The sequence below is a fragment of the Collinsella sp. CLA-ER-H3 genome (genome assembly GCF_040092425.1).
Classification (GTDB): Bacteria; Actinomycetota; Coriobacteriia; order Coriobacteriales; family Coriobacteriaceae; genus Collinsella.
This window is the reverse complement of sequence record NZ_JBBNLP010000011.1, coordinates 1-49480: the sequence shown is the minus strand read 5'-3', so window position 1 is coordinate 49480 and position 49480 is coordinate 1. Positions and strand designations below refer to the sequence as shown.

At 60.8% G+C, this 49480-nt stretch carries 42 protein-coding genes, 6 tRNA genes and 1 pseudogene; 43 read left to right on the top strand and 6 right to left on the bottom strand.

The window, feature by feature from the left end:
* The 3 genes and pseudogenes from AAAX32_RS09185 to AAAX32_RS09175 all read left to right on the top strand — a co-directional run.
* Positions 1-310 (top strand): annotated as a pseudogene (locus tag AAAX32_RS09185) (SIS domain-containing protein); the annotation flags it as partial.
* Between the two features lie 193 nt (positions 311-503).
* The gene (locus tag AAAX32_RS09180; RefSeq protein WP_349100641.1) at positions 504-1085 is read left to right on the top strand and encodes a PTS system mannose/fructose/sorbose family transporter subunit IID; all 582 of its coding nucleotides are present in this window, start codon (positions 504-506) and stop codon (positions 1083-1085) included.
* A gap of 429 nt (positions 1086-1514) precedes the next feature.
* Positions 1515-2981, top strand: coding sequence for an ATP-binding protein (locus AAAX32_RS09175; RefSeq protein ID WP_349100640.1), 1467 nt, complete (start codon positions 1515-1517; stop codon positions 2979-2981).
* Positions 2982-3081: 100 nt separating this feature from the next.
* Here the strand turns inward: AAAX32_RS09175 and AAAX32_RS09170 are convergent, their stop codons facing one another.
* Positions 3082-3573, bottom strand: coding sequence for a hypothetical protein (locus AAAX32_RS09170; protein ID WP_225094183.1), 492 nt, complete (start codon positions 3571-3573; stop codon positions 3082-3084).
* A gap of 11 nt (positions 3574-3584) precedes the next feature.
* Here AAAX32_RS09170 and AAAX32_RS09165 point away from each other — a divergent pair, with 11 nt between their 5' ends.
* A complete protein-coding gene (locus AAAX32_RS09165; RefSeq protein WP_349100639.1) occupies positions 3585-4160 on the top strand; it encodes a hypothetical protein in 576 nt (191 codons plus the stop codon).
* Positions 4161-4391: 231 nt separating this feature from the next.
* Here the strand turns inward: AAAX32_RS09165 and AAAX32_RS09160 are convergent, their stop codons facing one another.
* Positions 4392-5078, bottom strand: coding sequence for a DUF5710 domain-containing protein (locus AAAX32_RS09160; protein WP_349100638.1), 687 nt, complete (start codon positions 5076-5078; stop codon positions 4392-4394).
* Between the two features lie 335 nt (positions 5079-5413).
* Positions 5414-5488 (bottom strand) — tRNA-Val (locus AAAX32_RS09155).
* 289 nt (positions 5489-5777) lie between these two features.
* On the opposite strand from AAAX32_RS09155, the gene AAAX32_RS09150 reads away from it, so the two are divergent.
* From AAAX32_RS09150 to glmM, 3 genes are all read left to right on the top strand, one after another.
* The gene (locus AAAX32_RS09150; protein WP_206428103.1) at positions 5778-6800 is read left to right on the top strand and encodes an EamA family transporter; all 1023 of its coding nucleotides are present in this window, start codon (positions 5778-5780) and stop codon (positions 6798-6800) included.
* Between the two features lie 149 nt (positions 6801-6949).
* Entirely contained in the window at positions 6950-9262 is a 2313-nt protein-coding gene (locus AAAX32_RS09145; protein ID WP_349100637.1) for a DUF4012 domain-containing protein, read from the top strand.
* A gap of 83 nt (positions 9263-9345) precedes the next feature.
* Positions 9346-10677, top strand: coding sequence for a phosphoglucosamine mutase (gene glmM / locus AAAX32_RS09140; protein ID WP_349100636.1), 1332 nt, complete (start codon positions 9346-9348; stop codon positions 10675-10677).
* A 186-nt stretch (positions 10678-10863) separates the two neighbouring features.
* Here the strand turns inward: glmM and AAAX32_RS09135 are convergent, their stop codons facing one another.
* The gene (locus tag AAAX32_RS09135; protein WP_349100635.1) at positions 10864-12447 is read right to left on the bottom strand and encodes a carboxypeptidase M32; all 1584 of its coding nucleotides are present in this window, start codon (positions 12445-12447) and stop codon (positions 10864-10866) included.
* 505 nt (positions 12448-12952) lie between these two features.
* On the opposite strand from AAAX32_RS09135, the gene pheS reads away from it, so the two are divergent.
* The 6 genes from pheS (at position 12953) to AAAX32_RS09105 (ending at position 20612) form a co-directional block, all read left to right on the top strand.
* Entirely contained in the window at positions 12953-14029 is a 1077-nt protein-coding gene (gene pheS, locus AAAX32_RS09130) for a phenylalanine--tRNA ligase subunit alpha (protein WP_117816986.1), read from the top strand.
* Between the two features lie 162 nt (positions 14030-14191).
* Positions 14192-16645 carry a phenylalanine--tRNA ligase subunit beta gene (pheT, locus tag AAAX32_RS09125; RefSeq protein WP_349100634.1) on the top strand — a complete coding sequence of 818 codons (2454 nt, stop codon included), beginning with the start codon at positions 14192-14194 and terminating at the stop codon, positions 16643-16645.
* Between the two features lie 325 nt (positions 16646-16970).
* On the top strand, positions 16971-18053 hold the full coding sequence (gene cbiM, locus AAAX32_RS09120) for a cobalt transporter CbiM (protein ID WP_349100633.1): 1083 nt from the start codon (positions 16971-16973) through the stop codon (positions 18051-18053).
* The gene (locus tag AAAX32_RS09115; RefSeq protein WP_271743109.1) at positions 18031-18867 is read left to right on the top strand and encodes an energy-coupling factor transporter transmembrane component T; all 837 of its coding nucleotides are present in this window, start codon (positions 18031-18033) and stop codon (positions 18865-18867) included. The genes cbiM and AAAX32_RS09115 overlap by 23 nt, the downstream gene beginning before the upstream one ends.
* 46 nt (positions 18868-18913) lie before the next feature.
* Complete coding sequence (locus AAAX32_RS09110) at positions 18914-19684, top strand: ABC transporter ATP-binding protein (protein WP_349100632.1); 771 nt, start codon at positions 18914-18916, stop codon at positions 19682-19684.
* A gap of 79 nt (positions 19685-19763) precedes the next feature.
* Positions 19764-20612: a hypothetical protein gene (locus tag AAAX32_RS09105; protein ID WP_349100631.1), complete on the top strand. Its 849-nt coding sequence runs from the start codon at positions 19764-19766 to the stop codon at positions 20610-20612.
* Positions 20613-20824: 212 nt separating this feature from the next.
* Here the strand turns inward: AAAX32_RS09105 and pyk are convergent, their stop codons facing one another.
* A complete protein-coding gene (gene pyk / locus AAAX32_RS09100; protein WP_349100630.1) occupies positions 20825-22285 on the bottom strand; it encodes a pyruvate kinase in 1461 nt (486 codons plus the stop codon).
* Positions 22286-22727: 442 nt separating this feature from the next.
* Between pyk and AAAX32_RS09095 the strand changes: the two genes are divergently transcribed.
* The 25 genes from AAAX32_RS09095 (at position 22728) to proC (ending at position 46059) form a co-directional block, all read left to right on the top strand.
* Positions 22728-25409: a cation-translocating P-type ATPase gene (locus AAAX32_RS09095; protein WP_349100629.1), complete on the top strand. Its 2682-nt coding sequence runs from the start codon at positions 22728-22730 to the stop codon at positions 25407-25409.
* Positions 25410-25763: 354 nt separating this feature from the next.
* The gene (gene rsgA, locus AAAX32_RS09090) at positions 25764-26843 is read left to right on the top strand and encodes a ribosome small subunit-dependent GTPase A (protein ID WP_349100642.1); all 1080 of its coding nucleotides are present in this window, start codon (positions 25764-25766) and stop codon (positions 26841-26843) included.
* 251 nt (positions 26844-27094) lie between these two features.
* Complete coding sequence (cpaB, locus tag AAAX32_RS09085; protein WP_349100628.1) at positions 27095-27754, top strand: Flp pilus assembly protein CpaB; 660 nt, start codon at positions 27095-27097, stop codon at positions 27752-27754.
* Positions 27754-29403 carry a P-loop NTPase gene (locus tag AAAX32_RS09080; protein ID WP_349100627.1) on the top strand — a complete coding sequence of 550 codons (1650 nt, stop codon included), beginning with the start codon at positions 27754-27756 and terminating at the stop codon, positions 29401-29403. The genes cpaB and AAAX32_RS09080 overlap by 1 nt, the downstream gene beginning before the upstream one ends.
* Entirely contained in the window at positions 29400-30728 is a 1329-nt protein-coding gene (locus AAAX32_RS09075) for a CpaF family protein (RefSeq protein WP_195919295.1), read from the top strand. Before AAAX32_RS09080 ends, AAAX32_RS09075 begins: the two co-directional genes overlap by 4 nt.
* Positions 30701-31627 (top strand): type II secretion system F family protein, encoded by a 927-nt coding sequence (locus AAAX32_RS09070; protein ID WP_349100626.1) that lies wholly within the window; start codon positions 30701-30703, stop codon positions 31625-31627. The genes AAAX32_RS09075 and AAAX32_RS09070 overlap by 28 nt, the downstream gene beginning before the upstream one ends.
* Positions 31624-32265 (top strand): type II secretion system F family protein, encoded by a 642-nt coding sequence (locus AAAX32_RS09065; protein ID WP_055250542.1) that lies wholly within the window; start codon positions 31624-31626, stop codon positions 32263-32265. Before AAAX32_RS09070 ends, AAAX32_RS09065 begins: the two co-directional genes overlap by 4 nt.
* A gap of 10 nt (positions 32266-32275) precedes the next feature.
* The gene (locus AAAX32_RS09060; protein ID WP_349100624.1) at positions 32276-32509 is read left to right on the top strand and encodes a hypothetical protein; all 234 of its coding nucleotides are present in this window, start codon (positions 32276-32278) and stop codon (positions 32507-32509) included.
* Complete coding sequence (locus AAAX32_RS09055) at positions 32473-33036, top strand: hypothetical protein (protein WP_349100622.1); 564 nt, start codon at positions 32473-32475, stop codon at positions 33034-33036. Before AAAX32_RS09060 ends, AAAX32_RS09055 begins: the two co-directional genes overlap by 37 nt.
* 1 nt (position 33037) lies before the next feature.
* Positions 33038-33256: a hypothetical protein gene (locus AAAX32_RS09050; protein WP_117563704.1), complete on the top strand. Its 219-nt coding sequence runs from the start codon at positions 33038-33040 to the stop codon at positions 33254-33256.
* The gene (locus AAAX32_RS09045) at positions 33192-33728 is read left to right on the top strand and encodes a TadE family protein (RefSeq protein WP_117563703.1); all 537 of its coding nucleotides are present in this window, start codon (positions 33192-33194) and stop codon (positions 33726-33728) included. Before AAAX32_RS09050 ends, AAAX32_RS09045 begins: the two co-directional genes overlap by 65 nt.
* Positions 33729-33792: 64 nt before the next feature.
* A complete protein-coding gene (locus AAAX32_RS09040) occupies positions 33793-35853 on the top strand; it encodes a hypothetical protein (protein ID WP_349100621.1) in 2061 nt (686 codons plus the stop codon).
* Complete coding sequence (locus AAAX32_RS09035) at positions 35853-36329, top strand: hypothetical protein (protein ID WP_117655490.1); 477 nt, start codon at positions 35853-35855, stop codon at positions 36327-36329. Before AAAX32_RS09040 ends, AAAX32_RS09035 begins: the two co-directional genes overlap by 1 nt.
* Entirely contained in the window at positions 36305-36685 is a 381-nt protein-coding gene (locus AAAX32_RS09030; protein ID WP_349100620.1) for a DUF192 domain-containing protein, read from the top strand. Before AAAX32_RS09035 ends, AAAX32_RS09030 begins: the two co-directional genes overlap by 25 nt.
* 113 nt (positions 36686-36798) lie before the next feature.
* Positions 36799-37083, top strand: a complete 285-nt coding sequence (locus AAAX32_RS09025; protein ID WP_035137167.1) for a ribbon-helix-helix domain-containing protein — start codon at positions 36799-36801, stop codon at positions 37081-37083.
* A 123-nt stretch (positions 37084-37206) separates the two neighbouring features.
* Positions 37207-37279, top strand: a tRNA-Phe gene (locus AAAX32_RS09020).
* A 606-nt stretch (positions 37280-37885) separates the two neighbouring features.
* Entirely contained in the window at positions 37886-38947 is a 1062-nt protein-coding gene (locus tag AAAX32_RS09015) for a cellulase family glycosylhydrolase (RefSeq protein ID WP_349100619.1), read from the top strand.
* Between the two features lie 6 nt (positions 38948-38953).
* Positions 38954-39832 carry a 16S rRNA (cytidine(1402)-2'-O)-methyltransferase gene (rsmI, locus tag AAAX32_RS09010; RefSeq protein WP_349100618.1) on the top strand — a complete coding sequence of 293 codons (879 nt, stop codon included), beginning with the start codon at positions 38954-38956 and terminating at the stop codon, positions 39830-39832.
* A gap of 69 nt (positions 39833-39901) precedes the next feature.
* Entirely contained in the window at positions 39902-41503 is a 1602-nt protein-coding gene (gene metG, locus AAAX32_RS09005) for a methionine--tRNA ligase (RefSeq protein WP_349100616.1), read from the top strand.
* A 110-nt stretch (positions 41504-41613) separates the two neighbouring features.
* Positions 41614-42474 (top strand): 16S rRNA (adenine(1518)-N(6)/adenine(1519)-N(6))-dimethyltransferase RsmA, encoded by an 861-nt coding sequence (rsmA, locus tag AAAX32_RS09000; RefSeq protein ID WP_349100615.1) that lies wholly within the window; start codon positions 41614-41616, stop codon positions 42472-42474.
* The gene (locus AAAX32_RS08995) at positions 42464-43381 is read left to right on the top strand and encodes a TatD family hydrolase (RefSeq protein WP_349100614.1); all 918 of its coding nucleotides are present in this window, start codon (positions 42464-42466) and stop codon (positions 43379-43381) included. The genes rsmA and AAAX32_RS08995 overlap by 11 nt, the downstream gene beginning before the upstream one ends.
* Before the next feature lie 43 nt (positions 43382-43424).
* Positions 43425-43511 (top strand) — tRNA-Leu (locus tag AAAX32_RS08990).
* Positions 43512-43799: 288 nt separating this feature from the next.
* The gene (locus tag AAAX32_RS08985) at positions 43800-44738 is read left to right on the top strand and encodes an SPFH domain-containing protein (protein ID WP_349100613.1); all 939 of its coding nucleotides are present in this window, start codon (positions 43800-43802) and stop codon (positions 44736-44738) included.
* Positions 44739-44744: 6 nt separating this feature from the next.
* Positions 44745-45215: a 23S rRNA (pseudouridine(1915)-N(3))-methyltransferase RlmH gene (rlmH, locus tag AAAX32_RS08980; RefSeq protein ID WP_349100612.1), complete on the top strand. Its 471-nt coding sequence runs from the start codon at positions 44745-44747 to the stop codon at positions 45213-45215.
* 73 nt (positions 45216-45288) lie between these two features.
* Positions 45289-46059 carry a pyrroline-5-carboxylate reductase gene (gene proC / locus AAAX32_RS08975; protein WP_349100611.1) on the top strand — a complete coding sequence of 257 codons (771 nt, stop codon included), beginning with the start codon at positions 45289-45291 and terminating at the stop codon, positions 46057-46059.
* A gap of 157 nt (positions 46060-46216) precedes the next feature.
* On the opposite strand, the gene AAAX32_RS08970 is transcribed toward proC, so the two are convergent.
* Positions 46217-46390: a DUF6724 family protein gene (locus AAAX32_RS08970; protein ID WP_168170424.1), complete on the bottom strand. Its 174-nt coding sequence runs from the start codon at positions 46388-46390 to the stop codon at positions 46217-46219.
* Positions 46391-46501: 111 nt separating this feature from the next.
* On the opposite strand from AAAX32_RS08970, the gene serS reads away from it, so the two are divergent.
* The 5 genes from serS (at position 46502) to AAAX32_RS08945 (ending at position 49347) form a co-directional block, all read left to right on the top strand.
* Positions 46502-47785: a serine--tRNA ligase gene (serS, locus tag AAAX32_RS08965; protein ID WP_040359108.1), complete on the top strand. Its 1284-nt coding sequence runs from the start codon at positions 46502-46504 to the stop codon at positions 47783-47785.
* A gap of 173 nt (positions 47786-47958) precedes the next feature.
* Complete coding sequence (locus tag AAAX32_RS08960) at positions 47959-48336, top strand: hypothetical protein (RefSeq protein WP_349100610.1); 378 nt, start codon at positions 47959-47961, stop codon at positions 48334-48336.
* Between the two features lie 77 nt (positions 48337-48413).
* Positions 48414-48490, top strand: a tRNA-Arg gene (locus AAAX32_RS08955).
* Positions 48491-48845: 355 nt separating this feature from the next.
* Positions 48846-48922 (top strand) — tRNA-Arg (locus AAAX32_RS08950).
* A gap of 348 nt (positions 48923-49270) precedes the next feature.
* A tRNA-Arg gene (locus tag AAAX32_RS08945) sits at positions 49271-49347 on the top strand.
* Positions 49348-49480 lie beyond the last annotated feature (133 nt).

Genomic DNA, 49480 nt, shown 5'->3' with positions numbered 1-49480 from the left:
CCACGGCACCATCGAGCTGTGCGAGGAGGGCACGAGCCTCATCATGCTCTACGGCGAGGACGACACCCGTAAGCTCATGGACCGCGTGGACAACTTCACTCACATGCTCGCCGACGAGAAGGGCGTCAACGTCCGCGTGAACAAGTTTGACACCGCCGAGGTCGAGCTGCCGTTCAGCGACCCCGAGTTCCGCAAGATCGTCTCCCCGATGGTCACCTACACCATCACCGAGCGCCTGAGCTGCCATCTCGAGCACGTCCGCAACCACCCGCTCACCACGCGTCGTTACTATCACCAGATGAATTACTAATCCTTTCAAATTGCTGCTGTTGTCTGCAGGCGAGACGTGCTGAACGTCTCGCCTGCAGGCTTATTACTGGGGTTAATCAAAATAGTTGCCCAGTACCTCCTAGTTGCACTGGTCGCATTATGGCGTCCATGGACGAGCAGTTATTTGGCATTACAATGCCTGGCCGTCCGTTGTTTACGAGCTGTTCGTTGGCTTGATTCTTGGTGACGTTCAACAGGGCGTTATCGTTGGTGCTGCCTTGGAGTCCATGTTCATGGGTGCCATCATGGTCGGCGCGGCGGTTCCTCCCGAGGTCTATACCTCCGGCGTGCTTGGCTGCGCGTTTGCCGTCATTACGGGTACAGGCACGGCAACTGCCGTCGCGCTCGCCCTTCCCGTCTCCGTCTTCCTTCTCTACTCCGTGATTAACTTTGCAACGCGTATCGTCGCAGCCCATCTGGGTTACGACTTGGGAACCAAGTTTATGCAGCAGTCCGAAGAGAACAACCTTATGTCTCGCATGACGCATGCTGCCGGTGTCCTCGGAATGACCGTTATCGGCGCCATGATTGCGGCACAGGTCTCGCTGTCCACTGCTTTGACCTTTGACGTGGGTGGTTCGGAGATTGTCCTGCAGGATCTGTTCGATTCGATCTTCCCCGGTCTGCTGTCCTTGCTGGCAACGTTCGCTTGCGTTGCCCTCTATAAAAAGGGCGTCAAGACCATTTGGATCATCTTGGGCATCTTCGCAATCTGCATCATCGGAACGGGCTTGGGAGTGTTCGCGGCGGCGTAATGTTGACTGCTATGCTCGCGCGTTGGATAACTAACTGACCGTTTGAAAACGGGGCTCGGCGTAAGGCCGGCCCCGTTTTTTGTTTGAGGGATTTTCTGACCGTCCAATAATCCACGCTCATGCATCACTCACGCATCTCTCGTCTCTCATTCGTCACTAACACGAGAGATAGATTAAAGACGAGAGATAATTACGAGAGATAGCTCAACAGCAAAGAGACAAGCAACCATGGTATTGTCTCAATATCGATTGTTCCACCAGCAAAAACATGATTTAATGAAGCAGGTAGAGATATCTTATCTCTCATCTTTCACTCATATCTAATACGAGAGATAACAGAAAGACGAGAGATAATTACGAGAGATAACTGAGAGACGAGGGAAATCCGTCTGCAGCATTCTCCGCCGGACCGAGCGAAAGGACGTGCAGATGAACGAAAGCGAGCTGACCGGTCTGCTCGAGTCTTTAAGGCGCATGGGCTCGGACGATCTTAACGTCGAGGTCAAGGAGAGCGCCACGACGCTTTCCCGCGACGTATGGGAAACAGTTAGCGCATTCGCGAATACTGCTGGCGGAATTATCGTACTCGGCGTGAGCGAGCGCGCGGGCTTTGTCCCGGTTGAGAACTTTGAGACCGAGAAGGTGCTCAACCAATTCGTAGCGGGCATGGGTGATGCCGGCGGTCGCGGAAAACTGGCCAATCCGCCCAAATACACCATTGAACGCGTGGAGCTCCAGGGCACCGTGGTTCTGGTCATCACGATTGAGGAGCTCGACCCGTCGAGCAAGCCTTGTTATGTCATAGAGCGGGGCGCTCAAGGCGGCAGCTACAAACGCATCGATGACAAAGATGTTCCGCTCTCGTCGACCGAGGTCCTGTCCTTGTCATCGTATGAACGGACGAGCTCCAGTGATCGCGATGCAGTGCCCGGTGCGGTCGCAGGCGATCTTGACGAGGCCCTGGTCGACCGCACGATAGAACGCGCCTATTCGTTGACGCCTCGAGCGATGCGCGGTGCGACGGACAAGAAGACAAAGATGGAGCGCCTGAATCTCCTCGATTTCCAGGGCAATGTTACCAAGGCCGGCCTCCTTGCCGCGGGCGTTTACCCTCAGCAGTTCTATCCCAAGCTCTTCATTGATGTGGCTGTCCATGCGGGAACTCAAAAGGGCGCTGCGGGACCGCTAAGATTTATGGACCGCACAGTCTGCGAGGGCACCCTGGGCGAGATGATTTCGGATACTGTCGCGGCTGTCGCCAAAAACCTGCGCCGCACCTCGACCGTCCAAGGCATCTCGCGTATCGACTCGCTGGAGATTCCCGAGGAGGTCCTGCGCGAGGCAGTCGCCAACGCGGTTATCCACAGGGAATACGGGGATCGGTTCTGTGGGCAATCGATCGCCGTCGACGTTTTTGACGACCGTATCGAGGTGACGAATCCCGGCGGCCTTTATGGAGGGAAGACTCGCGAGAACTTGTTTGACGGCAGCTCCCGATGCCGTAACGCGACGCTCGTGAAACTCATGTCGATTGTCCCGCTGCCGGATGGCGCAGGTTCGCCGGCTGAGGGCAATGGCTCGGGCATCCCGATGATGATCGATGCCATGCGCGCACATGGTCTGGCCGAGCCCCTGTTCTGCCCGGGGTTCGATCGGTTCAAGGTCGTACTTTACCGTTCAAAGATCGAGCCGGTCGATCATGGCGGGGACTTGATTATGACGGCACTCAAGCGCTACGGCGAATTGGGGACGCGCGAACTGGCGGAGCGCACGGGACTCACGGTTTCCCAGGTTAGGACACGCGTCAATGCGCTCATTGCTCAAGGCGAGCTTGAGCCCACGGCGCCGGCGACGAGCCGCAACCGCAAATATCGACTGTCAGAGCGCGTGGAATAAATGCGTTAGTGGACGAGGCGACCCAATAATTGACCCTCGATTGGCGCCCACTAAGGTAAAGCGGTTGTTGCTCAGTCGACGGTGATGCTAAAGACTCGGCTTACGCCGGCATGGCCCCGAACCCGTCCATCAAGAACAGCCTAAGAACCAGCTTGATGACATTTCCCGGTTTGACTTCAGCCGTGCCAAAGACGTGACGCTCGGCGAGCTCACTGCAGTATGCATAGATGTCACGGATAAGGTCCGCGCCCGAAAGCGTAAACATGTAGCCTACGTCCGAAAGCGCATTGGGCGCGGCGGGCAACTTGGCCATGTGGCAGAACGTTTGCAGGTCGGGCGCCATAACATTCTGGTAGTCGAGGTGGCCGCTGGCATCCTGTGCGGCAAGCTCCAATTGGCGCACAAAATCCAGCGCCGCCGCTAACACAAAGCTCGGCGTAGGCGCATTGACGTCCTGAGTGGTCGCCACGAGTCTGCCCGCCGCCTGCGTGACAAGCCAGGCGACCTCGCGCTGGCAGCGCACGGCCTTGCGCGTCACCGGCTTGATGGACGAAGAAGAAACGCTCCCCTTAGGCGGATTCGAAGCAGCCATAAGACCATCCCATGAACAATCCGGCCCAACAAGTCCGGATGAAACACGTGCTACACCAGTATACAGGGGAGTGGAGTAGCGGGGTACAAGTGCGCCAGCGGCAAACCGAGAGCATCAACAATGTGCCTCCGCTCTATTTGGACGATGGCACGTGGGTCATTAAGTACTCGGTTCAAGCGCCGGGTACCGTTGGTTTTCGAGACCAGAATTACAACCGTAAAATGCTCAACTGCATGGAATGTGGCGTCCCAGTCGGAGTCATATTTGCAACCGAGGTGGGCTATAAGGTGCTCGGCCTTGCGTTTGTTGAGCGGTTCGAGCCCGAAAACGGATGGTTTGTTCTGCACGGTCCTGTTCATAAAGGCGGACCGGACCCTCGTTTTGCGCCCGACATGAGTTATCTGAAGCACATACCCGTCGATATTGAGTTTGCCGGACAGGGTGCGACCGACGATGAAATTTGGCTTTGGCGGTCTTTTACGATCGTGTTGTTTGATCGGATCGCGCGGCGATATTGCGATGGGGAAGTACGGAAAACTGCCGTGCGCCCTTATAGACAACAAAATGTTTCCGAGCGTAGAAGTTGATTGCGGGTCGTTTGTCGTCTTCTGTCCTTGCTGCGGCTCGCAAATACCGTGCCTCGACATTCGGTTCATCGATGCGCGCGACAGACTCAGCGACGAAGTGAGGAAACGTATGAGCGTTCATATGCCGGTGTATCAGGAGAAATGCCCTGTTTGTGGCCTCGATATCGTGTACGACGCCGGCGACGAGGGATGGGTGATGCGGAGGAGCTGGCTGTGAAGGCATCTCCGTTCCTACAAATAAATCCCCTCACCGAGCTGCTTGTGGAACTCGGCGTGATGGTCGCGTGCCCAAGTAAAGAGTGCCTGGTCAAAGTCGGTGCGCGTGGCCGGGACGCCAAAGACGCCGGCAACTTCGACACGCACAAACTCCAGTGCCGGCAGCTTGTTGATGGCGGTGAGGGCAAACGGGGACGTGGGTTCTTCGAACAGATAGTGGCTGCCTTGCAGCGCGTCGCAACTGGTGCACGTGTTGCCGAGCGACGGGGCTTTGGAGGCTCGTGCGCCTACGGGTTTGTAGCCACAGCGCTTAGAAAGATAGTCGCGGATCTCGCCCGGGACGCAGCCAAGAGCGGGAACAATGGCGAGCGCGTTGGCATTGGCCGTGTCGATGGTAATGTGCCCGGCTTCGTTGGGCGCGTGCGCAATGGCGATGCCCTTGCCGTCATCGGTTCGATAGGGAATGCCGAAGGCCGCGACCGAGGTCCCTTTGTGACACTTCCAGCACTCGCGCTTGCCCAGTACTAGATATATATACGGCGCTGAGGGGTCGGATCGGTCAACACCGGGCAGCCACTCGGCAAAGGGCTCGGGGTTGACGCCGCTGGGTACATACCAGATCTTCTTGGTCCGGTCCCATTTGGCGCCCAGCGCCTTGGCTTCTTCTTTGTGCGAAAAGGGGACATCGAGCTCGGTGCGCATGGCGGCTCCTTGGTGCTGCAGGTGCAAGTGGCTCAAGGATACCGCAGGGCGCAGACATCGCGGCGTTTTGCTGAGAAGTTGCGGTGCGGACTGATTGGTTATGCCGATGGATAGATCGGCAAGTAGATGGTTGGCTTTTGGCCAGTTGGGCGGTTGGAGCAGCTTGCGGCGCAGTTTTGTGCCTGGCTATTGTTGATGTTGGGGTATTGAATTTGTTTGGCTGCCATTCGTCAGGTAAATTGATGCTACGTTGCGATGACGGTTGGAACTGCCAGCGGATTTGGCGACATAAAACAAAACAGCCCAGAGGACATAGCCTCTGAGCTGCGAACATTTGGTGGGCGTTAGAAGATTTGAACTTCTGACCTCTTCCGTGTCAGGGAAGCGCTCTCCCCCTGAGCTAAACGCCCGATCAAGAGTGCGCAAGCGCGCAAGGGATAATATAACGGAGCCTGAACTCGGTGGCAAGAACATTTTTAAAAATCGCTTACATTGTGGAATTCGGGGGCTTTGTCATATCCATTTCAAAAGAGCCCGCTGCCGCGATTTGGCTGTCGCATAATGCAAGGCCATTGCGGTATCGAGCTATGGAAAGACGCCTGCGGAATTGTCCTACCGATAAACGGACAAGCCTCCAGCTGGTGCCTTCGCCGTGGTAAGGTAAGCCGAATTGTTTCCAGGCTGCTTCGAGGGAGTGGAATGAGCAAAGAGCGTGTCGAGCAGGTCGAAGGCGCAGGGGCTTCGGTGCCGATGACCGATATATCGAACATTGATGTGCCCGAGGGCACCGATGAGCTCAGCCGTAGCACCCGCCGCGCTTGGCGCGAGCGCCTGAACAGCGCTTCGACGCGCAAGATGATCACGGGCGTTTTGGCTACGCTGGTGGGCGGTTCGTTTTGGGGCTTCTCGGGCACCAGCGCGAGTTTTCTGTTCGATACCTACCACGTCGACACCTTGTGGCTTATGAGCGTGCGTCAGATTCTCGCCGGTCTACTCTTTATGGCCGTGGTCGTTACGCGCGACCGCGAGCGCCTGATTAAGCTCTGGACCACACCCGCCGATCGCAAGCAGCTGCTGCTCTTTACCGCCTTTGGCCTGCTGTTCAACCAGTTTTGCTATCTTTCGGCCGTGCGCCTGACGAACGCCGGAACCGCGACGGTGCTCCAGTGCCTGCAGCTCGTTATCATCATGGGCTACACCTGCGTGACCGATCGCCGCATGCCGCGTACTCGCGAAGTCATCGGCATTGGCCTGGCTCTGGGTGGAACCTTTTTAATCGCCACCGGCGGCGACCCCACCAGCCTGAATATCTCGCCGCTTGGCCTGGCAGCAGGTCTTATGTGTGCGGTCAGCGCCACGTGTATGGCGGTGATTCCCGCCAAGATCCTGCCCGAATACGGCAGCCCCATCGTCACGGGCTCGGCAATGCTCACGGCGGGCGTGGTCTCGTGCGTCTTCGTGCAGCCTTGGGCGCATATGCCGGCACTCGACGCTGCCGGCGTCGAGGCGCTCGCGGTGTTCGTGGTTATCGGCTCGTTTTTTGCTTACATGCTCTATATGCAGGGCGTTAAGGACATCGGCTCGGTGCGTGCGAGTCTCATCGGAACTGTGGAACCGGTTTCGGCGACCATCACCAGCGCCGTTATGCTGGGCACGGTGTTTTTGCCGACCGACCTTATCGGCTTTGCCATGATCATCGTGATGATGTTCCTCACGGTGTAGCTGGCGCCGCCGCCAAGACGGAAAAGGTGTTGTGCCGCATTTTCGCCAATTGATGTCCGTGTCTGGAGTTTAGCTGTCGATGCCCAAAATGCCATAAACTGGTAACGTTATGGACTTTTTCATTGCGACTCAATTGCGAGGATTTCTTTATGGCTGGTAATCACTTTAAGGGCAGCGATAGCGGCCGTCCTGCAGTTCCGCCGCGTCCGAACGGGGCTGGTAAGGCCGGCACGCCGGGCGGCGCTGGACAGGGCGGTTCCGGTAAGCGCGTGTCCCCGGGCGAGACGGCGATGTTTACCGCTCTGTACGAGCAGTCACAAAAGGCAAAAAAGACCGGCCGTGCAAGAGGGAATGTCTTTGCGGGCGGTGCAACCTCCACGTCGCAGCCGAGTGGGGCTCCTTCGGTACCCACGAACAACGCAGGTGCTACCAACGCCGCGAATGCCGCCGGCAACGTTAATGCCGGCAAGGCCGCCAACAATACTCCCTCTGCCGGTGGCGCGGGGCTTACGGGTAACCTTGGCACGATTTACACTGGCGCCTCCGAGACTGGCACGTTCGCCCGCCTGGATGATAGCGGTGCCGAGTTTGCGGGCTCGGGTTCCAAGGAAGATTATTACGATTTTGGCTTGAACTACGGTAGTGACGCTTCGTCGAGTTCGACCTCTGACGGTCTGGTCCGTCATCGCCATCGCAAGGGCGAACGCAAAAAGCGTCACACCGGCGCCATTATTGCCGCTGTAGTCGCGGTGCTTCTCGTTGCGCTTGGCGCAAGCGGCTTTATGCTGCTTAACTCGGCAAAGACCGTAAAGAGTGAAGCGAAGGAGGCCGTCGAGATTGTCGGTGGCCTTAAGGACAAGGTTACGTCGGGCGATTTTTCGACGCTGCCTGACGACGCGAAGAAGATCGATGAGCTCTGCGACAGCATGAAGGCGGAGACCTCGAGCCCGCTGTGGACGGCGGCTTCGTTTATCCCGGTGTATGGCAGCGACATCAATGCTGCCCGCACCATGATCGACGCCCTGTCCGATGTCTCGAGCAATGCGCTGGTTCCCATGGCCGATAACCTTTCGCAGGCCACGCCCGGCAAGCTGTTCCAGGACGGCATGATTAACGTGTCCGCGCTGCAGGCTGTTGCCGATTCGCTTTCCGATAGCTCCAAGGTGTTCAAGAGCGCCAACGAGAAGATCCAAGGTATTGGCGATACTCATATTTCCCAGGTGACCGAGCTGGTCGATAAGGCCAAGGACGGCTTTGCCACCCTCAGCGGCGCGGTTGACGCGGCGGAGAAGGTCGCCCCCGTCCTTCCCCAGATGCTCGGCGCCAACGGCCAGACGCGCAACTACCTTGTGTACGCCATGAACAACGTCGAGATTCGTGCCTGCGGCGGCTTTGGCGGTTCGCAGGGCCTGATTTCGGTCACCGACGGCCAGATGTCGATTGGCGAGTTTGTTCCATGTATTGCGCTTGGCAAAGACGAGGCGGTTGAGAGCGTCGACGAAGAGGACGAGGCACTGTTTGGTGACCACAGTAACCTGTACAACTCTGGTAACGCGTATTCGCCCGATTGGCCCCGCAACTCACAGCGTGTCGCCGCGCTGTGGAAGTCCCAGTATGGGCAGGACGTTGACGGCGTCGTGGGTATCGACCCGGTGTTCCTGCAGTATCTGCTGGGCCTTGTCGGTAATGTCTCGCTGCCCGATGGTACGGTCGTCGACGGTACCAACGCGGCGAAGGTTCTCATGCACGATGTGTATTGGAACTATCCGGTCGAGGAATCGGACGGCATCTTTGCGGCTGTTGCCAGCGCCGCCTTCGACAAGATTCTCGGTGGCATCGGTGACGTCGACGTTACAAAGCTTGTCGGTGCATTCGAGCGCGGTGCCGAAGAGGGCCGTCTGATTGCTTGGATGAGAAACGATGATGAGCAGAATGCCATCAAAGAGACGGGCATTGACGCTTCGCTACCCGATCCGGATGATCCGAGTGCCGATCCCGTTGCCGGCGTTTACTTTAACAACCTGAGCTTCTCCAAGCTCGACTGGTACCTGAACGCTGATACGCAGATTGGCCAGGGCGTCAAGAACGGCGACGGCACGTGCACGTATCGCATCACCGTTACCCTGACGAACATCATGACGCAGGAGGAGGCAGGCAAGCTGCCCGATTACGTCGCGGCGAGCGCGCCCGATGCCGCGCGCGACGACGAGCGTCTGAATGTCTCGCTGTTTGCCCCGACGGGCGGCAACATCAGTGACCTTACGGTTGAGGGCACCCAGTTTGGTCTTGGCGCCGCTACGTGGCATGGAATTCCCTTCTATTCGGGCACCGTTGACCTGCATGCTGGCGAGACGACGACGATCACGTATACGCTGACCACGTCGGCCGAGGCGGGGGACAAGCCGCTTACGCTGCGTCAGACTCCTACATGCCAGGCGGCTCGCGACAGCGCGTCGGCGTAGGGTTTTTCTGGTAGCGCAGATAATCGAGTACCATTTTGGGGCGGACAGGCAATCTGTTCGCCCCTATTTTGTAAGGAGAGCGCATGAAGTACTTTGGCACCGACGGCTTTCGCGGTGAGGCCAACGTTGGGCTGACGGTAGAGCACGCTTATAAGATTGGCCGTTTTGTGGGCTGGTATTACGGCACCAACCGCGAGCGCAAGGCGCGCGTCATCGTGGGCAAGGACACACGTCGCTCGAGTTATATGTTCGAGGCGGCGCTGGTGAGTGGCCTGGTCGCGAGCGGTGCGGACGCTTATATGCTGCACGTGATCCCCACGCCGGGCGTAGCGCATCAGACCGTGGAAGGCTGCTTCGATTGCGGCATCATGATCAGCGCGAGTCACAATCCGTTTTGCGATAACGGCATTAAGCTCGTCAACAGCGACGGTTTTAAGATGGACGAGGACGTACTGGAGCTCATCGAGGACTACATCGATGGCAAGAGCGAGGTGCCGCTGGCCACGGGCAACCACATCGGCGCCACGGTGGACTACATGCAGGGCCGCAACCGCTACATTGCCTCGCTCATCGCCAGCGCGAACTTTTCGTTGCAGGGCGTCAAGATCGGTATCGACTGCGCCAACGGCTCGGCGTCCTCGGTGGCCAAGCCGGTGTTTGACGCGCTTGGTGCCGACGTGCGCGTGATCAACGCCGCGCCCGATGGCTTTAACATCAACGTCGACTGCGGCTCCACGCATATGGAGCGTCTGCAGCGCCACGTGGTGGAGCAGGGCCTGGACGTGGGCTTTGCCTACGACGGCGATGCCGACCGCTGTCTGGCCGTGGACGAGCGCGGCCGCGTGGTCGATGGCGACCAGATCCTGTACGTGTGCGGCGTGTATCTGAACAAGCACGGTCGCCTTTCGGGCGGTACCGTGGTTCCGACGATTGCCAGCAACTTTGGCCTGATCAAGTCGTTGGAGCTTGCCGGCCTAAGTGCCGTGACCAGCGGTGTGGGCGACCGTCACGTGTATGCCAAGATGCGCGAGGGCGGTTACAGCCTGGGCGGCGAGCAGACGGGTCATACGATCTTTGGCGATATCGAGCGCACGGGCGACGGCATTATGACCTCGCTGCGTGTGATGGAAGTTATTCGTGCCGAGCGCGAGACACTTTCGCAGCTCACGGCTCCGTGCAAGCTGTTGCCGCAGGCGCAGGTGGCCGTGCACGTGGCGGACAAGGACGCCGCGCTCGAGAACATGGGCGTGCAGAACGCCATCGCCGAGGCCGAGGCTGCGCTGGCAGGCGAGGGCCGCGTGCTCGTACGCAAGAGCGGAACCGAGTCGGTGATTCGCGTTTTGGCCGAGGCGCCCGACCAAGCATCCGCCGACGCCGCCATGAAGCGCATCGCCAACGCGTTGGAAGCTCTGTAGTTACGCGGTTTTACCAAACCGCGTAACTACTCGACGCTGCAAGCGGCCCCAAGCGGCAATCTGACGTTGCCAAGACATTGGCGTCAACGAACTAGTCATTAAAGAACGTCCCCAATGACTAGGTGGAAAAGGGGCGCCGCGGGATAGATCCTGCGGCGCCCCTTTGCGTTGCGTGTTGTCTAAGCTTTAAAGCTCGTAGAGCGTGGTGAACTTGTCCTGCAGGTAGCTGCAGTAGTAGCGGGCATCGAACGCCATGCCGCAGGCGCCCTTGATGAGTTCCGGCGCGTCCTTGGCGCGGCCCCACTGCCAAATGTGCTCGCCCAGCCACGCACGGACGGGTGCCAGGTCGCCGCTCGCACAGGCGCCATTGAGATCGACACCGTCGCGGCACATGGCCGGCACAAACATGGCATCGTAGGCGCTACCCAGCGCATACGTGGGGAAGTAGCCAAACGAACCGCCGCTCCAATGCGTATCCTGCAGGCAGCCGTGCGTGTCGTCGGGAACGGGAATGCCCAGGTACTCATCCATAAAGCGATTCCAAAGCGCGGGGATGTCCTTGGCCGTAGCCTCGCCGGCAAACAGCATGCGCTCGATCTGGTAGCGCACCATAATATGCAGCGGATAGGTGAGCTCGTCGGCCTCGGTGCGGATCAACGACGGCTGCGCGATGTTCACGGCGCGGTAGAGCGTGTCTTCGTCGACGTCGCCGTAGACCTCGGGCGCGTGACGACGCAGCACCTCGAGCAGCGGGCCCATAAAGGCGCGGCTGCGACCCACGGTGTTCTCGAAAAAGCGGCTCTGGCTCTCGTGGATGCCCATGGAGGTGCCGCCCTCCAAGCACGTGCGCGCATAGGCGGGATTGACGCCCAGCTCGTACATGGTGTGCCCCGCCTCGTGGATGATGCTGTAGACGTTGGAGATGCAGTCGTCCTCGTAGATGTGCGTCGCGATGCGCGCATCACCCACGGCAAAGCCCTCGCTAAACGGATGCTCGGTAAAGGCAAGCGTGGTGTCGTCCAGGCCCAGGCCGACAAGCTTCATAAGGTCGAAGCTCATGGCGCGCTGGGCAGCCTCGGGCACGTGGGCGTGCAAAAAGTCGGCAGCCGGCTGCTGGCCGCACTCGCCGATGGCGTGCACGAGCGGCACGACCGTGGCCTTGACCTCATCGCAAAACGCATCGAAGCTCTTGGTGGAAAGGCCGCGCTCGTACTGGTCGAGCCAAACATCGTATGGGTCGCGCTTGTGGTCCATGAGCTCGGCTTGATGCTTAAGCTGGGCGACGATTCTATCCACATAGGGCTCAAAGCTTGCCCAGTCGTTGGCTGCCTTGGCCTTGTGCCACACGGCGTCCGCCTCGCAGGTGAGCCTGGTCCAGGCCTCGGCTTCTTCGGTGGGGATGGCACTGGCCTCACGTTGATCGCGGCCGAGCACACGGATCTCGTCGAGCAGCTGCGGGTCGTCGATCTTGCCTCCGGCGACGGTCTCGCGTGCCAGCGAGTGCACAAGTTCGACAGACTTTTTGCTGGTCAGCAGCTTGTGATGCTCGCCAGCAAGGGTGCCCATGGCGTCGGCACGCGCTGATGCGCCGTTGGCGGGGGCAATGGTCGCGCCGTCAAACTCGGCAATCTTGAGCAGGTACTCGCGAGTCCACAGCTTGCCCTCGAGTTTGCGGAACTTTTTGACGGCCTTGTCGACTTTAGCAGCCTTGACGCCCTTGGCAGCCTTTGCCACGGCGGCCTTGGCCTTCTTATCGTACTTCTTTCCCATACCTATATCCTTGATCTCGCAGGCCGAGCGCCGCAGGCGGGTGCACGGCCAGTTTGCACAGCTACCTGCCTTGTACCCAGTGCGAACAAAACGGAACGCGGCGATGTGCTCGCGAAATGTGTTATCCTATAGCCCAATGCGTTGACGGAGAGGGTTTTGCCCGCCGCGTCGCCGGCAAGAGAGGGAAGGTCATGGGCTGCAAGCCTTCCTGCGGTGGCAAGGGCCAAGCGTTCACTCCCGAGCAGCGACCTCAACGGGCGCGCGGCTAGCGGCGGCGAAGCCCCAGTAGGGAAGCCGTGAGCCTCGCGATAAGGGGCGCAGAGTGGGCACGGCGGGCCAGACATCCGCCGGGTCAAACAAGGTGGTACCGCGGAATTCAACCGTCCTTGGGCAATGCACATGCCCGAGGGCGGTTTTTTGTTACCGAACCGGGCCGCGTTTTCGCAACGCTGGGCGGCGGCAGTCGTCCCGGCGAGCGGGGAGCGCGAGAGACGAAAGGGAAGACATGAGTCTGATTGATGATCTGGTCAAACTCGAGGAAGAGGCCAAGGAGCTCGTCGCAGGCGCCGACGACGCCGCCAAGCTCGAGGCTGCGCGCGTTGAGCTGCTCGGCCGCAAGGGTCGCATTACCGGCCTGATGCGCATGATGGGCAAGCTCGCCCCCGAGGATCGTCCCGTGATGGGTAAGCGCGCCAACGAGATGCGCCAGCTGATCGAGGGCATGCTCGACGAGCGCAACACCGAGATGAAGGCCGCCGCCCTCAGGCACGCACTGGAGCACGAGGCCGTCGACATCACGCTGCCGGGTATCCGTCCGCAGATCGGTCACCAGCACCTGATCAAGCAGATCATCGAGGAGGCCGAGGACATCTTCTGCGGCATCGGCTACACCGTCGAGTCCGGCCCCATGGTCGACACCTCCTACTACAACTTCACCGCGCTCAACGCCCCCATGGATCACCCGAGCCGCTCGGCTCGCGACACGTTCTATGTGGTCGACAACAACCCCGGCAGCGTCGCACACCCCGAGGCCCACGCCCATGGCGAGTCCGACGTGCTCCTGCGCACCCAGACCTCGGGCGTGCAGATTCACACCATGGAGTCGCAAAAGCCGCCCATCTACATGATCTGCCCGGGCACCGTCTACCGTCCCGACACGGCCGACGCCTGCCACCTGCCGCAGTTCAACCAGATCGAGGGCCTGGTCGTCGACGAGGGCATCACCTTTGGCGACCTTAAAGGCACGCTCGACTACTTTGTTAAGTGCATGTTTGGCGAGGACCGCAAGACGCGTTACCGCCCGCACTTCTTCCCCTTCACCGAGCCTTCCTGCGAGGTGGACGTAAGCTGCCACGTCTGCGGCGGCAAGGGCTGCAACTTCTGCAAGCACAGCGGCTGGATCGAGATCCTGGGCTGCGGCATGGTCGACCCCAACGTCCTGATCAACTGCGGCATCGACCCCGAGAAGTACACCGGCTTCGCCTTTGGTATTGGCGCCGAGCGCGTCGCGGCACTGCGCTACGACCTGCCCGACCTGCGCACGTTGATGACTGGCGATATGCGCTTCTTGAACCAATTTTAGGCTTGCCCAGGCACCCCATCTTGGCGTTCAAACCGTCGCTCGCGTACCTTTAGTACGCGTCGCTCCTCTTTCACGCCAACCTGGGGCACCTGGACAACCCTAAGGCGAACGTCTTCATTTGATATTCCTCCCTATGCGGAGATTAAGAACTAGGAGAGCTACATGCGCGTTTCTTACGACTGGCTCAAGACCATGATCGATATTCCGGAGGATCCCAAGACCCTTTCGGACGAATATATCCGTACCGGCACCGAGGTCGAGGCGATCGACACCGTGGGCGAGTCCTTCGATCACGTGGTGACCGCCAAGGTGCTCACCAAGACCCCGCACCCCGATAGCGACCATATGTATGTGTGCTCGGTCGACGTGGGCGACAAGAACCTCGACGCCGATGGCAACCCCGCCCCGCTGCAGGTCGTCTGCGGCGCGCAGAACTTCGAGGCCGGCGACCACATCGTCACGGCCATGATTGGCGCTGTGCTTCCCGGCGACGTCAAGATCAAGAAGAGCAAGCTTCGCGGCGTTGTGTCCATGGGCATGAACTGCTCTGCGCGCGAGCTCGGCCTGGGCGGCGACCACTCCGGCATCATGATCCTGCCCGAGGATACGCCCTGCGGCATGCCGTTTGCCGAGTACGTGGGCTCGAGTGATACCGTGCTCGACTGCGAGATCACGCCCAACCGCCCCGACTGCCTGTCCATGATCGGCATGGCCCGCGAGACCGGCGCCATCTTCGACCGCGATTTCCACGTTGAGCTGCCCGCCATCAAGATCGAGACCGGCCGCGCGACCGACGACGAGCTTTCGGTCGAGATTGCCGACGAGGGCCTGTGTGACCGCTACGTTGCCCGTATCGTGCGCAACGTGAAGGTCGGCCCGTCGCCTGACTGGATGGTCAAACGCCTCAACGCCCTGGGCGTGCGCCCGCACAACAACATCGTCGACATCACCAACTACGTGATGATGCTCACCGGCCAGCCACTGCACGCCTTTGACCTCGACACCTTTGCCGAGCGCGATGGCAGGCGTCGCGTGGTGGTTCGCGCCGCCCAGCAGGATGAGAAGTTCACGACGCTCGATGGCGAGGAGCGCGTGCTCGACGCCGGCATGGGCCTCATCACCGACGGCGAGCGTCCTGTGGCGCTGGCCGGCGTTATGGGTGGCATGGATTCCGAGATTGAGGACGATACCGTCGACGTGATGGTCGAGAGCGCCTGCTTCAACGCCGGCCGCACCTCGCACACCAGCCGTGACCTGTCGCTGATCTCCGACGCATCCATTCGCTTTGAGCGCCAGGTTGACGAGACCGGCTGCGTGGATGTCGCCAACGTTACCTGCGCGCTCATCGAAGAGATCGCCGGTGGCGAGGTTGCTCCCGGCTATGTCGACGTTTTCCCCGCGCCCAAGACCATCGACAGCATTAAGCTGCGCCTGGCCCGTGTGCACGCCATCTGCGGTGCCGACATCGAGCCCGACTTTATCGAGCGCTCGCTCACCCGCCTGGGCTGCACCGTCGAGCGCGACGGCGAGGACTTTATGGTCACGCCGCCGAGCTTCCGTCCCGACCTGCCGCGTGAGATCGACCTGATCGAGGAGGTCCTGCGCCTGTGGGGCATGGGTCGCGTCACGGCGACCATTCCGGCTGCCAAGAACCACATCGGCGGCCTGACGCGCGAGCAGAAGCTTACCCGCAAGGTCGGCGAGATCCTGCGCGCCTGTGGCCTCAACGAGACCACGACCTTTGGCTTTGCCGCCCCGGGCGACCTGGAGAAGATTGGCATGTCCACCGAAGGCCGCGGCTGCCCCGTGGTGCTCATGAACCCGCTGGTGGCCGAGCAGACCGAGATGCGTCGTTCGCTGCTGCCGGGCCTGCTGCAGTCCGTGGCCTACAACGAGGCGCACGGTACGCCCAACGTGCACCTGTACGAGGTCGGCAACCTGTTCCACGGTCGCGAGAACGCCAGCCTGCCCAAGGAGACCAAGTCCGTGGCGGGTGTGCTCTCGGGCCAGTGGAGCGAGCAGTCCTGGAACATGAAGTACCGCAAGCTGCGCTTCTTCTTTGGCAAGGGCATTGTCGAGGAGCTGCTCGCCCAGCTGCGCATCGAGAAGGTTCGCTTCCGTCCCGTCGAGGGCGAGGGCTACGCTTTCTTGCAGCCGGGTCGTGCGGCCGAGGTTCTGTCCGGCGGAACCGTGCTGGGCTGGGTCGGCGAGATTCACCCCGAGGCGCGCGAGGCGATGGGCATCGATGAGGTCGTCGTTGCCTTTGAGCTCGACTTGGACAAGCTGATCAAGGGCGCCCGCAACCAGGAGAACTATCGCGAGTTCTCGCAGTACCCGGCTGTTGAGCATGACCTTGCTATCGTCGTCGACAACACTGTGACCTGCGAGGATCTTGAGCGTCGCATTACCAGTGCCGGCGGCAAGCTGCTCGAGGGTGTGCGCCTGTTCGATGTCTACCGCGATCCGGTCCGCATCGGTGCGGGCAAGAAGTCCATGGCCTTTGCGCTTACGTATCGCTCGGACGACCACACGCTTACCAGCGAAGAGGTCGAGAAGGCGCACCAGAAGATCGTCACCAAGGTGTGCAAGGGCGTAAACGGCGAGGTTCGCTCGTAATCTTTGCCGTTCGGAACCCGCCCCCTGCGGGGTTTTCACGGCAACGTCCTCGCCGCTTCGCGGCTGCGGGATGTTGCCTTAGAAAACCCCTCTCGGGGGCGGGTTCCTGCGTTAACCTTGTTGCGAGCGGACCGCACCTTCTTCCGGGTGACCGGAAAGTTGGGAGTGCATGGGCCTTTATTGGACGGTGCGTGGACCTGGGTTAATAACGTACGTATTGCAAGGGCGTGCTGCGTTGTGGGCGGTGCGCCTTTTTGTTAGTATGCAGAGTCGGTGTTACGGATTGTTGGAAACGTAACACGAAACGTTCTGATTGAGAGGGCTCATGCATATTCCCGATAATTATCTGTCCCCGCAGACCGATGCCGTTATGGCGGTGGCGATGGTGCCCGTATGGGTTCACTGCATCAAAAAGGTGCGCGCCACGCTCGATCGCGAGCATATGGCGTTCCTGGGCATTTGCGCAGCGTTCTCCTTTTTGCTCATGATGTTTAACGTGCCGCTGCCCGGCGGCACCACTGGTCACGCCGTTGGCGGCGCGCTCATTGCGCTGCTGCTGGGCCCCGAGGCCGCGGCCATTGCGGTCTCGGTTGCGCTGGCGCTGCAGGCGCTGCTGTTTGGCGACGGCGGCGTTCTGTCGTTTGGCGCCAACTGCTTTAACATGGCCTTTGTGCTGCCGTTTACCGCTGCTATCGTGTTCCGTGCGCTCAACAGCCGTCTGCACGACAAGAGCTGGGGCACCTCGGTTTCTGCCATCGTGAGCGGTTGGGTCGGCCTGTGCCTGGCGGCCCTGTGCGCGGCAATCGAGTTTGGTATTCAGCCGATGCTCTTCACCAACGCTTCAGGCGCTCCGCTGTACTGCCCCTTCCCGCTGTCCGTGGCTATTCCGGCCATGTTGATCCCGCATATGCTGGTTGCCGGCGTGATCGAAGGCGTGGCAACGGCCGCCATCTACGGCTTCATTAAGAAGACGGCGCCGAGCATTATCGTCGGCCCCGAGGCCGCCGATGGCCAGCTTGCCGCCGATGGTACCGCCAAGAAGACTTCCCTGATCCCTACGCTCATTCTGGTCGCCGTGCTTGTCGTGGCTACGCCGCTCGGCTTGCTTGCCACCGGTGACGCCTGGGGTGAGTGGGACGCCGAGGGCGCCGCGACCGCCGTTCAGGAGGCTGGCGACGACAGCCTGCAGGCTTCGGTCGGCCTCGATACCCCGACCTTTGCCGATGCTCTGCCTACGGGTGATTACCTGCAGGCCTATTCCGAGGAGCAGGGTCTTGGCTTTGCCGGCCAGGCTGCTATGTATATCCTTTCGGGCGTGATTGGCGTGGCAGTGCTCACCATCGCATTCCGTCTGATCTCGCTGACGGTCAAGGAAAGCGGTGCTCATGGCAATAGCCGAGCTGCCTAGCTGGCTCGCGGTCGAGCAGCGTTACGAGCCCGCGGGGGCTCGACATCGTGTGATGCAAAAGAACGTCCTGCACCTGGCGAGCCTGCTTGAGCGGGTTCGCCTGGGCGGCGGCGCACACAAGGGCGGGTCGATAATCGACCGCGCCCTTTCTTCCGTTTCGGCCCCGGTGCGTTTGGTAGGGATGTTCGTTTGCGTTCTGTGCGTGTGCCTGACGCAGAGCCCGCTGTACCTCATGTTGATGGCGGCTATCGCGCTGGTGCTCGTTGCCGTGCGCCCCGTACGCGGGCTGCGGGCAACCTTTGTGCCGGCGCTTGGCGCTGCGGGGCTCGCGGTGGTTCTGGCACTGCCTGCCCTGCTGCTGGGCGCGTCTGCCACGGGTGCCATGCTCAAGATCGCGCTCAAGACGTTTATTAATGTGTCGCTGGTGCTGGGTGTTTCGTGGACCCTCACGTGGAGCCGCATGTCGGCGGCGCTCAAGATGCTACATCTACCCGACGAAGTTATCTTTACGTTTGATATGGCGCTCAAGCATATCGAGGTGCTGGGACGCACGGCGCACGATCTGTGCGAATCGGTCATGCTGCGCAGCGTTGGCCGTGCACCTGCGGGTTTTTCGCGCACCGACTCGCTGGCGGGTATCATGGGCATGACCTTTATCAAGGCGATGGAATGCAGCCGCGCGATGGATGAGGCTATGCTTTGCCGCGGCTTTGCCGGTGCGTATCCGGCGCCTGCACGCGCTGGGTTTGGCTGGCGTGATGCGGTCTATGCGGCCGGCGTGGCGCTGCTGGCAGTGTTGTGCGCCGTGCTGTAGGCGCTGCTGGTTCCGACTGGGGATGCAAATAGGGAAGGGCGACGTTTTGACGATCGATATGAATAGCGCGGCGGGCACGAACGGTGCGGGCGGCGCCGAGGTCGCGCCGCTCATCGAGCTGCGCGACGTGGTGTTCTCCTATACGGGGCATACGGTTGTCGATGGCGTGTCGCTGCAGGTCGATCGTGGTGAACTCGTTGCCTTGCTCGGTCCCAACGGCTGCGGTAAGACGACGATTATGCGCCTTATCAACGGCCTTGAGCTCGCGGACGCGGGTGCGTACCTGTTTGACGGGCACGTGATCGATGCGGCATATCTCAAGGATTCCGCAGCCGCTCATCGTTTTCATCAGCGCGTGGGCTTTGTGTTCCAGAATGCCGACGCCCAGCTGTTCTGCGCTACGGTGGGCGAGGAAGTTGCTTTTGGCCCCGCGCAGATGGGACTGCCGACAGACGAGCTCGAGCGCCGCGTCCGCGATGCCATGGAGCTGTTCCAGGTTGCCGATCTGGTCGATGCCTCGCCCTATCAGCTTTCGGGTGGGCAAAAGAAGCGCGTGGCGCTGGCTGCGGTCGTGTCGATGAACCCCGATATCTTGGTGCTCGACGAGCCCACCAACGGTCTCGATGAGGACTCGTGCGACATCGTAGTCAACTTTTTGCTGGCCTACGTTGCTGCCGGTAAGACGGTTTTGATGAGTACGCACCATCAAGATTTGGTGCGCCGCCTGGGGGCCCGTGCCATCTATATCGATCGATATCACCATGTGGTCGAGGCGCCCGCGCCGTCGTATGGAACCGAAAGCGATGCTACGGACTAGTTGCTGCGTAGAGGATGCGTAGCCGCCCGCGCGGCTTTGCCGTGATGGTATAGTTATCCAGGTTTTTATGGGGGTGGCTATGCCAAGCTGGAACATTCATATCGCTCAGACGGAGCGTTTGCTGGAGCGCACCAGTGCGCTTGCCGATAGCGTGCGCGACCGCAATGCCTTTTTGTTTGGCTGCGTGGTTCCTGACATCTTTGTGGGCTATATGGTCCCTGGCATCGCCGATCCCATTCCGTATCGCATTACGCACTTTGCCAAGCCTGAGCCCATCCCTAAGCCTCGTGAGCATGAGTTCTGGGATACCTATGTGGCACCGTTGCTTAAAAGTTCGCCCATCGGTGCGCCAGCCGCGGCGACCTCGATTATCGAGGAACGCGAGCGACTGAACCGCGTGCACTATCCCCAGCGCTACAAGGATGCCGAGCCGGTTGCCGGTCCCGGCGCCTGTGAGTTCTCGCTTGCGTCCGAAGATGTGGCGCAGTCGTTGCTTGATTTGACACTGGGTGTCTGGTCGCATCTGGTGGCCGATACCGTATGGAATACGCGCGTGAATCAGTACCTGGAGGCGCACGGCGGCAAGCCGTGCGAGGAATTCCGCATTAAAAAGCAAGGTGACTTTGACTGGTTTGGTAAGACGCTCGGCATTGTTTCGATTCCGCGTGCGACCGATCGCCTGTATACTGCGGCGACGCGTTTTGGGCAGTATCCCATCCATAAGGAGTATGTGCTCAAGACCATCGGCGTTATGCACGAGATTGTGCGCGAAAACCCCGGTGAGCCCGATCATCCGCCATACCGCCTGCTAACTGAGGAGTTTTTCGATGCAACGTTTACCGAGGTCATCGAGCTGACCGAGGTGGGCTTTGCGGCTCGCGTTGCCGCTTCTGACGTCCCCGCAGTCCCTCTGATCACTAGCTGCTAGCTGGCCGGCTTGACGGCGAACAGCTCATCCCAATCGACCAATAGCTCCCGTCACAGGGCGTAAACACGGCAAACGAGCTGCACATTTCGTAGCATGCCATAAGCAGCTGGTTGCGTGTCATGCTATACAGTAGGCATCGGCGCACAGAAAAAGGGCCCGGAAGGCGAAGCCTTCCGGGCCCTTTGCAATGCAAGTGTGCTTGCAAGTGTGATTTAGCGCACCTGAGCGACGTAAGCGACGTTGGTCGAGGAGACCTTGTCCTCGAGCTGGACGCTCATGCGGGGATCGCCGGCGGTGGCGACGGTCAGATCGCCGGTCTCGACGTAGCCGAGCTCCTTAGCGGTCTCGATTGCCTTGACGATCGTGCCGTTAACGGTGCCCTGGGTAATCTCGGCCTGGTGCGGGATAACGCCCCAGTACATAATCATCTGCTGGACGGCCCACTCGTGGCGGGAGAACGCGCAGATCGGCATGTTGGGACGGAAGTGCGAGATCAGGCGAGCAGTACGACCGGTGGTCGTCGGCACGGTGATGCACTTGGCGCCAACGGTGGTGGCCATGTTCACAGCGGACATACCCACAACGTTGTTGACGACGCGGGTGCCGTGAGCATCGGCCGGAACCTCGAGCGGAGCGTGGGCCGGGAGGTACTTCTCGGTCTCGAGAGCAATGCTGGCCTGCATCTTAACGGCCTCGACCGGGTACTTACCGGCAGCGGACTCGCCAGAGAGCATAACGGCGTCGGTGCCGTCGTAGATGGCGTTGGCAACGTCGGCAACCTCGGCGCGCGTCGGGCGCGGGTTCTGCTGCATGGAGTCGAGCATCTGCGTAGCGGTGATGACGGGCTTGTAGGCCGCGTTGCACTTGGCGATGATCTCCTTCTGGATGTGGGGAACGAGCTCGGGCTTGATCTCGATGCCCAGGTCGCCACGGGCGACCATGATGCCGTCGGAAGCCTCGAGAATCTCATCGAAGTTCTCGACGCCCAGAGCGCACTCGATCTTCGGGAAGATCGTCACGTGCTCGCCACCGTTCTCGCGGCAAAGCTTGCGGATGCCGCGGACGGACTCGCCGTCACGGATGAAGGAAGCGGCGATGTAGTCGATGTTCTCGGTCAGGCCAAAGAGGATGTCCTGACGATCGCGCTCGGTGATGGCGGGCAGCGAGATGTTGACGTTGGGCATGTTGACGCCCTTGCGCTCGCCGATCAGGCCGTCATTCTTGACGACGCAGGTCATGTCCTGGCCGTCGACGGACTCGACCTCGAGGGCAACCAGGCCGTCATCGATCAGAATGAGGGAGCCCTTCTCGACCTCGGAGGGCAGAGCCAGGTAGTCGAGGGAGATGTGCTCAGCGGTTCCGTGGAAATCCTCGGACGTGGGCTGAGCGGTGACGACGATCTTGTCGCCGGTCTTGACGGCAACCTTCTTGCCGTCGACCAGAAGGCCGGTGCGGACCTCGGGGCCCTTGGTGTCGAGCAGGATGCCGACGGGCAGACCGAGCTCCTTGGAAATACGACGGACGCGCTCAATGCGACCGTGGTGCTCGTCGTAAGAGCCGTGCGAGAAGTTAAAACGGGCGACGTTCATGCCCGCCTTGATCATCTCGCGGATGGTCTCGTCGCTATCGCAGGCGGGACCCATGGTGCATACAATCTTAGTGCGCTTGTACATTCAGACCTCCATCTGACATCGTCTTGCGCTGATAGATAAACCATAAGAAATAAAATCGAGTTGATTATAACGAAATACCGACCGAATACCCCAAAAAAACGACCGTATGCCGATTAAGAAGTTCATTTTTTGCGGGAAAAACGGTATATGAAAAAATTTTATCAACTGCTCTTACCGCTGCTATCTGGGCGATATTTCAGTTTGACGAAGTGCCGAAGAAAAAACGTTTTACCAACATTGAGCATCACACGGTCTGCACCGTTGCGCCTGTGCCGTGTTTCCAGATGGAATGTTTTGGCTAGACGCGTCGCTTTGGGGTACCATAGCTCCACTATCAACTGCCGCTCAGCACGGCAGCCTTGATGAGCCCTTGCCCTTCTCCTGGGAATTATGATCGGGCATCAATCTGCTGAGTGGCCCGAATCCCAGGAGGGGACTCTATATGCAAAAGGAATACCTGTCCGCTGCGGCGGAGGTGCTCAGCGACCAGGGTGTCGATGAGAACCTCGGCCTGAGCACCGGCGAGGCGTCGTCGCGCCTCGCCAAGACAGGCCCTAACAAGCTCGAGGAAGCAGAGAAGACACCGTTGTGGAAGCGCTTCTTTGAGCAGATGGCCGACCCCATGGTCATCATGCTGATCGTTGCCGCCGTCATCAGTGCACTCACGGGCATGGTCAAGGGCGAGCCCGACTTTGCCGATGTCTTCATCATCATGTTCGTCGTTATCGTCAACTCGGTGCTGGGCGTGGTCCAGGAAGCCAAGAGCGAGGAGGCTCTCGAGGCCTTGCAGGAGATGAGCGCGGCACAGTCCAAGGTGCTGCGCGACGGCAAGCTCGTGCACCTGCCGAGCGCCGAGCTCGTGCCCGGCGACGTGATCATGCTCGAGGCGGGTGACTCCGTCCCGGCCGACTGCCGCGTGCTCGAGAGCGCCACGATGAAGATCGAAGAGGCCGCACTCACCGGCGAGTCTGTGCCCGTAGAGAAGCACGCCAACGTGATCGAGCTTGCCGCGGGCACCGATGACGTGCCGCTCGGCGACCGCAAGAACATGTGCTATATGGGTTCCACCGTTGTGTACGGTCGTGGCCGCGCCGTCGTGGTCGGCACCGGCATGGATACCGAGATGGGCAAGATTGCCGGCGCCCTGGCCGAGGCCAAGGAAGAGCTCACGCCGCTGCAGGTGAAGCTCGCCGAGCTCAGCCGCATCCTCACCATTATGGTGATCGTCATCTGCGTCGTGATCTTTGGTGTCGATATCCTTCGCCACGGCGTGGGCAACGTCCTTACCGACCCGACTGCCTTGCTCGACACCTTTATGGTCGCCGTCTCGCTCGCCGTCGCTGCCATCCCCGAGGGCCTGGTCGCCGTCGTGACCATCGTGCTGTCGCTCGGCGTGACCAAGATGGCCAAGCGCCAGGCGATTATCCGCAAGCTCTCTGCCGTCGAGACCCTTGGCTGCACGCAGACCATCTGCTCCGACAAGACCGGCACCCTTACCCAAAACAAGATGACCGTCGTCAAGCACGAGCTCGCCGCGCCTGAGGAGAAGTTCCTGGCCGGTATGGCTCTGTGCTCCGATGCCCAGTGGGATGAGGAGCTGGGCGAGGCCGTGGGTGAGCCGACTGAGTGCGCGCTCGTCAACGACGCCGGCAAGGCGGGGCTCACCGGCCTGACCGCCGAGCATCCGCGTGTGGGCGAGGCCCCGTTCGACTCGGGCCGCAAGATGATGTCCGTGGTCGTCGAGACCCTGGACGGCGAGTATGAGCAGTACACCAAGGGCGCGCCCGATGTGGTGATCGGCCTGTGCACCCATATCTACGAGGGCGACAAGGTCGTCCCCCTGACTGAGGAGCGTCGTGCCGAGCTCGTGGCCGCCAACAAGGCCATGGCCGACGAGGCCCTGCGCGTGCTGGCGCTGGCAAGCCGCACCTACACCGAGGTCCCGTCCGACTGCAGCCCCGCCGCGCTCGAGCATGACCTGGTCTTCTGCGGCCTGTCCGGCATGATTGACCCGGTCCGCCCCGAGGTCGCCGACGCCATCCGCGAGGCGCACGACGCCGGCATCCGCACCGTCATGATCACGGGCGACCACATCGACACCGCCGTGGCCATCGCCAAGCAGCTGGGCATCGTCACCGATCGCAGCCAGGCAATCACGGGCGCCGACCTCGACCGCATGAGCGACGAGGAACTCGACGCGCACATCGAGGACTACGGCGTGTACGCCCGCGTCCAGCCCGAGCACAAGACACGCATCGTCGAGGCTTGGAAGTCGCGTGACCAGATCGTGGCCATGACGGGCGACGGCGTCAACGACGCCCCGTCCATCAAGCGCGCCGACATCGGCGTGGGCATGGGCATCACCGGTACCGATGTCACCAAGAACGTCGCCGACATGGTGCTCGCCGACGACAACTTCGCCACCATCATCGGTGCCTGCGAAGAGGGCCGTCGCATCTACGACAACATCCGCAAGGTCATCCAGTTCCTGCTTTCGGCCAACCTTGCCGAGGTGTTCTCGGTGTTTATCGCCACGCTCATCGGCTTTACCATCTTCCAGCCGGTGCAGCTGCTGTGGGTGAACCTAGTTACCGACTGCTTCCCCGCGCTCGCGTTGGGCATGGAGGATGCCGAGGGCGACATCATGAAGCGCAAGCCGCGCAACGCCAAGGACGGCGTCTTTGCCGGCAATATGGGCCTGGACTGTGTGGTCCAGGGCCTAATCATCACCGTGCTGGTGCTGGCGAGCTTCTTTGTGGGCGTGTACTTTGACATGGGCTACATCCACATCGCCGATATGATCGCCGGCAATGCCGACGAGGAAGGCGTGATGATGGCGTTCATCACGCTCAACATGGTCGAGATTTTCCACTGCTTCAATATGCGCAGCCGTCGTGCGTCGCTGTTCACCATGAAGAAGCAGAACAAGTGGCTGTGGGCTTCCGCCGCGCTGGCGCTGGTGCTGACGGTGATCGTAACCGTGCAGCCGACGCTTGCCGAGATGTTCTTTGGCCCCGTGACGCTTGAGCTCAAGGGCGTTCTTGCCGCGCTGGGCCTGGCCTTCCTGATCATCCCGCTGATGGAGATCTACAAGGCGATCATGCGCGCGGTGGAGAAAGAGTAACGTACCTGTCCGGGCCCGCCCGCCTGCGGGGTTTCCACGGGCACGTCCTCGCCGCGTTGCGGCTGCGGGATATGCCCTTTGGAAACCCCTCTCGGCGGGCGGGCCCTGCGGTGACGTTGCTGACTTTTCTCCCGTGTGGATGATAAAGGCTGAGGGAAAGTGTGTGAGTCGGTCGAGCATTTGCTCGACCGACTCTTTTTTGTGGGAAAATACCTGCTCAGTTGTGATTTATGGTGCTGGGAGGCGCTTGTGGGCAAGGCTAAGGCTAAAGCGAAGAAAAAGACGACGGGGGCGCGGGCTAAGCGCGATCGTCGTCGGAAGCTCGCGACCGAGGCTCCCGCATCTGCTGAGGAGCTGCTGGCAAGCGTGCCGGGACTCGACGCGCTGCAGGATGTTCCGGCGTTTGATGACCTGCCGGTCGATGAAGCTCAGCAGGCTGCCTGTGATGATTTCTGCGCACATGCCGAGGAGCCCGAGCAGATGCAGCTTGGCGCCGTGGTGCGCTTGGATCGCGGGTTTCCGCTGGTGGCGACTGCCGACGATACCTTCCGCGCCGAGCATGCCGTGGGGTTTGCCAAGTCGCGCGGTGAGGACGAGGTCCTGCTGCCTGCCGTGGGCGATCGTGTGGCGGTGCGCCGCGCTCCCGGGCACGATATGGGCGTGATTGAGTGCGTGCTGCCGCGCCGTACGAGCTTTGAGCGTTGGCGCGGCCGTGCCCGCGGAGAGCGCCAGGTGCTCTGCTCCAACGTGGATAGCGTGCTAATCGTGCAGGCGCTCGGTGCCGGCGAGGTGCTGCTCGACCGTGTGGCGCGCTCGCTGGTGTTGGCGCTCGACTGCGATGCCGAACCGGTGGTGGTACTCACCAAAGCTGACCGTTGCGATGCCGAGGAGCTCGAGCGCGATCTGGACCGCGTGCGCCGCCTGGTGGGTCCGGACGTGCGCGTGATCGTGACGTCCTCTGCCGAGGGCCGCGGCCTGGACGAGGTCCGTGCCTGCGTGCCCGCCGGGAGCTGCGCCATGATTCTGGGCGAGTCGGGTGCCGGTAAGTCGACGCTGCTCAATGCACTGCTGGGCCACGATACGTTGGCGACCGGCGGTGTGCGCGAACGCGACGATCAGGGCCGTCACACTACCGTCGCGCGCGTGATGGTGGCACTGCCGGGCGACGCCGGCGTGATCGCCGATGCCCCGGGCCTGCGCAGCCTGCCGCTCGTGGGTCACGAGCGGGGTCTGGCGCGCGCTTTCCCCGAGATTGTCGAGGCATCGCGCGCGTGCCGGTTTGGCGACTGCACGCATACCCACGAACCGGGCTGCGCCGTTCGCGAGGCCGAGGACGCCGGGCAGATTGACAGCCTGCGTCTGGAAACGTTCCAAAACCTGGCGTCATCCATGCGCGTGAGCGCTCAAATGCTCGATCCAGATGTCCATCTGTAATTGATTTTTCCTATGACAGCCGTCTCCCAACTGTTCGGGAGACGGCTTTTTGCTGCGGAAAAGCCTCGAAACATGCAGTTTGCTGACGTGCTGACCAAAACCTTGCCACGAGCTTGACGGGCTGGTCAGCTTTTGGTCAGCGATTGGTTTGACATCGAAAACCAAGATCGCGATTGCGCCGCTTTGCACTCTGACCGCCCAGACAATGGTGGTACGGGCATTCGCCCGGCACTGCCATGAGAGGAGCGGCCGTGAACAAGAGCAAGCGCATCGCCATCAGTCTGGTCGCGGGCGTGCTCGCTGCCCTGCTCTGCATGGTTTACGGCTCGTCGATCCGCTCGCAAGCCGAACAGGTCCAGGCTGAGACCTTGGCCAAGTACGGTGGCGATCGCGTCGAGGTATGCGTCGCGGCGCGCGATATCGATGTGGGCGAGACCCTCGATGAGACCAATGTCATAACCCAGGAATGGCTGACGAGCCTGCTGCCGCGTGACGCGGCGACCGAGCTGCGCCAGGTGCGCGGCGACGTGACGACTTCGCGTATTCCCAAAAACGCCGTGATCTGCAATGTCTACACCAAGGCCGAGAGCCGCAAGCTCGAGGTGCCTAAGGGCAAGGTCGCCGTTTCGGTGGCGGTCGATGCCGAGCACTCGGTCGGCGGTGCTGCGGGCGTGGGCAGTTACGTGGATGTGTATGTGCAAAAAGACGGCGTAACCAATCGGCTGTGCGGCGCGTACGTGATCGATACCAGTGAGGATTCCGGTGCCACGCGCGAGGGCAAGATCGAATGGGTGACGCTGGCGGCTGACCCCGAAGACGTCAAGGAACTGCTGGGAGCCTCGGGCAAGGGAACGGTCAGCTTGACGATTCCCGCCACGGCGCGCGGCAAAAAGAGCGGAGGCGACGAGTGATGAAGGCGATCTGGCTTGCGTGCTGCGCGTGCGGCGATTACGGACTGTTGCAGCGGGAAGTCGAGGGCCGTGATGTGGGTGCACAGGTGCTTCGCGTGGGTGACCTGGACGGGCTGGTTTCCATGGTGCGGGCGTTTCCGTCACGCCGCGGGGCTGCCATCATCGCGGCGTCTCTGTTTGATACCGAAGATGTGCGCAAGACTGTTGCGCGCCTGACGGCCGAAGGCCGCGTGAGTCGCGTGGTCGTGTTGATAGAAGCGCTCGATCCGTCGGATATCGAGGGGCTGTTTCGCGCGGGGGCGACCGAGGTCATCGCTGCACACAGTATATGCGGCAACGGGCGCGCGGGCGAGGGAGCGGTTGATTCCGATCGGCGCATGACGATTGAGCCCGATGCTTTTGTTGATAGGGAACCCGGGGCGCCTCGCGCTACAAGAGGCCCGCGTGTTGATGATTATGGAAAAGCGGAAGCCGAGCATGGTCGGCGCCCCCGGAACCCTCTTGTATACGATGACGCTGGAGGGCCGGCGCAGCATGCTGGCGATTCCCCGGCTGTAGATATGGGATACGTGCACGGCGTGAATCTGGCGGATGAACTCGATGAAGTTGAGGGCTTTGCCGGGTGCGGCGAGTTGTTGCTGATGCAGCATGAGCAGATTGCACAGAACGAGCCTGCCTCGCAGACCGAACAAGCTGCCATGCCGGCTTGGACGCAGCATGTGGTTGCGGCGGGGGAGACGGGGACGCTGTCACCGACGCCCGCCCCGCCGCCTCCGATGCCGCCGGCAGACGCTGCCGCTTCGCCGCATCGAGCTCCGGTCATCTGCGCCATTTCGGGTTCGGGCGGTTGCGGCAAGTCGACGATCGTTGCCACCATGGCACACACATCGTCGCTGTTGGGCTTGCGTGCCGCCGTGCTCGACCTGGACCTGATGTTTGGAAACCTTTACGACTTGTTAGGCGTCGATGCTCCGCGCGATATGGCGGCACTTATCGAGCCGTCGGCGGCGGGCACGCTCACCGAGCCGGATATCGTAGCCACATCGATGCGCGTGGCACCGGGCGTTACGCTCTGGGGTCCCGTCGCGGCGCCCGAGCAAGCCGAGCTCATGGCACGTCCGGTGGAGCTACTGCTTGATGTTCTGCGTCGCGAATCCGACGTGGTCTTTATCGATACCTCGGTCTTTTGGGGCGACGCCGTGGCGGCTGCGGTGGCGGCGAGCGACCGTTGCCTGGTCGTTGGCGATGCGGCGGTGTCGTCCGCGACATCGGCGTCGCGCGTCATTGAACTGGCAAGTCGAGTAGGTGTGCCGCGCACGCGCATGAGCGCCGTGTTCAACCGGTTCGGTGCGCGCGGGGCAGACGAGGACGTCGCCATGCGCTTTGAGATTGCCTGTGCGTTGAGCTCCAAGATTCGTATCGCCGATGGCGGGCAGGATCTCGCCGCGCTCATGGCGTTTGGGCGCGCTGACGAGGCAGTGGGGCAGACCAGCGCTTTTGCGACTAGCGTGCGCGAGGCCACGCGCGAGATGCTCGTGGAACTGGGGTGCGCCGTCGGCCCTTGGAGCGATATGGTCGCCGACCGTGCAACGCGCACCGAACGCCCGCGTATCCGCCTTCCCTGGTCGCGCGAGGGTGATCAGCGATGAGCCTGCAAACGAGGATTAAGGCTGCCGGCGCTGCGGCGGCGGCAGCGCCTGTAGATGCGGGGCGTCGCCGCGCCGTGAAACGACGCACCAAGCGCGCCGTGATGGACCGCATGGGTTACGACGAAGTGGCGCGTATCAGCGCCTATATCGACCCGGCACTTGCCCGCTCGGAATTGCGTCCTGCGGTGGAGGCGGCGCTCAATGTTGAGGAGCCGACCGATCTCGCGACGCCCGAGCGCGAGACCATCATCGACGAGATTTTGGATGACGTGGTGGGCTTGGGGCCGTTGCAGCCGCTCATCGAGGACGACACCGTTACCGAGATCATGATCAACGGCTGCCGCTCGGCTTTCTTTGAACGCGGCGGCGTCTTGCACCCCATCGAGCATGCGTTTGAGGATGATGAGCAGATCCGTGTGCTTATCGACCGCATTATCTCGCCACTTGGCCGCCGTATCGACGAGCGCAGCCCCATCGTCAACGCCCGCCTCAAAACGGGCTATCGCGTCAACGCGGTGATTCCGCCTGTGGCGATTGACGGACCGATTCTCACCATCCGAAAGTTCTCGGACCGTATCTGCTCGCTGGACGAGCTCGTGGGGTTGGGATCGCTGCCGCTTTGGTATGCGCAGCTGCTGTCGTGTGCGGTGTCGCTGCGACAGGATCTGGCGGTTGCGGGAGGCACGGGATCTGGTAAGACCACCCTGCTCAACGCGTTGTCATGTGAGATTTCCACCGGCGAGCGCATCGTGACAATCGAGGACTCTGCCGAGCTCAAGTTTGCGCATCATCCGCACGTGGTGCGCCTAGAGGCACGCGAGGCTTCAATTGAGGGCGAGGGCGCGGTGACGATCCGCGACCTGGTAACTAATGCCCTACGCATGCGCCCCGACCGCATCGTGGTGGGCGAGGTGCGCGGTGCCGAGTGCTGCGACATGTTGCAGGCCATGAACACGGGCCACGACGGGTCGCTCACCACACTTCATGCGGGTTCAGAACAGGAGACCGTGGTGCGTCTGACGTTGCTTGCACGTTATGGCATCGATCTGCCGAGCGAGCTCATCGAGGAGCAGATTGCCATGGCGCTCGACGGCATCGTGATGTCCGAGCGCCACGCCGATGGCAGGCGTTTCGTCTCCTCGTATTCGGGGGTGCGACGCGCCGCATCGGGTGGCGTAGAGCTCGAGCGCTATGTGACGTTCGATGCCGCCGAGCGCACCTGGACGCTTGACCGCGAGCCGCCGTTTATCGCAGAAGGCCTGCGGTCGGGGACGCTCACACAAGAGGAGGTGGACGAATGGAGATCACTGTGCCCCTCGTCGTAGGGGGCTTGGCAGGGCTTTCTGTCGCGACGGCGTGCGGGGCGGAACCTCGTGTGCCGCAGGTACCGCCGGCGGAGCTGGCACGTCAGGCGCTCGAGACGGTGGCAGAGAAGCTGCCGCGTGAGCTGGTGGAAAACGATCTGCTGAAAAAGATCGCTCGTTCGTGGGCATCGCTGGCTCCGGCGCATCGCCTTGGCCTCGTGATCGAAGATGTTTCGGGACGTTTGGCGTTTCTGCTGCTATCGAGCGGTGTCTGCTGCGTTTTACTAACGATGGCGTCGTTATCGCCCCTCGGATTTGCCTTGGGACTTGTTGCTCCGTTTGCCGTTGGTGCCGCTCGGGATGGCTTTGAGAGCCGGCGCGAGCAACACGATGCAGAAGAGGCAATGCCCGAGGCGTTTACCGCACTTTCCATGTCGCTTGCCTCGGGACATTCGCTGGCCCAGGGCATGCGCTTTGTGGGCGCTCATGCGCAAGAGCCAGTGCATACCGAGTTTTTGCGGGTGGCGGCGGCGATCGATTGCGGCATCTCGGCGACCGACGCGCTCGATGACTTGCTCGTGCGTATCGACGCCCCCGGTCTTTCGCTTGTGACCTTGGCGCTTAAGGTGTCTCAGCGCACCGGCGCTCCGCTTGCCGACTTACTGTCCGAGGCGTCGAGCATGGTGGGGGAGCGCATTGAGCTCAAGCGCCGCCTGGATGTTAAGACGTCGCAGGCTCGCATGTCTGCGCATATGGTCGCGGCGATGCCGGCGGGCATGTGCGCGGTGTTGGCGCTGCTTTCGGCAGATTTTCGTCGCGGTCTTGCGACGCCTGCCGGCGCGGGCGCTGTGGTGCTGGGTCTTGCCCTCAACGCCGTTGCCCTGGTGGTTATCCGGCGCATTATGCGGGTGGAGCTATGAGCGCCCCGGTTGCAGTTGCGGCTTGCCTGTGCGCCCTGAGTGTATTTGTCGCGACGGGTTTGGATCGGGCGGATGCACGCAAGATCGCAGGGGCCTGCAAGCGCGAGGCGGTGCTGGTCGCTGCCGCGGGTCGCTCGGTGGTCGATGCTCTGACCGCGCGAGTGAAGGGCGCGGTTGGAGCGGGCGGCCCGGCGCGAGTGTCGCTCGGCGAAGTGTCCGAGATGATCGATGTTGTGCGCTTGGGTCTTTCGGCCGGTCTTTCGTTTGATGCGGCGCTTGAGATTTTCTGCGCCAACCGCCGGTCAGTGCTGGCTCTTCGCCTTGAGCGCGCCTGCATGGCGTGGCAGGTGGGCGTGGGCACGCGTGAGGACGAGTTGTTGGCCGCCGCGCGCGACCTGGACGTGCGAGCGCTCGAGACCTTTGCCATCACGGTGGGGCAGGCGCTCGCCCTGGGTGCCCCACTTGCCGAGACGCTGGCCGCTCAAAGTCGCGAGATCCGTGCGGCTCATCGCGCCGCGGTCGAGCGCGAGATCGAGCGTGCGCCCGTCAAGCTGCTGATTCCCACCGGCACGCTCATCTTGCCGGCGTTGCTTCTGTCCATATTGGGCCCGCTGCTGGGAGCAGGCGGGATGATGTAGGGAGGAATACATGAACACGATGACTGACGCTGCTGGCAAGGTCCAGGGCTGGGCGTTTTGCCGGGCGGCACATGTTCGTCAGCGCGCCAAGGAACTATTGCAGGAGGAGGGTGCACAGGGTACCACCGAGTATGCCATCTTGGTCGGCGTGCTCGTGGTGATCGCGATTATCGCCATCGTCGCATTTAAGGGCAAGGTCCAAGATCTATGGAACGCTATCAGCGAGGGCATCAACAGCCTGTAGAGGGCGAGCGCCCCATCGGGGTGCTGCTGGTGTTTGCTTGCCTGACCGTGGCGATAGCGGCGGTGCTTTGGGGGCTTAACGCCGCGCGGCAGCAGCGTCCTGGGACCGCCTCCGATTTGGGCTCAGATTCGGCGGTGGCGTCTCAAAAAGATGAGATGCGAGATGCGGACGATTCGGATGTCGCTGTCACGGCGCAAACCTTTCTGCGGACGCTCGACAAGCGGTCTGGCACTGCGACGGATTCGCCTGAGGGCAACGCGATTGCGGTCCGGCTTGCATGGTCCGAGGGCCGACCGATGACCGAAGCGGCGGCGGATATGCTGCGTGCCTATCGCGAGGTACCCACGGCGCAACTTGCTCTGAGCGGCTATCTCGACATCAAGGGAAACGTGTGGGGCGCCATCGTGCGCGACGGACGCGGCTGGGTCGATATGGTGACAATTGCCGCGGATGCTGGCGATGCTTCGTGTCGTCTGCGCGCCGTGCGCCTGAGCCCGCAGGCAACGGACTCAAAGGAGGGATCGTGAAATGCATGATGTCCTGCGTGAGGAATCTGCCCAGGCGACGGTCGAATACGCCATCGTCACGGTGGCGCTGTTATCGATCGTGCTGGCGATCGCGGGACTTTGGCGTGCCGGCACCGATGGGCGCTTGGCGGCGCTGGTTGAGCGGGCGGCATCCCATGGCGTTGCCTCGACGTCGGTTATCGACGCCGCTGCGGCCGCTAAGGACATCGCGTTGTATTGATGCCGCGCGTGAGGACCGGGCGCAGTCTACGGTCGAGGCCGCTTTTTTGCTGCCGACGTTTCTGACACTCATCCTTCTCGCGCTGCAACCGGTGTGCCTGCTCTATACGCGCGCGGTCATGGAGTCTGCCGCCGCCGAGACCGCGCGGCTCATGACCACAACGACGGCGGAGGACGACGATCTTAAGGAGTTCACCCGCCGCCGACTTGCCGCAGTGCCCAACGTTTCGATCTTTCATGCCGGCGGGCCGTTGTCGTGGGATATCGAGCTTGGCCGGGCCGGTGCGGGTGGCGTCTCGTCCGTGTCCGTTTCCGGCGAGGTCAAGCCGTTGCCTGTGATCGGTGCGTTTGCGCAGGCTATGGGTGGTACCGCCGAGGGCGGCTACGTTGAGCTCAAGGTCGATGTCTCGTATCAATCGCGTCCCGAATGGCTGGAGGGAGATTATGATTCGTGGATTGCTGCATGGGATTAAGTGTTTCTGGTCTAGACGCGTTTTGACGCACCGTCTGAGCTGCCATCGCAAGCGAGGCGGCTTTATGGGTCGAGCCGGTGTCGATCTGTTTATCGAAGACGGCGCCTATACCACGCTTTCTTCTGCCGTGGTCATCCTAGTGGTGCTCACATTGTTGTTTTCGTCGACCGCGGCGATATGGAGCATGTCGCGTGCCGGGGATACCCAGGTGGCGGCTGATAGCGGCGCGCTGGCGGGTGCCAACGTAGTGTCGTCCTATCACACGGCTGCCACGGTGGTTGATGCGAGCATCTTGAGTCTGGGGCTGGCGGGGTTTGCCACGATCGGGACGGGCCTGGTCGCCATCCTCATCCCGGGTGCCGAGCCGGTTGCCGGCAATATGGTCGACACCGGGATTGAGATCATTAAAACGCGCAACAAGTTTGCCAAAAGCGCATCGGAAGGCTTACAGAAAATCGAGACGGCTCTGCCGTATCTGATCGCCGCGCGTGCCACGCAGGCGGTGTCGGCGCAGGATACCGATAGTGTGACCTATACCGGTACGGCGCTTGCCGTGCCCAGGACATCCGAGTCTGACTTCGCTGCGCTCAAAGGATCAGAGATCTCGACCGATAGCATTAAAGACACATCAGATGATTTAGAGTGTGCGGCCGAGGAGCTGCGGAAGGCTTCTGAGGACACGGCGAAGGCTAAAGAGCGTGCTTGGCTGGCGGATTGTGGTGGGTCTGACAAGGGCTCGGTCGGCAGCTGTTCTTGCATGTGGGAGCGTGCGAAAAGCCTAACGGATCTCTCCGGTGTTCAAAATCCGCATTACTCATCGAGCGTTACGTGGGAGCCCCAAGTTGCCCTTGATCGCGCGAAGGACTACTACCATTGGCGTCTGACAAATGAGAAGCCCCACGGCTCGAGTGTCGAGATGAAGGCAGAGTCTGCGGCGCGTAAGGTGTTTTATACCTATGCGAGCGCGGAGGTCGATCGGGCACATATAACCGAGAACGGAGACAGGGTTTCCTCCTATATTCCGCTGCTGCCGCGCAACTCTGATGAGGTTCGGGCGACGGAGCTCTATACCGATGCGGTGTGGCCGACGAGCGTGAACGATGACAAGGCGTATCTGCATTACGGGACGACCTGCCCTAACTATAAGAAAGGGACGCCGAGCGGATTTGCTTCGGTTGCCGATTACGATGGACAGGATAAATGCAGCAAATGCCATTTTGGCGTTTTGTCGCTTGGTGCTGTTGCGGCGCCTTCAACCTCTATCGAAAACGGCTTCGAGTATCACTTTGACAAGTTTAAAGACGCCCTGGAGGACTACGTCGACTGTCGCAACAAGGAGCTCGAGCTCGAGCGTCAGACCGAGGGCGAAGCCGACCGTGCGGGCAATGCGTTCGATACCGCCATCAAAGAACTTTCCGGTGAGCGTCCGCGTATCGCCCCACCTGGCCGCAACGGCGTAGTCGCCTTTGCAGTTTCGGGTGATATTACCAGCCCCGATCAACTTAACTCTTCGTTTAACACGGCGGTTGAGCTTGGCAGTCGCGGCGCCATCTCTGCCGCGGTACTGGCGCCCGATGAGGCGACGGCGCAAAACAACGTGCTTTCGCGATTTTTCTCGACATTGAAGGAACGCTCGGGTAGCGTTGCCGGCGTACTCGATGGCGTCATGGATGTCTGGGGACGGCTGCTTGTGGGATACGGAGACATCCAAGGTTCGGCCGACGAACTTATGGATGAGATGATTAAAGGCCTAGGAGGGGGCAGCGGCGCGTTGGGCTCCATTGCATCGTGGCTCGGCGATACCGTTTCGGCGTCCGTGGCGGCGCTGGGTTTGGAACCGTGCGACTTGCGCCTGCGAAAGCCGGTGCTGACTGATTCCGCCAACGTCATTAAGGGCCCGGGGTCTGACATTGCTGGTCTCTCTCAAGCGCAAGACAAACTGCGAAGTATTCCGTTGGGCGTGACCGATCCCAAGGCGCTTTGCGAGGCGTTGGAATATCAAGTCGAACGCACCATCAGCGGTACGGTGTTCACGCTTGCGGAGATTCCTCTGCCCGGCGGCGGCTCCATCCCGCTTACCGTCGATGTCGCCACGCTGGTTGGCGCTCTGGGCGGTGGGTCGTAATGAGTATCCGCATGCGTCTGCGCGAGGAGCGCGCCCAGGCGACGGTGGAGATGGCAGTGGTTACGCCCGTTTTGCTGGTGCTGGCACTCATTGTGTACAACGTCATGATCTTTGCCAGCGCTGTTGCGCGCTTCGACCGCGTGGTGCCCGACATCGTGTTGGCGCACGCCGTGGCGTCGGAGGGGGAGGGCGACGAAAGCTCTGTCGATGCCTCGGCGACGGTCCAGACTCAAATTCTGAATGCCATGGAAGGCTATGACTTGCAGATCGAAGTGTCGAGCGAGCAAGGCGCGGAGGCATCGGATGGTGGCCTGCTCTCCCTATCCGGTACGTTTAGGACCTACACCTGCACCATGCACTATGAGCCGTGGCCGACTTCTCTCAGCATCGCTGGCGTTCCGCTGGGGGCGCCGACAACGTTGTCGCACGAGCGCGCGGTGACGGTCGATCCATGGCGCCCGGGGGTGGTCATGTGACCGCGGTCTCGTCCTACATCGCCTACGCGCGGGCACTCAATAGGCTGGGTTGGACGCCGGCCGAGTTTGCGGTGGCGGAGTCGTTTGTCGTGCGCCTGCGCGGCATGCTGGGACGGCGTCCGGTTGCCGCCAACGGCCTGCCGCTTGTCATGGCGTTTCCACGCTGCTCTTCGGTCCATACGTGTTTTATGGCCTATCCCATCGACATCGCCTTCATCGATCGCGACGGCAATATTCTCGCGCGCTGCGAAAACGTATGTCCTTGGCGTATGTGCTCCTGCCCCGGCGCCTGGGCCGCACTAGAGCGCTCTTCAATCATTGTTTCGACCCCTGCTCTCCAACGCGTGCCGGCTTAAGAATTGGCGACAGCGGACTTTCGTCATACGAAATTGGGTAAGATGGAGGAGAAGATGCATGGATGTTGAGATCCATCCCAACGCTAAAAAGCACCTGACGGAAGGGGTCGATGATGGGTAAGACGTATACGGCCGCTAATGGTCAGGTTGTAACGGATGAAATGATTGACGCGTGGTGCGAGTCGTACGAGCGCGGAGAGTTTCCGGATGGCGAACACACCGTTGGTGGGATCGTGCATGGACGGCCCCCACTCTCAGGTGAGGGGACGGCAACGCTGTCGGTCAAGATTCCTCTGGGAATGAAGGAGGCCATTCGTCGACGGGCGGCTGCCGAGGGGATGACGCCAAGTGAGTTTGCCCGTGCGGCTCTGAGCGAAAAACTTCTTGCTGCCGGCTGATGCCTCTGACGTGCCGATTTAAAGAACCGAGGCTGTGCTCAAAAACTTTTTTGAAATTCTCGGTTGACCGGAACGCGTCCTTGGTTATACTAATCAAGCCTTGAAACAAGGCACACCTCAAATGGCTGGGTAGCTCAGTTGGTAGAGCAGAGGACTGAAAATCCTCGTGTCAGGGGTTCGATTCCCTTCCCCGCCACCTTGAATTGACTAGGACCTCTGCAAAGGGGTCCTTTTCTTTTATGCGGCCCCTACATGGAATCGAACCCCGTGAGGGCGCGGAGCTGAGTAAACGCGTAAGCGTTTGCCAGCGCAGCTCGCAAGGCGCGTAAGCGCCGCAGCGGTCCGTCCGCGCAGCGCGCGGACGCGATTCCCTTCCCCGCCACCTTGAATTGACTAGGACCTCTGCAAAGGGGTCCTTTTCTTTTATGTAGGGTTCTGCGGAAACTGCGTCCCAGAATAAGGGCTCAGAACGGGACACACTTTCCGCTTCGGGCCTGTCTGGGAAAGCGCGACCCGGAATGACGCGAAATTGCGGGTCGCGCTTTCCGGTTGGGCCTGCTAACGGAAAATGCGCCCCATTATTGAGCGATAGAACGGGACACACTTTCCGGTGCCTGCCTCCGGCGCGCGTACACACCTCGTCGCACCATTCCGAGCCCGCCCGCCCCAGACATTTCTCCCACTTTCGCGTCACTTTACAGACCGTTCGGTCGCCTGTCCGCACGCGCGGGTATACTCAAAACGATACTTATCCTATGCAATACGATGCGGGTTCGACCTGCATGATCCGAAGGGGGCAGTGATGGAGAGGATACTCGGCGTTAATCTCTCTGGCTGGTTTATTCCCGAGCCTTGGGTGACCCCGTCGCTGTACGCGGCGACCGGTGCATCCAACGCGGCCGAGCTACAGGAGGCCATGGGTACCGCCGCCTATAACGAGCGCATGCGCCGCCATTACGAGACGTTTGTGAGCGAGGACGATTTTCGCCGCATGGCGCAGATCGGTCTCAATGCCGTGCGTCTGCCGGTGCCCTGGTATGCCTTTGGCTCACAGGAGTCCGATGCCTCCTACATATCGGTTGTCGATTACATCGACCGCGCGATTGAGTGGGCTGCCAAGTACGACATCCGCGTGCTGCTCGATCTGGCAACTGTGCCCGGTGGCCAGGGCGATTCCAACGATTCACCCACCACGCCGGAGGCTGTCGCCGAGTGGCATTCGTCCACCAACGGCCGTCATGTCGCACTCGACGTGCTTGAGCGCTTGGCCGATCGCTATGGCGAGGCCGAGAGCCTGCTGGGCATTGAGCTGCTGGACACGCCGCAGATGAGCGTTCGCAAGAGCCTCTTCACCATGACGGATGGCATTCCTGCTCACTACCTGCGCAATTTCTATCGCGATGCCTACGAGCTCGTCCGTTCGTATATGCCCGAGGGTAAAATCGTCGTCTTCTCGTCGTCGGGGCATCCCAGCGAGTGGAAGCATTTTATGCGCGGCGCCAAGTACAAGAACGTCTACATGGACCTTCACCTGTACCATTACCGCGACGAGTATGCGCTCGACATCACGAGCCCTCGCGGGCTGACGACGGCGATTTCGCGTAACAAGCGCGAACTTAAAGAAGCGATTTCGACTGGGTTCCCCGTGCTGGTGGGCGAATGGTCGGGCGCGGCGATCTTTGCCAACTCGTCGGTTACGCCCGAGGGCCGCAATGCCTACGAGCGCGTGTTTATCGCCAACCAGCTGGCATCGTTTGCGCCGGCTGCCGGTTGGTTCTTCCAAACGTGGAAGACCGAGAAGCGCATTGCAGCATGGGACGCCCGCGCGGCGCTCGGTACGCTCGAGCGCGGCATGATTGAATAGGTTGATATGACGCAAAACAGCGCCCATACGGGCAAACTCTATGTGGTCGGCACGCCCATCGGCAACCTGGGCGACCTGTCCCCGCGCGTTGGTGAGGCTTTTGCCGCCGCTGATGCCATCTGCTGCGAAGACACGCGTGTGACGTCAAAGCTGCTGATGCACCTGGGCATTTCCAAGCCGCTTGTCCGTTGCGACGAGAATGTGATCGCTAGCCGCGCTGCCGGCCTGGTCGACCGTCTGCTGGCGGGGGAGACCCTCGCCTTTGCCTCGGACGCCGGCATGCCGAGCGTGTCCGATCCCGGCCAGGCGCTGGTCGAGGCGGCGCGTGAGGCCGATGCGCCCGTCGAAGTTATTCCCGGGCCCTCTGCTTGCGTCACGGCGCTTGTTTCGTCCGGCATTCCCTGCGAGCATTTTTTCTTCGAGGGCTTTTTGGGCCGAAAGCACGGCGACCGTGTGCGCCGTTTGCAGCGCCTTGCCGTGGTGCCCGGCGCACTCATCTTCTACGAGTCTCCACATCGCATCGTGGCGACGCTCGAGGCCGTGGCGGAGGTCTTTCCCCAGCGTGAGGTTGCCGTCTGCCGCGAACTCACCAAGCTGCACGAGGAGGTCTTGCGCGGGCCCGCTGACCAGCTTGCCGAGGAGCTGCGTGCTCGCGGCGAGGTAAAGGGCGAGATTGCGCTGGTCATCGCGCCGCCGAGCGAGGATGAGGAGGCCGGCATCGCGCCGGTTGGCGCTGCGGTGGCGGATCCCGACGAGGCCCTGCGCGAGGATATCCGCACCGCGCTCGAGGAGGGGGAGCCCGCCTCTGCGGTGGCCAAGCGCCTGTCTCAGAAGTATTCGCGCCGCAAGCGCGATGTCTATGCCATGGTGCTCGATATGCAATAGATGGAGGATATCCAGCCCTTGCGCTAGAATCATCCCCTGTATGCAACGTTTTTCTGGAGGACAAACCCCATGGATCAAAGCAAGCCTTCGTTCTTTATCACGACGCCCATCTACTACGTCAACGCCGATCCGCACCTGGGCACGGCTTATTCCACCATCATCGCCGACGTTCAGGCTCGCTATCGTCGCTCTGCCGGCTATAACGTCAAGTTCCTGACCGGCATGGACGAGCACGGCGAGAAGGTCGCCGAGGCCGCTGCCAAGCACAACATGACGCCGCAGGAGTGGACCGACAGCCAGGCTCCGCACTTCAAGGAGCTTTGGAGCAAGCTCGAGATCTCCAACGACGACTTCATTCGCACCACCGAGCCGCGCCAGCATCACGCCGTGCAGTATCTGTGGGAGCGCATGAAGGAGTCCGGCTACCTGTATAAGGGCAGCTATGACGGCTGGTACTGCGTGCCCGACGAGACCTACTTTACCGATACGCAGGTCCAGAAGGGCGACGAAGAGTACGGTAGCGTCGGCCAGCACCTGTGCCCCGATTGCCACCGTCCGCTCGAGCGCGTGCAGGAGGAGTCCTACTTCTTTAAGCTCTCCGCCTTCCAGGACAAGCTGCTCAAGCTCTATGACGAGCACCCCGACTTTGTTGAGCCTGCGTTCCGTATGAACGAGGTGCGCAGCTTTGTCGAGGGCGGCCTCAACGACCTTTCCGTGAGCCGTACGAGCTTTGACTGGGGCATTCAGGTCCCGTTTGACGAAGGCCACGTGACCTACGTGTGGTTCGATGCGCTGCTCAACTATATGACGGCCGTCGGCTACGGTGTCGACACCGACGAGGCCCGTGCCGAGCTGGCCTATCGCTGGCCCGCGCAGTTCCATATTGTGGGTAAGGACATCATTCGCTTCCACTGCGTCATTTGGCCCGCCATGCTCATGGCCATCGGCGAGGCCCTGCCCGAGCACGTCTTTGCCCACGGCTTCCTGACCGTGCGCAATGCCGAGACCGGCAAGGCCGAGAAGATGTCCAAGAGCCGCGGTAACGCCATCGCTCCGCAGGATGTTATCGACATGCTGGGTGTCGAGGGCTATCGCTACTACTTCATGACCGACGTCGTCCCCGGCACCGACGGCGCCATCAGCTTCGAGCGCATGGAGCAGGTCTACAACGCCGACCTGGCCAACAGCTGGGGCAATCTTATCTCGCGCTCGCTCAACATGAGCGGCAAGTACTTTGACGGTTGCGCCCCGGCTAAACCGGCGTCTGCCAACGCGTTCGATAACCCGCTGGCAAAGATTGCCGACGGTTTGGTCGAGCGCTACATGGCCAAGATGGACGTGCTCGATTACGGTGGAGCCAAGGACGAGGTCATGGAACTCATCCATGCCGCCAACCACTACATCGAGGACTCCGAGCCCTGGGCGCTTGCCAAGGACGAGGCCAAGGCCGACGAGCTGGCATTTGTGATTTACAACCTGCTCGAGGCCATCCGCATCGCCGCCCACCTGCTGATGCCGCTCATGCCCCAGACTTCTGTCGAGGCTCTGCGCCGCCTGTCCTGTGAGGGCGAGGCCGCGAGCGACGACCTCAAGGGCATTTGCACTTGGGGCCTGCTTGCCGGCGGTCAGCCCGTCGAGAAGGGCGATCCGCTGTTCCCGCGTCTGGCGTAGAGACCGCGCGAGTGCCATATCGGCAATTTGCTGTGTAACGGTAAGGGCATGGCCGCAACGGTCCATGCCCTTTTACTTTACGATGCAGCCACCATGTTAAGGAGGCAACCATGACAACTTCGCCTTTGGCAAACCCCACGGCAACTAGGGAGCTGCTAGAGGAGTTTGGCCTTGCGACCAAGCATCGCCTGGGCCAAAACTTCCTGATCGACAACCATGTGATCGAACGTATCTGTGAGCTCGCTGAGCTTGCGGGCGATGAGCGCGTGCTCGAGGTTGGCCCGGGCGTTGGTACGCTCACGCTTGCGTTGCTGCAGGAGGCGGCGTGCGTCACGTCGATCGAGACCGACCCCGAGCTCGAGCCGGTGCTCGATGCCCATGCCGCCGACTATGCCAACTTCCGCTTTATTATGGGCGACGCGCTCAAGGTGGGCCCGGAGCAGATTGAGCAGGCCGCCGGCGGCGAGCCCACGGTATTTGTCGCGAACTTGCCCTATAACGTGGCGGCGACGATCATCCTGCAGTTCTTCCAGACGATGCCGGCGCTCAAGCGTGCCGTCGTCATGGTGCAAAAGGAGGTTGCCGATCGCATTGCCGCAGTGCCGGGCAACAAGACCTATGGCGGCTATACGGCAAAGCTTGGCCTGTATGCGCAGGTGACGGGTCGCTTTGAGGTGCCGCCGCGTTGCTTTATGCCGGCGCCACACGTGGACTCGGCCGTCGTGCGTATCGACCGTGTTGACGGTGTGGTGCCCGAAGGACTCGATCGCGAATTTGTGGCCCGTGTGATTGACGCTGCATTTGCTCAGCGTCGCAAGACCATCCGCAATTCCATGAGCGCCAACGGCTTTGCCAAGGACGTGCTCGATGCCGCCTTTGAGGCTTGCGGTATCGCACCCACCACGCGCGCCGAGACGCTCGACGTCGCCGCCTTTGTCCGCTTGGCTCAGGAGCTAATCCATGACGCCTAATGCCGAACGCGTGACGTTTACCAAAAAGAAGAAAACGGTGGCCTGCCCGGTGCCGCTGGCGCCGCTTGCCGACACACATGCGCATCTGCTTTCGTTCTGGGGCAAGGATGTGCCTGAGACACTCGTGCGTGCCAAGGCGGCAGGCATCGACCTGTTGGTGACGGTCTTCGACCCCATCGCCGACAAGCGCAGCGTGACGGACTATAGCGACTGGCTGACGCGCGAGATTCTGCCGATGCAGGATATCCCGCAGATCAAGTATCTTGCCGGCGTGCATCCGTATGGCGCGCCGGACTATACCGACGACATTCACGCGCAGGTTGTTGCTGCGCTCGATGACTCCTTATGCGCCGGTATTGGCGAAATCGGTCTGGACTACCACATGGACTATGACGACGATATCGCGCCGGCACCCCATAACGTGCAGATTGACTGCATGGCGCGCCAGCTCGAGCTTGCCGTGTGCCGTAACGTGCCGGTGGAGCTGCATCTGCGTCACGAGGACACGGACCATGAGCGTACCTCGCACGTGGACGCCTACAACGTGCTTCGTGAGGTGGGCGTGCCCCAGGCCGGTTGTGTGCTGCACTGTTTTGGCGAGGACCGCGCCACGATGGAGCGCTTTGTGGAGCTGGGCTGCTATATCGCCTATGGTGGTGCGGCCACCTTTAAGCGTAACGACGACGTGCGCGAGGCATTCGCGGCAACCCCGCTCGACCGTATTTTGTTTGAGACGGATTGTCCCTATATGGCGCCGGAGCCCATTCGCGGTCTTGAGTGCGAGCCTGCAATGATTTCCATTACGGCAAACGCGCTGGTCAACGACCGCGTCGATCGTACCAGCGAGGACGCCGAGGCAATCGCGCGAGCAGCTTGGGAAAATGCCTGCAAACTTTTTCAAAAATAGTTCTTGCGTTCGCGATGGCGCTCCGTTATTCTAATTCCTGCACGCGGGCGTGGCGGAATTGGCAGACGCGTACGGTTCAGGTCCGTATGGGGGCAACCCCATGAAGGTTCAAGTCCTTTCGCCCGCACCATTAAATGAAAGAGCTCCCAGCAATGGGAGCTTTTTTGTTATGGGCCCATCGCGGGGACTTGAACCTGCGAAGGAGCGAGCGTCAAGAAAACGCGGAGCGTTTTTAGCGAGCTGGCGAGTCCGCCGGCAGGCGGGCGAAGCCGGTGCGGATCCGCGAAGCGGATACGCGGACGTCCTTTCGCCCGCACCATTAAATGAAAGAGCTCCCAGCAATGGGAGCTTTTTTGTTATGCACGATCTCCTTGGACGGGTATCCTAATGCCAACGTGTGCCTATCAGAGGAGAGACCATGCTGTTTTCCGGTATCATCGCCGCCCTTACCAGCCTTTTGATTCCCATCATCATCCTGTTGCTGCTGCTCCCCAACGCTTGCTACGTCGTTGAGCAGCAGCACGCTGTGATCATCGAGCGCCTGGGCAAGTTCAACCGCATCGTCAACGCTGGCTTTCACATGAAGGTGCCCGTGATCGACCGCAAAGCCGCCACGGTGAGTCTGCGCACCATGAAAAACGGTTTTGGCATCGACGTTAAGACCCAGGACAACGTGACCATCGGCCTTGAGGTCTCCGCTCAGTACCACGTGAGCTACGACATGGGCGCCGGCCCGGCAGATTCGGGCATCTACAAGAGCTACTACATGCTGCAGGAGCCCGTCGACCAGATGCGCGACTTCATCACCGATGCCCTGCGCTCCTCCATCCCCGTCTACACACTCGATGAGGTCTTTGCCAAGAAGGATGACATCGCCAAGGATGTCAACGCTACCGTTTCCGAGCAGATGGCCGCCTACGGCTTCACCCTCGTGTCGACGCTCATCACCAAAATCGCACTGCCGACCGAGGTCGAGAACTCCATGAACGACATCAACGCCGCCCAGCGCAAGCGCGCTGCCGCGCAGGAGCTCGCCGAGGCCGACCGCATCAAGCGCGTCACCGAGGCGACCGCCGAGGCCGAGGCGATGGAAAAGGCAGGCGAAGGCATCGCCAACCAGCGCAAAGCCATCGCGCTGGGCATCAAGGATTCGCTCGAGATTATCCAGGAGACAGGCGTTGGCAACGATGAGGCCAACCAGCTGTTCATGTTTACGCAGTGGACCGAGATGATGACGGAGTTCGCACGTACGGGCAAAACCTCGACGGTCGTGTTGCCGAGCGACTTCTCGCAGTCGGCCTCTATGTTCGAGCAGATGCTGGCTGCCGGCAAAGTTCAAAACGATTCGAAGGAGTAGGCGCGCGTGAAATACACCGTCGTTTGTGTTGGCAAGCTCAAGGAGCGCTTTTGGAAGGACGCGTGCGCTGAGTACACCAAGCGCCTAGGTGCCTATGCCAAGGTTGATATCCGCGAGGTGGCCGATATCGACCCGGCTAAGGCGGGCGGCGTGGGTGCCGCACGCGACAGGGAGGGGGCGGCGATTCTTGCTGCCTTGCCGTCTCGAGCGCATGTGATCTTGCTGGCCATTGAGGGCAAGGAGCGTTCGAGTGAGGAGCTCTCGGCGAGGCTCGACGATCTTATGCTGCGAGGCAGCAGCGACATTGCCTTTGTAATCGGCGGTTCGGACGGCGTGAGTGATGAGGTGCGCGCCCGCGCCGACGAGATGCTCAGCTTTGGACGCATTACCTTGCCGCATAACCTGGCGCGTGTGGTGCTGCTAGAGCAGATTTACCGTGCCTGCAAGATCAGCCGTGGCGAGCCGTATCACAAATAGGTTGGCAATACGAAACAATGGCGTGGGACAATACCTTTCGTTTTGAGGAATGTGTCTGAAAGGACTATGAGATATGAAGATTGGATTTGTCGGTTTTGGCAATATGGCGAGCGCTATGGCTGATGGCTGGATCGCTGCCGGTGTAGCTGCGAGCGACATGTGCGCCTGTGCGGGTCGCTACGACGCACTGGTTGAGCGCTGTGAGGCGCGCGGGATGGCCGCTTGCCACGATGCCGCCGAGGTTGTCGCCGCATCCGATATCGTGGTCGCTGCGGTCAAGCCGTACATGATTGAGAAGGTATTCGCCCCGCTCAAGGATGCTCTTGCCAAAAAGGTCGTTCTGTCGGTTGCCTGGACCTGGGACAGTGCCAAGTGGGAGCAGGTCCTGCCGGGCGTCGCGCATATCTCGACGGTGCCTAATACACCGGTTTCGGTGGGCGAGGGCGTCATCGCCTGCGAGAAGGCTTCGACGCTTAACGACGAGCAGCGTGCTGTGGTGCTCGACCTGCTCGGTAAGCTTGGCGCTGTCGTCGAGCTCGACGCAAGCCTGCTGTTTGTGGGCGGCACGGTGGGTGGTTGCGCTCCGGCGTTTGTCGCCATGGCAATCGAGGCCCTGGGCGATGCGGCGGTCAAGCACGGTATTCCGCGTGCGGATGCTTATCGCATTGTGAGCCAGATGGTGCTGGGTACGGCAAAGCTGCAGCTTGCAACTGGCCAGCATCCTGCGGCGATGAAGGATGCCGTATGCTCGCCCGGTGGTGCCACCATCAAGGGCGTCGTTGCGCTCGAGGACGCCGGCATGCGCAGCGCCCTGGTCAAGGCAATCGACGCAACCCTCCAGTAAAACCGACCAAAAAAGGGACAGTTTATTTTGGCAGGTTTTTCCTGCGGTTTTGTCCTTTTAGCGAAAAGTGCCCCGCAACTGGCTCAATTCCAGTTGCGGGGCACTTGCGTTTGCCCAGATAAAACCGACCAAAATAAACCTGTCCCTTTTTGGCAGGTTAGTCCCAGAAGCTGTCTTCTTCGTCCTCGGACTTGGGGCCGCGGTCGACATACATCTTATGGGTGCGCTTCTCCATTACAAAGGCAATAATCGCAAACAGCAGGATGCCGCCGGCGAAAAGGATGGCAAAACCGGTGCGGGTGCCAAACAAAAAGGAAAAAACTGCGTCCATTGGGTGCCTTCTTGCGTAGTTGAGTTGGGTCGTAAACGCTCATAAGTATATACTTGCCCATACATGTACAAGGTTGCAACCTAAATGGAATGTATATCGCCGGAGGATCTAATGCTTGATATCAAGTTTGTTCGCGAGAACCCCGATGCCATCGATGTCGCCATGGCTAACCGCCAGACGTCTTGGGATCGCGAGAAGTTCTTTGAGCTCGACGACGAGCGTCGTGCCGTCATCACTGAGGTTGAGGAACTTCAAGCCACGCGCAATGCCGAGTCCAAGAAGATCGGCGCCCTGATGAAGGAGGGCAAGAAGGACGAGGCCGAGGCCGCCAAAGAGGCCGTGCGCGCCGTCAACGAGAAAATTGACGGTCTGGCCGAGCGCCGCACTGCTCTCGAGCAGGAGCAGTACGACTTTATGGCTCACCTGCCCAACATTCCTTGCGAGGCCACGCCGTACGGCAAGGACGAGGACGAGAACATCGAGCGCCGTCGTTGGGGCACCCCGCGCGAGTTCGACTTCGACTTTAAGCCGCATTGGGATCTGGGCACCGACCTCGACATCCTCGACTTCGAGCGCGGCAACAAGCTCTCCGGCAGCCGCTTCACCGTTCTCGGTGGCGCCGGCGCCCGTCTTGAGCGCGCCCTCATCAACTTCTTCCTCGATACGCACACCAGCCGTGGTTTTAAGGAGTGGTGGCCGCCCATCGTCGTCAAGCGTCAGACCATGTTCGGCACGGGCCAGCTGCCCAAGTTCGAGGACGACGCCTATCACGTCTCGGGCGACAACTTCCTGATCCCCACCGCCGAGGTCGTGCTCACCAACCTGCACGCCGGTGAGGTCCTCGACGCCGATACCCTGCCGCGCCGCTACACCGCCTTCACCCCCTGCTTCCGCGAGGAGGCCGGTTCCGCCGGTCGCGACACCCGCGGCATCATCCGTCAGCACGAGTTCGACAAGGTCGAGATGGTCAAGTTTGCCAAGCCGGAGGAGTCCGACGAGGAGCTCGAGAGCATGACCGCCGAGGCCGAGTACCTGCTGCAGCAGCTGGGTCTTCCGTATCGCGTGATTAGCCTGTGCACCGGCGACCTGGGCTTCTCTGCCCGTCAGACCTACGACGTCGAGGTCTGGCTGCCGAGCTACAACGCCTACAAGGAGATCAGCTCCTGCTCCAACTGCGGTGACTTCCAGGCTCGCCGCGCCAACATCAAGTATCGCGACCCCGAGAACTTCAAGGGTTCGCGCTACCTGCACACCCTTAACGGTTCCGGCCTGCCGGCCGGTCGTACCATGGCTGCCATTCTGGAGAACTACCAGAACGCCGACGGCACCATCACGATCCCCGAGGTCCTGCGTCCCTACATGGGCGGCCTCGAGAAGATCGAGCCGGTCGCGTAACTTGGCTGCATAGGCGATATGCAAGGGCGCTCCTTCGGGGGCGCCCTATTTTGTGCGCAGGTCCATACCATGCCGTGCGGACAGCTCAATAGAAAACACACGAACAAATGTTCTGTATACAGTCATCTACCTGCTATGCTTTTACTAGATAAGAGCGAGAGAAAGGGGATGCGATGGAGCTGTTTGATGATCGGGTGGTTTTGTTTGAGAGCGACGAGGGCGGGGAGTACCTGCTTGTAACGTGTGAGCCGTCTGGCATGGGTGGCCTGGTGGTTCGACAGACGAGCGAGGGTCCGTTGACCCAATGGTGTTTTGAGGAATCGCCGCATGTGGTCGAGACCTTTGTGGCGCACGAAGGGCTTGTGGCCCTGGAGCACTTCTATGGGGTCCGGACATCTAACCAGGTTGCTCGCATGTTGAGCATCTCGTTTGCCGATTATGATTGTGCCCAGCGGGTGAGATCGCTCCTGAGGGAACTTGATGCTAAGTTTGACGTGATCGAAAAGCCAATCGATCGTACGGGGAACGGCGGTATATGCGGAGCAGCATGACAAGACTGCGTTCCACAAAAAAGTTTGAAATTGTGCTTGACTCCAATAAGCTAAAGTGGTTTTATATGTCTTGCGCTGCGGCGTTACCTCAGCTGGATAGAGGGTCTGACTACGAATCAGAACGTCATAGGTTCGAATCCTATACGCCGCACCAATTGAAATTGAAAGCCTCCGGCAACGGGGGCTTTTCTTTTATGGCAACACCGCATGGATTCGAACCTCGGTCGAGGCGCGGGCGTAAAGAAAACGCGGAGCGTTTTTAGCCCGCGGGCGAGCGCGCCGGCAGGCGGGCGAAGCCGGTGCGGATCCGCGCAGCGGATGCGCGGAATCCTATACGCCGCACCAATTGAGATTGAAAGCCTCCGGCAACGGGGGCTTTTCTTTTATGGCAACACCGCATGGATCCGAACCTCGGTCGAGGCGCGGGCGTCTTAATCATCACTTCGTAAAATTTTTCCAAATTGTCGCTTGACCCATCGAGGGGTCACGTGCATAATAATCCGTGCGTTGCGGCGTTACCTCAGCTGGATAGAGGGTCTGACTACGAATCAGAACGTCATAGGTTCGAATCCTATACGCCGCACCAATTGACTTTAAAGCTCCCGGCGACGGGGGCTTTTCTTATATGGGAGCATTGCGGAGATTCGAACCTCGGTCGAGGCGCGGGCGTCAAGAAAACGCGGAGCGTTTTTAGCCCGCGGGCGAGCACGCCGGCAGGCGGGCGAAGCCGGTGCGGATCCGCGCAGCGGATGCGCGGAATCCTATACGCCGCACCATTTGATTTTAAAGCTCCCGGCAACGGGAGCTTTTCTTATATCGCGATGCGTTGAAGATCGCATCAAGTGGTCAAAAATGAGTAAAATTCAAATTCGATAACTTTTTTCGAAAAATGCTTGACCTTTATTCAGTCGATGTGCATAATAATCAACGAGTCGCGGCGTTACCTCAGCTGGATAGAGGGTCTGACTACGAATCAGAACGTCATAGGTTCGAATCCTATACGCCGCACCAATTGAAATTGAAAGCCTCCGGCAACGGGGGCTTTTCTTTTATGGCAACACCGCATGGATTCGAACCTCGGTCGAGGCGCGGGCGTAAAGAAAACGCGGAGCGTTTTTAGCCCGCGGGCGAGCACGCCGGCAGG

What these genes read in the sequence shown, in the direction of transcription:
- AAAX32_RS09045 (WP_117563703.1), top strand. Translation starts at nt 33,192, where the DNA reads ATGGCGTTGCCTCGACGTCGGTTATCGACGCCGCTGCGGCCGCTAAGG.
- AAAX32_RS09070 (WP_349100626.1), top strand. Translation starts at nt 30,701, where the DNA reads ATGGAGATCACTGTGCCCCTCGTCGTAGGGGGCTTGGCAGGGCTTTCT.
- AAAX32_RS09040 (WP_349100621.1), top strand. Translation starts at nt 33,793, where the DNA reads ATGGGTCGAGCCGGTGTCGATCTGTTTATCGAAGACGGCGCCTATACC.
- AAAX32_RS08970 (WP_168170424.1), bottom strand. Translation starts at nt 46,390, where the DNA reads ATGGACGCAGTTTTTTCCTTTTTGTTTGGCACCCGCACCGGTTTTGCC.
- AAAX32_RS09165 (WP_349100639.1), top strand. Translation starts at nt 3,585, where the DNA reads ATGAACAATCCGGCCCAACAAGTCCGGATGAAACACGTGCTACACCAG.
- AAAX32_RS09055 (WP_349100622.1), top strand. Translation starts at nt 32,473, where the DNA reads ATGGAACGCTATCAGCGAGGGCATCAACAGCCTGTAGAGGGCGAGCGC.
- AAAX32_RS09065 (WP_055250542.1), top strand. Translation starts at nt 31,624, where the DNA reads ATGAGCGCCCCGGTTGCAGTTGCGGCTTGCCTGTGCGCCCTGAGTGTA.
- AAAX32_RS09135 (WP_349100635.1), bottom strand. Translation starts at nt 12,447, where the DNA reads ATGGGAAAGAAGTACGATAAGAAGGCCAAGGCCGCCGTGGCAAAGGCT.
- pheS (WP_117816986.1), top strand. Translation starts at nt 12,953, where the DNA reads ATGAGTCTGATTGATGATCTGGTCAAACTCGAGGAAGAGGCCAAGGAG.
- AAAX32_RS09170 (WP_225094183.1), bottom strand. Translation starts at nt 3,573, where the DNA reads ATGGCTGCTTCGAATCCGCCTAAGGGGAGCGTTTCTTCTTCGTCCATC.
- AAAX32_RS09145 (WP_349100637.1), top strand. Translation starts at nt 6,950, where the DNA reads ATGGCTGGTAATCACTTTAAGGGCAGCGATAGCGGCCGTCCTGCAGTT.
- AAAX32_RS09105 (WP_349100631.1), top strand. Translation starts at nt 19,764, where the DNA reads ATGCCAAGCTGGAACATTCATATCGCTCAGACGGAGCGTTTGCTGGAG.
- pyk (WP_349100630.1), bottom strand. Translation starts at nt 22,285, where the DNA reads ATGTACAAGCGCACTAAGATTGTATGCACCATGGGTCCCGCCTGCGAT.
- pheT (WP_349100634.1), top strand. Translation starts at nt 14,192, where the DNA reads ATGCGCGTTTCTTACGACTGGCTCAAGACCATGATCGATATTCCGGAG.
- AAAX32_RS09030 (WP_349100620.1), top strand. Translation starts at nt 36,305, where the DNA reads ATGGCGCCCGGGGGTGGTCATGTGACCGCGGTCTCGTCCTACATCGCC.
- AAAX32_RS09035 (WP_117655490.1), top strand. Translation starts at nt 35,853, where the DNA reads ATGAGTATCCGCATGCGTCTGCGCGAGGAGCGCGCCCAGGCGACGGTG.
- AAAX32_RS09175 (WP_349100640.1), top strand. Translation starts at nt 1,515, where the DNA reads ATGAACGAAAGCGAGCTGACCGGTCTGCTCGAGTCTTTAAGGCGCATG.
- AAAX32_RS09080 (WP_349100627.1), top strand. Translation starts at nt 27,754, where the DNA reads ATGAAGGCGATCTGGCTTGCGTGCTGCGCGTGCGGCGATTACGGACTG.
- metG (WP_349100616.1), top strand. Translation starts at nt 39,902, where the DNA reads ATGGATCAAAGCAAGCCTTCGTTCTTTATCACGACGCCCATCTACTAC.
- AAAX32_RS09115 (WP_271743109.1), top strand. Translation starts at nt 18,031, where the DNA reads ATGGCAATAGCCGAGCTGCCTAGCTGGCTCGCGGTCGAGCAGCGTTAC.
- rsmA (WP_349100615.1), top strand. Translation starts at nt 41,614, where the DNA reads ATGACAACTTCGCCTTTGGCAAACCCCACGGCAACTAGGGAGCTGCTA.
- serS (WP_040359108.1), top strand. Translation starts at nt 46,502, where the DNA reads ATGCTTGATATCAAGTTTGTTCGCGAGAACCCCGATGCCATCGATGTC.
- AAAX32_RS09025 (WP_035137167.1), top strand. Translation starts at nt 36,799, where the DNA reads ATGGGTAAGACGTATACGGCCGCTAATGGTCAGGTTGTAACGGATGAA.
- AAAX32_RS09050 (WP_117563704.1), top strand. Translation starts at nt 33,038, where the DNA reads ATGCATGATGTCCTGCGTGAGGAATCTGCCCAGGCGACGGTCGAATAC.
- cbiM (WP_349100633.1), top strand. Translation starts at nt 16,971, where the DNA reads ATGCATATTCCCGATAATTATCTGTCCCCGCAGACCGATGCCGTTATG.
- AAAX32_RS09060 (WP_349100624.1), top strand. Translation starts at nt 32,276, where the DNA reads ATGAACACGATGACTGACGCTGCTGGCAAGGTCCAGGGCTGGGCGTTT.
- AAAX32_RS08995 (WP_349100614.1), top strand. Translation starts at nt 42,464, where the DNA reads ATGACGCCTAATGCCGAACGCGTGACGTTTACCAAAAAGAAGAAAACG.
- rsmI (WP_349100618.1), top strand. Translation starts at nt 38,954, where the DNA reads ATGACGCAAAACAGCGCCCATACGGGCAAACTCTATGTGGTCGGCACG.
- AAAX32_RS09160 (WP_349100638.1), bottom strand. Translation starts at nt 5,078, where the DNA reads ATGCGCACCGAGCTCGATGTCCCCTTTTCGCACAAAGAAGAAGCCAAG.
- AAAX32_RS08985 (WP_349100613.1), top strand. Translation starts at nt 43,800, where the DNA reads ATGCTGTTTTCCGGTATCATCGCCGCCCTTACCAGCCTTTTGATTCCC.
- AAAX32_RS09015 (WP_349100619.1), top strand. Translation starts at nt 37,886, where the DNA reads ATGGAGAGGATACTCGGCGTTAATCTCTCTGGCTGGTTTATTCCCGAG.
- glmM (WP_349100636.1), top strand. Translation starts at nt 9,346, where the DNA reads ATGAAGTACTTTGGCACCGACGGCTTTCGCGGTGAGGCCAACGTTGGG.
- AAAX32_RS09075 (WP_195919295.1), top strand. Translation starts at nt 29,400, where the DNA reads ATGAGCCTGCAAACGAGGATTAAGGCTGCCGGCGCTGCGGCGGCGGCA.
- AAAX32_RS09095 (WP_349100629.1), top strand. Translation starts at nt 22,728, where the DNA reads ATGCAAAAGGAATACCTGTCCGCTGCGGCGGAGGTGCTCAGCGACCAG.
- proC (WP_349100611.1), top strand. Translation starts at nt 45,289, where the DNA reads ATGAAGATTGGATTTGTCGGTTTTGGCAATATGGCGAGCGCTATGGCT.
- AAAX32_RS09150 (WP_206428103.1), top strand. Translation starts at nt 5,778, where the DNA reads ATGAGCAAAGAGCGTGTCGAGCAGGTCGAAGGCGCAGGGGCTTCGGTG.
- AAAX32_RS08960 (WP_349100610.1), top strand. Translation starts at nt 47,959, where the DNA reads ATGGAGCTGTTTGATGATCGGGTGGTTTTGTTTGAGAGCGACGAGGGC.